54 protein-coding genes and 3 tRNA genes (2 of these 57 running past the window's edge) are annotated in these 55,132 nt (G+C 68.9%); 19 read left to right on the top strand and 38 right to left on the bottom strand.

Going from position 1 to position 55,132, the window contains the following annotated elements; genetic code table 11:
- The 6 genes from leuC to ITJ66_RS09085 form a co-directional block, all read right to left on the bottom strand.
- Positions 1–302: the start of a 3-isopropylmalate dehydratase large subunit gene (gene leuC, locus ITJ66_RS09110; protein ID WP_085510608.1), read on the bottom strand. The gene continues 1,195 nt to the left of window position 1, outside the view; only the first 302 of its 1,497 coding nucleotides appear in the window; its start codon is at positions 300–302; its stop codon lies beyond the left edge, outside the window.
- Between the two features lie 191 nt (positions 303–493).
- Complete coding sequence (locus ITJ66_RS09105; RefSeq protein ID WP_194644413.1) at positions 494–1,603, bottom strand: DUF4333 domain-containing protein; 1,110 nt, start codon at positions 1,601–1,603, stop codon at positions 494–496.
- Positions 1,600–2,526, bottom strand: coding sequence for a hypothetical protein (locus ITJ66_RS09100; protein ID WP_191940859.1), 927 nt, complete (start codon positions 2,524–2,526; stop codon positions 1,600–1,602). Before ITJ66_RS09100 ends, ITJ66_RS09105 begins: the two co-directional genes overlap by 4 nt.
- Positions 2,523–3,578 (bottom strand): serine protease, encoded by a 1,056-nt coding sequence (locus ITJ66_RS09095; protein WP_121290177.1) that lies wholly within the window; start codon positions 3,576–3,578, stop codon positions 2,523–2,525. The genes ITJ66_RS09100 and ITJ66_RS09095 overlap by 4 nt, the downstream gene beginning before the upstream one ends.
- A gap of 164 nt (positions 3,579–3,742) precedes the next feature.
- Positions 3,743–3,815 (bottom strand) — tRNA-Glu (locus ITJ66_RS09090).
- A gap of 108 nt (positions 3,816–3,923) precedes the next feature.
- Positions 3,924–4,826, bottom strand: a complete 903-nt coding sequence (locus ITJ66_RS09085; protein ID WP_194644412.1) for a YegS/Rv2252/BmrU family lipid kinase — start codon at positions 4,824–4,826, stop codon at positions 3,924–3,926.
- Positions 4,827–4,909: 83 nt separating this feature from the next.
- Here ITJ66_RS09085 and ITJ66_RS09080 point away from each other — a divergent pair, with 83 nt between their 5' ends.
- Complete coding sequence (locus tag ITJ66_RS09080) at positions 4,910–5,548, top strand: MBL fold metallo-hydrolase (protein ID WP_194644411.1); 639 nt, start codon at positions 4,910–4,912, stop codon at positions 5,546–5,548.
- 10 nt (positions 5,549–5,558) lie between these two features.
- Here the strand turns inward: ITJ66_RS09080 and ITJ66_RS09075 are convergent, their stop codons facing one another.
- The gene (locus ITJ66_RS09075; RefSeq protein WP_191940856.1) at positions 5,559–6,653 is read right to left on the bottom strand and encodes an acyl-CoA desaturase; all 1,095 of its coding nucleotides are present in this window, start codon (positions 6,651–6,653) and stop codon (positions 5,559–5,561) included.
- Positions 6,654–7,025: 372 nt separating this feature from the next.
- Here ITJ66_RS09075 and ITJ66_RS09070 point away from each other — a divergent pair, with 372 nt between their 5' ends.
- Complete coding sequence (locus ITJ66_RS09070; protein ID WP_056006986.1) at positions 7,026–7,229, top strand: cold-shock protein; 204 nt, start codon at positions 7,026–7,028, stop codon at positions 7,227–7,229.
- 172 nt (positions 7,230–7,401) lie between these two features.
- Here ITJ66_RS09070 and ITJ66_RS09065 read toward each other — a convergent pair whose 3' ends face one another.
- Positions 7,402–8,103: an SOS response-associated peptidase gene (locus ITJ66_RS09065; RefSeq protein WP_079705628.1), complete on the bottom strand. Its 702-nt coding sequence runs from the start codon at positions 8,101–8,103 to the stop codon at positions 7,402–7,404.
- A 141-nt stretch (positions 8,104–8,244) separates the two neighbouring features.
- Between ITJ66_RS09065 and ITJ66_RS09060 the strand changes: the two genes are divergently transcribed.
- The 6 genes from ITJ66_RS09060 (at position 8,245) to ITJ66_RS09035 (ending at position 16,793) form a co-directional block, all read left to right on the top strand.
- On the top strand, positions 8,245–8,982 hold the full coding sequence (locus ITJ66_RS09060; protein ID WP_194644410.1) for a hypothetical protein: 738 nt from the start codon (positions 8,245–8,247) through the stop codon (positions 8,980–8,982).
- Positions 8,979–10,574 (top strand): DNA polymerase Y family protein, encoded by a 1,596-nt coding sequence (locus ITJ66_RS09055; protein WP_194644409.1) that lies wholly within the window; start codon positions 8,979–8,981, stop codon positions 10,572–10,574. Before ITJ66_RS09060 ends, ITJ66_RS09055 begins: the two co-directional genes overlap by 4 nt.
- A gap of 44 nt (positions 10,575–10,618) precedes the next feature.
- Positions 10,619–14,041: an error-prone DNA polymerase gene (locus tag ITJ66_RS09050; protein ID WP_192018149.1), complete on the top strand. Its 3,423-nt coding sequence runs from the start codon at positions 10,619–10,621 to the stop codon at positions 14,039–14,041.
- A 154-nt stretch (positions 14,042–14,195) separates the two neighbouring features.
- Positions 14,196–14,672 carry a DapH/DapD/GlmU-related protein gene (locus ITJ66_RS09045; protein WP_079002213.1) on the top strand — a complete coding sequence of 159 codons (477 nt, stop codon included), beginning with the start codon at positions 14,196–14,198 and terminating at the stop codon, positions 14,670–14,672.
- Positions 14,673–14,778: 106 nt separating this feature from the next.
- Complete coding sequence (locus ITJ66_RS09040; RefSeq protein ID WP_194644408.1) at positions 14,779–16,185, top strand: polysaccharide biosynthesis tyrosine autokinase; 1,407 nt, start codon at positions 14,779–14,781, stop codon at positions 16,183–16,185.
- Positions 16,182–16,793 (top strand): low molecular weight phosphatase family protein, encoded by a 612-nt coding sequence (locus tag ITJ66_RS09035; RefSeq protein WP_194644407.1) that lies wholly within the window; start codon positions 16,182–16,184, stop codon positions 16,791–16,793. The genes ITJ66_RS09040 and ITJ66_RS09035 overlap by 4 nt, the downstream gene beginning before the upstream one ends.
- 109 nt (positions 16,794–16,902) lie before the next feature.
- On the opposite strand, the gene ITJ66_RS09030 is transcribed toward ITJ66_RS09035, so the two are convergent.
- The 4 genes from ITJ66_RS09030 to ITJ66_RS09015 form a co-directional block, all read right to left on the bottom strand.
- Positions 16,903–16,974, bottom strand: a tRNA-Gln gene (locus ITJ66_RS09030).
- Positions 16,975–17,065: 91 nt separating this feature from the next.
- The gene (locus tag ITJ66_RS09025) at positions 17,066–17,986 is read right to left on the bottom strand and encodes an NAD(P)/FAD-dependent oxidoreductase (protein WP_194644406.1); all 921 of its coding nucleotides are present in this window, start codon (positions 17,984–17,986) and stop codon (positions 17,066–17,068) included.
- The gene (gene gltX, locus ITJ66_RS09020) at positions 17,983–19,503 is read right to left on the bottom strand and encodes a glutamate--tRNA ligase (RefSeq protein WP_194644405.1); all 1,521 of its coding nucleotides are present in this window, start codon (positions 19,501–19,503) and stop codon (positions 17,983–17,985) included. The genes ITJ66_RS09025 and gltX overlap by 4 nt, the downstream gene beginning before the upstream one ends.
- Positions 19,496–20,458 carry a LysR family transcriptional regulator gene (locus ITJ66_RS09015; protein ID WP_194644404.1) on the bottom strand — a complete coding sequence of 321 codons (963 nt, stop codon included), beginning with the start codon at positions 20,456–20,458 and terminating at the stop codon, positions 19,496–19,498. The genes gltX and ITJ66_RS09015 overlap by 8 nt, the downstream gene beginning before the upstream one ends.
- A gap of 81 nt (positions 20,459–20,539) precedes the next feature.
- On the opposite strand from ITJ66_RS09015, the gene ITJ66_RS09010 reads away from it, so the two are divergent.
- Positions 20,540–21,613: an aminotransferase class V-fold PLP-dependent enzyme gene (locus ITJ66_RS09010; protein ID WP_194644403.1), complete on the top strand. Its 1,074-nt coding sequence runs from the start codon at positions 20,540–20,542 to the stop codon at positions 21,611–21,613.
- A gap of 6 nt (positions 21,614–21,619) precedes the next feature.
- On the opposite strand, the gene ITJ66_RS09005 is transcribed toward ITJ66_RS09010, so the two are convergent.
- From ITJ66_RS09005 to ITJ66_RS08990, 4 genes are all read right to left on the bottom strand, one after another.
- The gene (locus ITJ66_RS09005) at positions 21,620–22,384 is read right to left on the bottom strand and encodes a fumarylacetoacetate hydrolase family protein (protein ID WP_192018155.1); all 765 of its coding nucleotides are present in this window, start codon (positions 22,382–22,384) and stop codon (positions 21,620–21,622) included.
- A 78-nt stretch (positions 22,385–22,462) separates the two neighbouring features.
- The gene (locus ITJ66_RS09000; protein ID WP_191940846.1) at positions 22,463–23,578 is read right to left on the bottom strand and encodes a branched-chain amino acid aminotransferase; all 1,116 of its coding nucleotides are present in this window, start codon (positions 23,576–23,578) and stop codon (positions 22,463–22,465) included.
- Between the two features lie 40 nt (positions 23,579–23,618).
- A complete protein-coding gene (locus ITJ66_RS08995; RefSeq protein WP_191940845.1) occupies positions 23,619–24,674 on the bottom strand; it encodes a 3-isopropylmalate dehydrogenase in 1,056 nt (351 codons plus the stop codon).
- Positions 24,675–24,774: 100 nt separating this feature from the next.
- Entirely contained in the window at positions 24,775–26,298 is a 1,524-nt protein-coding gene (locus tag ITJ66_RS08990; protein ID WP_370582598.1) for an MFS transporter, read from the bottom strand.
- Between the two features lie 114 nt (positions 26,299–26,412).
- Between ITJ66_RS08990 and ITJ66_RS20005 the strand changes: the two genes are divergently transcribed.
- Positions 26,413–26,970 (top strand): TetR/AcrR family transcriptional regulator, encoded by a 558-nt coding sequence (locus ITJ66_RS20005; RefSeq protein WP_194601452.1) that lies wholly within the window; start codon positions 26,413–26,415, stop codon positions 26,968–26,970.
- A 108-nt stretch (positions 26,971–27,078) separates the two neighbouring features.
- Here ITJ66_RS20005 and serA read toward each other — a convergent pair whose 3' ends face one another.
- The 3 genes from serA to ITJ66_RS08970 all read right to left on the bottom strand — a co-directional run bounded on the left by serA (position 27,079) and on the right by ITJ66_RS08970 (position 29,712).
- Complete coding sequence (gene serA, locus ITJ66_RS08980) at positions 27,079–28,671, bottom strand: phosphoglycerate dehydrogenase (protein ID WP_071260923.1); 1,593 nt, start codon at positions 28,669–28,671, stop codon at positions 27,079–27,081.
- A 115-nt stretch (positions 28,672–28,786) separates the two neighbouring features.
- Entirely contained in the window at positions 28,787–29,158 is a 372-nt protein-coding gene (locus ITJ66_RS08975; RefSeq protein WP_194644402.1) for a bacitracin resistance protein, read from the bottom strand.
- A gap of 5 nt (positions 29,159–29,163) precedes the next feature.
- Positions 29,164–29,712, bottom strand: coding sequence for a hypothetical protein (locus ITJ66_RS08970; RefSeq protein WP_194644848.1), 549 nt, complete (start codon positions 29,710–29,712; stop codon positions 29,164–29,166).
- A gap of 71 nt (positions 29,713–29,783) precedes the next feature.
- Here ITJ66_RS08970 and ITJ66_RS08965 point away from each other — a divergent pair, with 71 nt between their 5' ends.
- Positions 29,784–30,170: a DoxX family protein gene (locus ITJ66_RS08965; protein WP_229938623.1), complete on the top strand. Its 387-nt coding sequence runs from the start codon at positions 29,784–29,786 to the stop codon at positions 30,168–30,170.
- A 45-nt stretch (positions 30,171–30,215) separates the two neighbouring features.
- On the opposite strand, the gene ITJ66_RS08960 is transcribed toward ITJ66_RS08965, so the two are convergent.
- The 6 genes from ITJ66_RS08960 to ITJ66_RS08935 form a co-directional block, all read right to left on the bottom strand.
- Positions 30,216–30,971 carry a copper homeostasis protein CutC gene (locus ITJ66_RS08960; RefSeq protein ID WP_064296255.1) on the bottom strand — a complete coding sequence of 252 codons (756 nt, stop codon included), beginning with the start codon at positions 30,969–30,971 and terminating at the stop codon, positions 30,216–30,218.
- 53 nt (positions 30,972–31,024) lie between these two features.
- Positions 31,025–31,936 carry a carbohydrate ABC transporter permease gene (locus ITJ66_RS08955; protein ID WP_079705611.1) on the bottom strand — a complete coding sequence of 304 codons (912 nt, stop codon included), beginning with the start codon at positions 31,934–31,936 and terminating at the stop codon, positions 31,025–31,027.
- On the bottom strand, positions 31,933–32,937 hold the full coding sequence (locus ITJ66_RS08950) for a carbohydrate ABC transporter permease (RefSeq protein WP_079705610.1): 1,005 nt from the start codon (positions 32,935–32,937) through the stop codon (positions 31,933–31,935). The genes ITJ66_RS08955 and ITJ66_RS08950 overlap by 4 nt, the downstream gene beginning before the upstream one ends.
- The gene (gene ngcE / locus ITJ66_RS08945) at positions 32,934–34,340 is read right to left on the bottom strand and encodes an N-acetylglucosamine/diacetylchitobiose ABC transporter substrate-binding protein (RefSeq protein ID WP_079705609.1); all 1,407 of its coding nucleotides are present in this window, start codon (positions 34,338–34,340) and stop codon (positions 32,934–32,936) included. The genes ITJ66_RS08950 and ngcE overlap by 4 nt, the downstream gene beginning before the upstream one ends.
- A 95-nt stretch (positions 34,341–34,435) precedes the next feature.
- Positions 34,436–35,215, bottom strand: a complete 780-nt coding sequence (locus ITJ66_RS08940) for a sugar isomerase domain-containing protein (RefSeq protein WP_124769061.1) — start codon at positions 35,213–35,215, stop codon at positions 34,436–34,438.
- Positions 35,216–35,225: 10 nt separating this feature from the next.
- Positions 35,226–36,173, bottom strand: coding sequence for a MurR/RpiR family transcriptional regulator (locus tag ITJ66_RS08935; protein WP_191940839.1), 948 nt, complete (start codon positions 36,171–36,173; stop codon positions 35,226–35,228).
- Positions 36,174–36,266: 93 nt separating this feature from the next.
- On the opposite strand from ITJ66_RS08935, the gene ITJ66_RS08930 reads away from it, so the two are divergent.
- The 3 genes from ITJ66_RS08930 (at position 36,267) to ITJ66_RS08920 (ending at position 39,737) form a co-directional block, all read left to right on the top strand.
- Positions 36,267–37,292 (top strand): N-acetylglucosamine kinase, encoded by a 1,026-nt coding sequence (locus tag ITJ66_RS08930; protein ID WP_228501539.1) that lies wholly within the window; start codon positions 36,267–36,269, stop codon positions 37,290–37,292.
- Positions 37,289–38,290 carry a Gfo/Idh/MocA family protein gene (locus ITJ66_RS20145; protein WP_194644399.1) on the top strand — a complete coding sequence of 334 codons (1,002 nt, stop codon included), beginning with the start codon at positions 37,289–37,291 and terminating at the stop codon, positions 38,288–38,290. Before ITJ66_RS08930 ends, ITJ66_RS20145 begins: the two co-directional genes overlap by 4 nt.
- Before the next feature lie 124 nt (positions 38,291–38,414).
- Positions 38,415–39,737, top strand: coding sequence for an alpha-L-fucosidase (locus ITJ66_RS08920; RefSeq protein ID WP_370582597.1), 1,323 nt, complete (start codon positions 38,415–38,417; stop codon positions 39,735–39,737).
- A gap of 87 nt (positions 39,738–39,824) precedes the next feature.
- Here ITJ66_RS08920 and ilvC read toward each other — a convergent pair whose 3' ends face one another.
- From ilvC to otsA, 6 genes are read right to left on the bottom strand one after another with little or no spacing between them, the layout of a single operon-like run.
- Positions 39,825–40,853: a ketol-acid reductoisomerase gene (gene ilvC / locus ITJ66_RS08915; protein WP_194644398.1), complete on the bottom strand. Its 1,029-nt coding sequence runs from the start codon at positions 40,851–40,853 to the stop codon at positions 39,825–39,827.
- 48 nt (positions 40,854–40,901) lie between these two features.
- The gene (ilvN, locus tag ITJ66_RS08910; protein ID WP_064296248.1) at positions 40,902–41,411 is read right to left on the bottom strand and encodes an acetolactate synthase small subunit; all 510 of its coding nucleotides are present in this window, start codon (positions 41,409–41,411) and stop codon (positions 40,902–40,904) included.
- A gap of 2 nt (positions 41,412–41,413) precedes the next feature.
- Positions 41,414–43,219, bottom strand: a complete 1,806-nt coding sequence (locus ITJ66_RS08905; protein WP_085510581.1) for an acetolactate synthase large subunit — start codon at positions 43,217–43,219, stop codon at positions 41,414–41,416.
- A gap of 42 nt (positions 43,220–43,261) precedes the next feature.
- Positions 43,262–44,956, bottom strand: coding sequence for a dihydroxy-acid dehydratase (gene ilvD, locus ITJ66_RS08900; protein WP_064296246.1), 1,695 nt, complete (start codon positions 44,954–44,956; stop codon positions 43,262–43,264).
- A 1-nt stretch (position 44,957) separates the two neighbouring features.
- The gene (gene otsB, locus ITJ66_RS08895; protein WP_079705605.1) at positions 44,958–45,779 is read right to left on the bottom strand and encodes a trehalose-phosphatase; all 822 of its coding nucleotides are present in this window, start codon (positions 45,777–45,779) and stop codon (positions 44,958–44,960) included.
- Positions 45,776–47,359, bottom strand: a complete 1,584-nt coding sequence (gene otsA, locus ITJ66_RS08890) for an alpha,alpha-trehalose-phosphate synthase (UDP-forming) (protein ID WP_137241913.1) — start codon at positions 47,357–47,359, stop codon at positions 45,776–45,778. Before otsA ends, otsB begins: the two co-directional genes overlap by 4 nt.
- Before the next feature lie 57 nt (positions 47,360–47,416).
- Here otsA and ITJ66_RS08885 point away from each other — a divergent pair, with 57 nt between their 5' ends.
- From ITJ66_RS08885 to ITJ66_RS08875, 3 genes are all read left to right on the top strand, one after another.
- Complete coding sequence (locus tag ITJ66_RS08885) at positions 47,417–48,250, top strand: sugar phosphate isomerase/epimerase (protein ID WP_228501537.1); 834 nt, start codon at positions 47,417–47,419, stop codon at positions 48,248–48,250.
- Positions 48,251–48,254: 4 nt separating this feature from the next.
- Entirely contained in the window at positions 48,255–48,443 is a 189-nt protein-coding gene (locus tag ITJ66_RS08880; protein ID WP_079705603.1) for a hypothetical protein, read from the top strand.
- 148 nt (positions 48,444–48,591) lie between these two features.
- A complete protein-coding gene (locus ITJ66_RS08875) occupies positions 48,592–49,161 on the top strand; it encodes a hypothetical protein (protein WP_194644396.1) in 570 nt (189 codons plus the stop codon).
- A 381-nt stretch (positions 49,162–49,542) separates the two neighbouring features.
- Here the strand turns inward: ITJ66_RS08875 and ITJ66_RS08870 are convergent.
- Positions 49,543–49,618: transfer RNA gene (locus tag ITJ66_RS08870), tRNA-Lys, on the bottom strand.
- A 147-nt stretch (positions 49,619–49,765) separates the two neighbouring features.
- On the opposite strand from ITJ66_RS08870, the gene ITJ66_RS08865 reads away from it, so the two are divergent.
- On the top strand, positions 49,766–50,569 hold the full coding sequence (locus ITJ66_RS08865; protein ID WP_085510578.1) for an inositol monophosphatase family protein: 804 nt from the start codon (positions 49,766–49,768) through the stop codon (positions 50,567–50,569).
- Positions 50,570–50,632: 63 nt separating this feature from the next.
- Entirely contained in the window at positions 50,633–51,616 is a 984-nt protein-coding gene (locus tag ITJ66_RS08860; protein WP_194644395.1) for a DNA topoisomerase IB, read from the top strand.
- On the opposite strand, the gene ITJ66_RS08855 is transcribed toward ITJ66_RS08860, so the two are convergent.
- The 6 genes in view from ITJ66_RS08855 to ITJ66_RS08830 are tightly spaced (at most 15 nt apart) and all read right to left on the bottom strand, a layout consistent with a single transcriptional unit that may run on beyond the window.
- Complete coding sequence (locus ITJ66_RS08855; protein WP_137241917.1) at positions 51,613–51,981, bottom strand: hypothetical protein; 369 nt, start codon at positions 51,979–51,981, stop codon at positions 51,613–51,615. The two genes, ITJ66_RS08860 and ITJ66_RS08855, sit on opposite strands and share 4 nt — an antisense overlap.
- A 15-nt stretch (positions 51,982–51,996) precedes the next feature.
- Positions 51,997–52,374, bottom strand: a complete 378-nt coding sequence (gene mnhG, locus ITJ66_RS08850; protein WP_064296238.1) for a monovalent cation/H(+) antiporter subunit G — start codon at positions 52,372–52,374, stop codon at positions 51,997–51,999.
- Positions 52,371–52,634 carry a monovalent cation/H+ antiporter complex subunit F gene (locus tag ITJ66_RS08845; protein ID WP_064296237.1) on the bottom strand — a complete coding sequence of 88 codons (264 nt, stop codon included), beginning with the start codon at positions 52,632–52,634 and terminating at the stop codon, positions 52,371–52,373. The genes mnhG and ITJ66_RS08845 overlap by 4 nt, the downstream gene beginning before the upstream one ends.
- Positions 52,634–53,203 carry a Na+/H+ antiporter subunit E gene (locus ITJ66_RS08840; RefSeq protein WP_137241918.1) on the bottom strand — a complete coding sequence of 190 codons (570 nt, stop codon included), beginning with the start codon at positions 53,201–53,203 and terminating at the stop codon, positions 52,634–52,636. The genes ITJ66_RS08845 and ITJ66_RS08840 overlap by 1 nt, the downstream gene beginning before the upstream one ends.
- On the bottom strand, positions 53,203–54,771 hold the full coding sequence (locus ITJ66_RS08835) for a Na+/H+ antiporter subunit D (RefSeq protein ID WP_079002188.1): 1,569 nt from the start codon (positions 54,769–54,771) through the stop codon (positions 53,203–53,205). The genes ITJ66_RS08840 and ITJ66_RS08835 overlap by 1 nt, the downstream gene beginning before the upstream one ends.
- Positions 54,768–55,132, bottom strand: partial view of an NADH-quinone oxidoreductase subunit K gene (locus ITJ66_RS08830; protein ID WP_137241919.1) — the 3' portion only. Its footprint extends 115 nt past the window's final position; only the last 365 of its 480 coding nucleotides appear in the window; its start codon lies off the right edge, out of view; its stop codon occupies positions 54,768–54,770. Before ITJ66_RS08830 ends, ITJ66_RS08835 begins: the two co-directional genes overlap by 4 nt.

The raw sequence follows: 55,132 nt of genomic DNA, 5'->3' as shown, positions 1-55,132 counted from the left end.
GTCTCGATCTGCGTGCGGCTGGTGAGGTCGGCGATCGGCTTGTCGATCGCGAGCGTCGGGGTGTTGTGGTCCTCGGTCGCGATCGTGAGGTCGACGCGACGCAGCGGCCGGTCGGCCAGGCGGAGACCGTCGAAGGCCTGCGGGCTCGTCACCTCATGGACGAGGTGCAGGTCGATGTAGATGAGGTCGGGCGTGCCGTCCTCACCCTTGACGACGAGGTGGTCGTCCCAGACCTTCTCGGCGAGCGTGCGCGGGTGCTCGGGAATGCTCGGGACGGACGGATCGGCGTTCAGCTGCGACATGTCGTGGAATTCCTTCAAACGATGAGTGGTCAGGCGTCAGCGACCTCCGCGACGAGGGAGCCTGGATCTAGGCCTCGTCGCGGCTGGGAAGGAGGAGCAGCCCGGACAACATTCGCCCAGCGTACCACCCGGTCCGTGGCGAAGCCGTCGGCACCGTCGTCGCTCGAGGGGACGCCGGTGCCGACACCGTGCTACTTCGGCGCGTCGATCCCGACGCGGTACTGCCCCTGGTCGTTGATGACCTCGACGGCCACCGGGTAGCTCTTCGCGTTGTACGAGAACGTGCACTCGAACTGTGTCCCGGTCGTGGCCGGCTGATCGCTCGGGCACTCGACCTTCTCGACGTCTGCGAGGCCGAAGTCCTGCTTGAGCACCTCGGCCACACCGGTCTGCACCGAGCCGCGGTCGAGCATCGGCGTGAACAGGCGACCGACCGAGAGGAGGGTGAGCGGGACGGCGATGAGCGATGCGGCGACCGCACCGATGAGCACGCCGATCCAGAGTTTGCGCCCGAGCGGCTTGCGCGCGGGTTTCCGGCTCGGAGCAGGCTGCTGGCCCGCGACGCCGTACTCGGGGCCGGGACGGAACGGACCGGTCTGCTGTGGACCGGACTGCGATCCTTGCTGTTGCGGACCTGGCTGGAACGGGCCGGTCGGGTGCTGCGCCTGTCCCGGACCGAAGGGCTGTGGCCCGGTCGGGCGTGCCTGACCGTAAGGAGGTTGACCCTGCGGCCCCTGAGGCTGGCCCTGCGGCGCGCCGAATGGACGTCCCTGTGGAGCCTGGCCGGGGGCCCGACCCTGCTGAGGACCCCCGGGCGCGTGACCGGGCTGACCAGTCGATGTCGGGGGCCGGAACCCGTCCGGACCGCCTGGCCGCCCCTGCTGCTGCGGCTGCTGGTTCGGGCCTGCGTTCGAGGGCCGCTGCTGCTGCACCCACGGCTGCCCACCGGGCGCGCCGGCGAACGGCGCTCCAGGCTGGGTGGGCGGCTGCGGCGCTGGACCGTTGGACTGCTGCCCTGGGGCGTCTCCCTGCGGACGGGGCCCTCCGCCGGCCTGACCAGGCGCGGACAGCTGAGACGGGCCGTTCTGCGACGGGACGCCCTGCGGTGGTCCGTTCTGACCCTGCGGCGCGCCGTTCTGGGGTGCACCGTTCTGCGGCGGCGTCTGACGCTGCGGGCTTCCCGGTCCGAACTCCAGGCGAGGTGCGTTCGGGTCGGGGAATCCCGGCGGCTGCTGGTCGGGGCGCAGGGGGCCGCCGACCGGGGGCTTTCCGAGGTCCTCGGGCTTCTGGTCGTCGGTCATTTCCTCAACTCCTCGATCCGATCCCAGAACGCGGCCTGATCGGCCGCCGGGATCACCGTCACGTCGAATCCTGATGGTGCGGTCGGCAGGTCCTCGAGCGTCGACGTGCCCGACACCTCGAAGCCGGCCTGCAACTGCAGCGTCGTCTTGCTCTCGACCGTCCCGCTCAACTCCATTTTCACGAGGCCGCCCTCGGCGTTCTGGAAGATCGTCACCGGGAGGAGCGTCGCGAGGTCGTCCTCGCTGAACGACGCGACGAGGTCGTCCGGGAGGTCGAACAGCGTCCCGACGGCCAGCACGCTCTCGAGGCTCGCGCTCGTCGAGATCTGCGAGGAGCCGTCGTTGCGCATCGAGACGACGACGCTGCTGAGCGCGCCGTCCCCCGAGCTGCGAGTGGTTTCGACCGCGCTGTAGATGTCGCACGCGATGGAGATGCCGGGGTAGACGCAGGCCGGCCCGAGCGAACCTTCGGCGTCCTCGTCAGCCACGTACTGCGTCTGGACGGCCACCCACTCCGTGGGCGCGAGCTCCTTGAGTTCACCGCCGAGCAGCAGGAGGTCGTAGTCGACTCCCGCCTGGTGATAGATGTCGACGGTGTCCCCGTCGGCCGAGCCCTTGTCCTGGCTGAACGACGCGGTCGGGTCGCCGAAGAGCACGACCGAGTCGTTCTCGTGCGACTCGAGGTCTCCCGAGACGGCGTGGACGTATGCCGACCCGATCACGTCCGGCGCCTGGCCGATCTGGGCTGACAGCAACTCCAACCTCGCCTCGGCGAGATCCTGCATGTAGCTCTGCTGGGCGGCGGCGTCGGGGAACGCCGATCCGGGCGTCGTGCACGCGCTCAAGGCGAGCGCGGCGCTCCCGGCCAGAGCCAGGACGCCGATCCGCCGCCGGCGTCGCGTCATACTCGCGCTGGCGGTCATGACCCCTCCGCCAGAGCGTCGTTGTACAGGGTGAGCGCCCGCTGTCCGAGGACGGGGCCCTCGAGCCAGGAACCGTCGCCGCGCGAGGTGACCGAGGTGACGTACCCGGCGCCGGTGGCGGGATCCAAGCGGGTGAGCCAGCCCCCGCCCGAGCAACCCGGGGTCATGAGGCAGTCGACCCGGTATCCGGCGTATCCCTTCGTGGCGGCCTGGCTCGCGCAGTAGCGCTGCGACTGTCCGTCGAACGGTGCGGCGGACGGATACCCGATCACCGTGATGCCCTCGGGCGGCGTACCGAACGAGATGCCCTGACCGCCGGTCACCTCCTGGATCTTCTGGCCTGCAGCGTTCGGGGCGAGCCGGATGAAGGCGAAGTCGTAGGCCCAGCCGTTGCCGCTCGTCGCACCGCTGGCGTCCGAGGTCGCCTCACTCGTGAACTCGTCGGGGACGTAGGTGCTGACCCCGGCCCACTGCCCGTAGGGCTGGGTCTGGCCGTTGGCCGCGTCGGCCGGGATGAAGATGATGTTCTCGGCGAGCTGTTTGCCGTACGTGTCCCAGACGCAGTGGCCCGCCGTCAGGACGAGGTCCATGGTCGGGGCGTTGACGACGCTCGCGGAACAGACGTACGTGGCACCGCCGATGGAGAAGTACAGACGTCCCTGCGTCGCCGCCGCCAAGCCGGTCGCCGGGTACGGGTCGCCGGCTGCTGTCGGGGTGATGGCCTTGACGTCGACGTCGGGACCGACCCCGGTACTCGGGTGCACGACCACGCCGGTGGCCTGGTCGCCCGTGAGCGTGTCCTCACCCGGCTTCAGATCCGGTGCCGTCGCTCCGCCGAACTTGTCGTCGGTCCAGTAGTCGTTGACCTCCTGAGGACTCGCGTCGAAGTCCTTGCGCAGCGTGTCGTCGGTGCCGCCGGCGACGTCGACGACGGGGCCGGCACCGCCGGCCACGGGCTCCCCCGTCACCGGGATGGAGCACCCCGTCAGCAGGGCGGCGAGGATCAGGACTGCGGCTGTCGCCGGAGCGCGGCGCTTCTGCTTCACGGTCACCCGGCCAAGCTAGCACGCAGCGGCACTCGGCGAGATCGGTGCGGGCCCTGCCTTCGGAGCGTCCCGGAAGGCCCGCGTGGCCATCCCGAGGCGCACTCGAGCCGCCAAATGAACGAAGCCCCGCTTCCTGATGACTCAGGAAAGCGAGGCTTCGTTCGGTGTTGTGACCCCAACGGGATTTGAACCCGTGCTGCCGCCGTGAGAGGGCGGTGTCCTAGGCCGCTAAACGATGGGGCCGTAAGCAACGGATATGAGTATGCCATACGATTTCGAGCCGTACAAATCGAGGCCACCAGCGGCATCCGACGGGCGTGTCGCGCGGTGGTCGTGCTCGGGCGGACGCGGTCACGCGAGCACTCGGAGGGCGCCGGGGACCACGTCGATCGTGACCGGCAGCGGACCGATGCGCTCCCCGTCGGCGTAGGCCGTGATGCCGTCCGCGGCGATCGAGACCGAACGGACCCTCGACAGTCGCACGATGTCGAGATCCGTGTGGGCACCCGAGAAGACCTTGGGGAACAGCCGGAGGAACCGGAATCGGGACACGGGTGTGACGACGAAGAGGTCGAATCGGCCGTCGGCGAGGTCCGCCTGCGGCGCGATGAGCATGCCTCCACCGATCGAGGTGTTGTTCGCGACGGCGAGGAGGACGGCGTCGACCGTCTCCGGCGCCCCGTCCACGGTCAGCTCGTACCGGCGGGGTCGCAGGGCCAGGAGCTCACGGAGGATCGCGATCGTGTACCGACTGCGCCCGCGCGGCCGTCGCATGCGGTTCGCCCGTTCGTTGACGAGGGCGTCGAAGCCTGCGGACACCGCACCGACGAACCAGGTCGTCCGCTCGCCGTCCGTCACCGTGCCGGCGTCGATCACGCGCGGCTCGCCCTCGAGCGCACGGAGCAGGGACGCGATCGCGGCTGCGGGATCCCCCAGCGGGATCCCGAGTCCCCTGGCGATGTCGTTGCCCGTACCGGACGGGACCACGCCGAACGGCAGGCCCGAGTCCCGCACCGCCTCGACGGCCAGACTCACCATGCCGTCGCCACCGACGACGACGAGCGCGTCCAACCCAGCCTCGATGGCAGTCTGCACCGCGCTCCGGAGCTGCCCGACGGTCTGCTCCTGCAGACGGACGGCGCGGTGCCCGGCTTGCTCGAGGGCGTCGAGCACCATCGGGCCCACGGTTCGGGTCGAGCCGAACGACGCGGTCGGGTTGATGGCGACGCCGATGCGTCGGGGCTGCGTGGTCACCTGCCGATTCTGACAGGCCCACGGCGGCTGGATACCCGGACGACCGGGTTGCCCCCGGCGCTCCCACGGTATTCACTCGTCCTATGAGACTCACGAAGTTCGAACATGCAGCATTCCTCCTTGAGACGGACGGCGCCAAGCTGATCGTCGACCCGGGCGCGTTCACGTCGCCAATGGCCGATGTGGAGCACACCGCGGCGGTCCTGATCACGCACCTGCACCCCGACCACTGGACCGCGGAGCACCTCGACCGCATCCTCGCCGCGAGCCCGGATGCCGTCCTCTACGGACCGGCCGGTGTCGCCGCCGCCGCGGACGGCTACGACATCACCGTCGTCGCTCCGGGAGACGTGGTCGAAGCCGGGCCGTTCACGCTCCGCTTCTTCGGAGGGACCCACGCGGTCATCCATTCGTCGATCCCGGTGATCGACAACGTGGGCGTCCTCATCAACGACCTGGTGTACTACCCCGGCGATTCCTTCGCCGTCCCCGAGGGCGTCGAGGTCGACGTCCTGGCCGCCCCGGCTGGTGCACCGTGGATGAAGATCTCCGAGGGCATGGACTTCGTCACCGCCGTCGCGCCGAAGCGCGCGTTCGGGACACACGAGATGGTGCTCTCAGGGCCGGGACAGAGCATGTCGCACGACCGCCTGCAGTGGGCGACCGAACAGGGCGGCGGGACCTACTACCCGCTCGCCCCGCTCGACACGCTCGAGGTCTGAGCCGGATCGACTACCGGCGGCGGAAGTTCGCCGCCGCCGGGCAGTCGAACGGGTCGCGGGCTGAGAGCCCGACCCGGTTGAGGTACTCGATGACGATGGCGTAGGACTGCAGCAGGGTCGTCTCGGTGTACGGCACCTGCTGGGTCTCGCAGTGCTCTCGAACGATGACGCGAGCACGGGCCAGAGCCGGGCGAGGCATGCTCGGGAACAGGTGGTGCTCGATCTGGTAGTTCAGGCCGCCCATGAAGGTGGCCATGCCGAAGCCGCGGACGTTGCGCGAGGTCAGCACCTGCTTGCGGAGGAAGTCGAGCTTCATGTCGGCCGGGATGATCGGCATGCCCTTGTGGTTCGGCGCGAAGGACGCACCCATGTAGACACCGAAGACCGCGAGCTGGACGCCGAGGAACGCGAACGCCATGCCCACGGGCAGGAAGAGGAAGATCGCAGCCAGGTACAGACCGACGCGGGCGACGATCATGCTGATCTCGGCGGCGCGGCCGTCGACCTTGCCCGGACCGAAGAGGGTCTTGAAGGACAGCGCGTGGAGGTTGATGCCCTCCAGCATGAGGAGGGGGAAGAAGAGGTAGCCCTGCTTCCGGGTGATCAGCGCCTGCAGGCCTTTCGCCTTCGCCGCGTCCTCCTCGATGAAGGAGATCGTGTCGATCTCGATGTCGGGGTCCTTGGTGACCTGGTTCGGGTTCGCGTGGTGGCGCGTGTGCTTCGTCATCCACCACGAGTAGCTGATGCCGACGATGCCCGCCGCGAGGAAGCGGCCGGCGCGGTCGTTCGCCCGACCCGACTCGAAGACCTGACGGTGCGAGGCCTCGTGGGCGAGGAAGGCGAACTGGGTGAGGATGATGCCGAGCGCGCCGGCGATGAGCAACTGGAACCAGGACTCGCGGAGCAGGACGAACCCGGTGACGCAGCCGAGGAGCGCGATCACGAGGAACGAGAACGTCAGGATGTAGAACATGCGGTGGCGGCGGAGGAGTCCCGCCTCGCGAACCGTCTTCAACAGCGACGAGTAGGAGCTGGTGACGTTCGTGGCGCCGGGCTTGCGGGGGCTCGTGGCACGAACCGGGCCGAGGATGGCTTCAGTTGACATGGGCACTCCGGAGGAATCGTGTCGACTTCCCAGCCGGGGTGGTGAGCGGACGCTCGGGCGAGCATGCGCTCTGCAGATGGCCTCAGCCTACGGTCGACGGCTGGGGAATCACCGCAGACCGCGAGATCCGCTGGAGATACCCAGGCATCACGTCGAATGTCGGAAAAAGATGCAGAATTGGCCAATCCGTTACGTGTTCGGCTGCCGTTTCGAGCCGAGATGGGCTAACGTGGATCGAAGTTGTTGTGTTGCGCAGGTATTTCAAGCCGCGTTTCCACCGATGGATACGCTGCTTTTCTGAGGAGCGAGCAAAGAACACCGCGACGAACGGGCCCGAAAGTCGGGAACGGTCACTCATGAAAGAGGAAATACATGTCAACTGGAACTGTGAAGTGGTTCAACGCCGAAAAGGGCTTCGGATTCATCACTCCTGACGACGGCAGCGCCGACGTCTTCGCACACTTCTCCGCCATCGCGACGAGCGGCTACCGCTCGCTCGAGGAGAACCAGAAGGTCGAGTTCGAGACCAACCAGGGCCCCAAGGGCCTGCAGGCCGAGAACATCCGCCCCCTCTGATTCTCTGATCAGTCGGAGCTGACGATCCGAGCGGCCGGTCATTCCAGCCCTCGCGTCTGAGACACCGAGAACCGCCCCTGACGTTCGCGTCAGGGGCGGTTCTGTGTGCCCGGGGTAGGTTTCGTGTCTCCGGGGCGGTTCCGTTCCGCGCCTCCGGCCGACTCTCCTGCGGCTATTCCTGGACGGGGAGGATGAGCTCCGGTCCATCGCCCTGCAACGGCGCCACCCGGTGGAAGACGAGCTGCTCCGCGACGTCGGTCGCTGCGGACACCATCTCGTCGACCTCGTCCTGGTCGGCCTCGTGGTGCGGATCGAGCCAGGCGTCCCAGCATTCCGGCGGCAGCGTCACGGGCGTCCGTGGGTGCAGCTCCTGCAAGGGACCGACCGCCGGCCGCGTGAGGATGGTCGCGCTCAGCACCCAACGCCGCGGGTCGTCGTCCGGTAGCGAGCGGTCGCGCCACCACGAGTAGAGGGCCGCGAAGACGATCGGTTCACCACCAGCGGTCTGCACGTAGTACGGGGTCTTCGTCGCGCCCTCGGTGTGCCACTCGTAGTACCCGGCGGCGGGGACCAATGCGCGCTTCTGTTTGACCGATGGCGCGAACGTGGGCTTGGTGGTGACCTCCTCCGCGCGAGCGTTGAAGGTCGGGTACTGACTCTTCAGCTCGGTGGCGAACGACGGCACGAGTGACCACCGCGCCGATTCGAGCCGGCGGACCACCGGCCCCGTCTTCACCGAGTCGAGGATGATCGGGATCTGCTCGGTCGGGCGCACGTTGTACGAGGGCCCGGGCAGCTCGGCAGCCGCGTGGTCGATGTCGAAGAGCTCGATGAGTTCCTCGGTGGATTCGGTCACGACGAAACGTCCGCACATGGGCCCAGCGTACCGGGCGCCGCTGACACCGCGGACCGCGTGTCGGTGGGATGCCGGACCATGGTCGAGTCATCCGTCAGTCGCCGTCGAGACCGGATCGAGCCGGTTGACTTGTTCGAAGATATGTTCGAATATTGAGCCATGGCTCTCCGCGCACTCGTCGACTCCCCCGTCAGGGCGGACACCGCGACCGAGCTGCACGAACTCCAGGGGCGCATCAAGCGGATGCAGGGGACGCGCCTCGACACCCGATCCCTGCCGACCGCTCCTGAGCTCTCCCGGCTCCTGCCCGGTGGCGCCCTCCAGGCCGGAGGCAGCTACTCCGTGCTCGGCTCCACGGCGCTCGCCATGTCGCTCATGGCCGGGCCGTCAGCAGCCGGGACCTGGTGCGCCGTCATCGGTCTCCCGTCGTTCGGCGTGGAGGCGGCGGCCTCCATGGGCATCGACCTCGAACGACTCGTCCTCGTCCCCCAGCCCGGTCCGGACTGGCTCACGGTCACCGCGGCCATGGCCGACGTCGCCGGCGTGCTCATCACAGCGCCTCCCGGACGGATCGCCCCGAGCGACGCCGCCAGACTCGCGGCTCGCCTCCGGCAGCGCGAGGCCGCACTGATCGTCCTCGGTTCCTGGCCGCAGAGCGATGCGACGTTGCGCGTGACCGAGAGCTCCTGGAGCGGCCTCGGGGCGGGGCACGGACATCTCCGGCATCGGCGGCTCACCGTCAGCTCGATGCTCGGCCAGGGGGCTGCGGGCCGGCCCAGGACCGCGCACCTGACGCTGCCCCTGGGATCGACCGAGGGTCGCACCGCACCGCTCGCCGGCTCCGGTCTCCTCGACGACGACACCGTCGTCCGGCTCCCGATGATCGTGAACCGATGACGACCGAACCGCCTGCGGGACCGGTCGAGCGCACCATGGTCCTCTGGTGCCCCGACTGGCCGATCGTGGCGGCACGACTCTCTGGAACGCTGTCCGAGGACACGGCAGACGCTCCGCTGGCCCTGGTCGAGCATGGTGAGGTCCTGGCCTGCGACGCCAGCGCACGTCGAGCAGGAGTGCGGCGTGGACTCCGTGTCCGCGAGGCCGAGGCCCGCTGTCCGGAACTGGCGACCGCCGACTACGACCCGGTCGTCGACACCCGCGCCTTCGAGCCGATCCTCCTCGGCATCGAGGAGCTCATGCCGGGCGTCCAGCCCTTCCGGGCCGGGCTCTGCGCCATCCGATCCCGAGGACCGAGCAGATACTACGGCGGCGAGTCGGCTGCGGCAGAGGTCCTCCTGGCCCGCCTCGACGAGCTCGGTGTCCCCGATGCACGAATCGGCATCGCCGACGGCCCCTTCGCCGCGGAGCAGGCCGCGAGGTCCACCGCGTTCCAACAGGACGGTTCCCGGATCATCGTCATCCCCTCCGGAGCCTCTCCCGCCTTCCTGGCCCCGCTCCCCCTGTCCACCCTCGGGCGCCCCGAACTCAGCTCACTGCTGCACCGGCTCGGGATCAGCACCCTGGGGGCGTTCGGCGCACTGCCCGCGACCGAGGTCCGCGACCGCTTCGGCCCCGACGGCGCCCGAGCGCACCGCCTCGCAGCCGGCGCGGACGCCCGAAGCGTCGTCCCTCGCGTGCCGCCGACCGAGCTGGCCGTGTCGATCGCCTTCGAGCCCCCGCTCGACCGCATCGACCAGCTGACCTTCGGGTTCCGGCAGTCCGCGGAACGGTTCATCACCGGCCTGGCGGAGGCCGGCCTCGTGACCACCGCGATCACGATCAGCATGCGGAGCGAGCGCGGGGAGCGCTCCACCCGCACCTGGCTCCACCCACGCTGGTTCACCGCCGGCGACGTCCTCGATCGCGTGCGCTGGCAGTTGCAGGGCGCGTCCAACATCGATCACGGACTCGCCTCTCCCGTCGAACTCGTCGAGGTCGTCCCGGAGACCCTCGACGACGCTGCGGAACACGAGGAAGGACTCTGGGGCAGCGGACCGGACGAACGCATCCACAGCGGACTCGCCCGCGTCCAGAGCATGCTCGGCCACGACGGCGTCGTGACCGCGATGCCGTCCGGCGGCCGCCTCCTCCTCGACCGCCGCATCCTCGTCCCCTGGGGCAGCGTTCCGCCGGGTGGTGAGGCAGCCGTGGCCGAACGTCGGAACCGGCCGTGGCCAGGGACCATCCCGGGAGCGGCTCCCTCGACCGTCTTCGACACCGCCGTGCCGGTCGAGGTCGTCGACGCGACGGGCCAGGCTGTGGCGGTCGACGAGCGCAGCACCGTGAGTGCAGCACCCGCACGGTTCTTCGCTTTCTCGGACTGGCACGTCATCGACGGTTGGGCCGGCCCCTGGAGCATCGACGAACGCTGGTGGGACGACGACGGCCACCATCGCGTCCACCGTCTCCAGGTCCTCGACGACTCGGGTGACGCCTGGCTGCTCCTGCTGGAGGAGCAGCACTGGAGGGCTGAGGCCCGCTACGACTGAACCGCATCACGTCCGCACCACACCGCATGACGAAGGAGCCCAGCATGGGATGGAACAACCCCCCGGTCTCATGGTCGGAGTTCGAGCGCCGTCTGTCCGACGCGAGCCGTCCGGCCACCCTGCCGCTGGGAGCCGACGGTGGGGACAGCCCGGCCTGGTCGCGGAAGCGTCAACCGTACGTCCCCGAACCACCGGAGCAGCGCCCGTCGACGACGCGGGTCCCCTATGCGGAACTCCACGCGCACTCGAGCTTCAGCTTCCTCGACGGCGCGAGCCCGCCGGAGCGGCTCGTCGAAGAGGCTGCGGCACTCGGCCTGCACGCGCTCGCGCTCACCGACCACGACGGTTTCTACGGTGTCGTCCGGATGGCCGAGGCGGCGGAACGGTTCCCCGACCTCCGGACGGTCTACGGTGCCGAACTGTCCATCGGCTTGGACCGGCCGCAGAACGGCGTCCCCGACCCCGTCGGACATCATCTGCTCCTGCTCGCCCGTCGAGCAGAGGGGTATCACCGCCTGGCCGGTGCGATCACGGACGCACAACTCGCCGACGGAGCCGAGAAGGGTCACCCGATCTACGACCTCGAGCGGCTCGCCGCCTCCGTCGCCGGCCACGTGACCGTGCTCACCGGGTGCCGCAAGGGGTTCGTCCGCACCGCGCTCCGTGAGCACGGTCTGGAGGCCGCCGCCGCCGCGGTCGACCGACTCGTCGCCCTGTTCGGTCCGGAGCACGTCGTCGTCGAGTTGAGCGACCACGGCCACCCGGAGGACTCGGCGGAGAACGATGCACTCGCCGAGATCGCGGCGTTGCTCGACCTCACCGTCGTCGCCACGGGCAACGTCCATTACGCCACGCCCGAGCAGCATCGACTCCAGACCGCGCTGGCGGCCGTCCGAGCACGACGCAGCCTCGACGAGCTCGACGGATGGCTTCCCGCGGCCGGAACCGCGCACCTGCGGAGCGGCGCCGAGATGGCGGACCGGTTCGCCAGATACCCCGGAGCGGTGGCACGGAGCGTCGAGCTGGCCGACGAACTCGCCTTCAGCCTGCGGGCGGTCCGCCCGAAGCTCCCGCGACAGCGCGTCCCGGAGGGCCATACGCCCATGAGCTGGCTTCGGCACCTCGTGCTCGAAGCCGTCCCCGTCAAGTACCCCGACGCCACTCCCGAACACCTCCGACGCATCGAACGGGAGCTCGAGGTCATCGAGCAGAAGGACTTCCCCGGGTACTTCCTGATCGTGCACGACATCGTCAGTTTCGCCCGCGGCCGGGGCATCCTCTGCCAGGGACGCGGTTCCGCCGCGAACTCGGCCGTCTGCTACCTGCTCGGGATCACCGCCGTCGACTCGATCTTCTACGAGCTGCCGTTCGAACGGTTCCTCTCCAGCATGCGAGAGGAGGAGCCCGACATCGACGTCGACTTCGACTCCGACCGGCGCGAGGAGGCCATCCAGTACGTCTACGAGACCTACGGACGCCGCAACGCCGCTCAGGTCGCGAACATCATCAGCTATCGGCCGAAGTTCGCCGTCCGCGACACCGCCAAGGCGCTCGGGTACAGCCCCGGTCAGCAGGACGCCTGGTCGAAACAGGTCGAGCGTTGGGGCGGGGTCATGTCGAGCACCGACCACGACATCCCCGAGCGCGTCGTCGGCCTCGCGCAGCAGATGCTCACCCTGCCCCGGCACCTGGGCATCCACTCGGGTGGCATGGTGCTGACCGATCGGCCGGTCGGCGAGGTCTGCCCGATCGAGCACGGGCGCATGGACGGTCGCACGGTCCTCCAGTGGGACAAGGACGACTGCGCCTGGATGGGTCTCGTCAAGTTCGACCTCCTGGGTCTCGGCATGCTCTCGGCCATCCAGTACTGCTTCGACCTCGTGGCCGAACACACCGGGGAGCGCTGGACCCTGGAGACCATCCCGAAGGACGAAGCAGGGGTCTACGACCAGCTCTGCCGGGCCGACACCATCGGGGTCTTCCAGGTGGAGAGCCGCGCGCAGATGGGCATGCTGCCGCGCTTGCTCCCCCGCCGGTTCTACGATCTCGTCATCGAGGTCGCCATGATCCGCCCGGGGCCCATCCAGGGCGGCGCGGTGCACCCCTACCTGCGCCGGAAGACCGGCCAGGAGCCCATCACCTACCTCCACCCGAGCCTCGAACCGGTCCTCGAACGCACGCTCGGCGTGCCGCTGTTCCAGGAGCAGCTCATGCAGATGGCGATGGCCGTCGGTGGGTGTTCGGCCGAGGATGCGGACCTCCTGCGCCGGGCGATGGGATCGAAGCGCGGCGAGGAGAAGATCGAGAGCCTCAAGGACACGCTGTACCTCGGCATGGCCGGTAACGGCATCGTCGGAGCGGACGCCGATGCCGTGTACGCCAAGATCCAGGCCTTCGCCAACTTCGGCTTCGCTGAGAGCCACTCCCTGAGCTTCGCCCTCCTCGTCTACGTGAGCGCCTGGCTGCGTCTGCACTACCCGGGGGCGTTCCTCGCGGCCCTGCTCCGGGCGCAGCCCATGGGGTTCTACTCGCCGATGACGCTCGTCGCCGACGCCCGCAGACACGGCGTCTCCGTCCTTCGTCCCGATCTGCATCGCTCCGGCGCACAGGCCGGCCTCGAAGCGCTCGACCCGGAGGCCGCCCCCGGTGCCCCGGTCGCTCCCGGCGGACGCACGCGCTGCCTCGAACACGATCAGGGACCGACCGGGCTCTTCGATCCACTCCTTCCCGACGATTCGGCAGGACACCGGCGCGACGGCGCACTCGCCGTCCGGCTGGGTCTCTCCTCCGTCCAGGGGATCGGTGAGGAGCTCGCGAAGCGGATCGTCGCCGAACGGGAGTCCGGAGGGCTGTTCACCAGCCAGGCCGACCTGGCCAGGCGGATCGGCCTGAGCTCCTCGCAGTTGGAGTCGCTGTCGGCGGCGGGCGCCTTCGACGGATTCGGCCTCACCCGTCGTGAGGCGATGTGGGGCGCAGCGCAGGCCAGTCGGCATCGTCCCGACCAGCTCGAGGGGACGTTCACGACCGTGCAGCCGCCGTTGCTCCCGGTTCCGACGGCCGCCGAACAACTCATCTCCGACATCTGGTCGACCGGGATGTCGACCGACGACCACCCCATCCGCCACGTCCGTGCCGATCTCACACGACGAGGTGCGCTGCGGTCCGACGAACTCCTGACGGCGCAGACGGACCGTCGCGTGGAGGTCGGGGGTGTCGTGACGCATCGGCAACGGCCGGCGACGGCGAGCGGCATCACCTTCATGAACCTCGAGGACGAAGCGGGACTCGTCAACGTGATCTGCAGTGTCGGCGTCTGGAACCGGTATCGCCGCGTGGCCAGGGAAGCCCCGGCGATGGTGGTCCGCGGCATGCTGGAGCGATCACCGGAAGGCATCGTCAATCTGGTGGCGGATCGGTTGGAAGCGCTCCGGATCGGGGCGAACACCCGTTCGCGCGACTTCCAATGACCGGTCACGACCAAACCGCGGCGGCCTCCTCCTCCGAACACCCTCTACAGCACAGCACGAGACTCATGGGATTCCCAGGCAGGCCCCGGGAAGGAATGACCGGGAGCCACCCGGCGTTGTCCCCAGTGTTGAGTAGACCAGAAGGGGGTCACCCATGGCGAGAGTGTACGAAGAGATCGAAGGCCGGACCGGCGAGGTGGAACGGTACCGTCACCACCCGAACGGCAAGGGCATGGTCGCAGCTCGTGCACTGATCGATCCGTCGGCGTTCATCGAACGCACCACCTTCGTGGAGGCTGACGCGGACATCCGTGCCAACGCCTGGATCGGTGCCGGAACCTGGATCGACCGGTCCGCGGTGATCGGGGAAGGCGCCTTCATCGGCGCGAACGTCCACATCGGGGAGCGCTGTGTCATCGGACGCGGAGCGCGGGTCGGAAGCGACGCCCGTCTGGGTGCCGACGTCCAGGTCGCCCACGGCGCGAGCGTCGATCGGGATGCCAGGGTCGCAGACCGCACCGTGGTCGGCAGTGAACGACCCGTCATGACCGAACCGACGGTCCGTCAGACGAACCGCGCCCCGCGCCGACCTCGTGCGAACGGCACCGACCGGTTCGGCAAGGCCGCCTGAACGGCAGACCGCCCCACCACCGTCATGCAGGGCCCGGACTCGTGAGTCCGGGCCCTGCGTCATGTCCGCCGACGCGGCGGACATGCCAGACGACTAACATATCAGGATGGACCTGAAGGACTACCTGCGCATCCTCCGCCATCGTTGGCTGCTCATCGTCGCGATCACGCTGGGGGCCACCGCACTCGCCCACGGATACACGCTCATCACCAAACCCGTCTACCAATCGACGGGCCAGCTGTTCGTGGCCGTCACCGGTGGAGACTCCGTGGGCGACCTCAATCAGGGCAACACCTTCGCCCAGAGCCGCGTCGCCTCATACGTGATCCTCGCCACCGGCTCGACGGTGCGGTCCACGGTGGCTGACCGCCTCGACCTCGACCCCGCGTCGCTCATCGGGACGATCTCAGCGTACAATCCCGCGCAGTCGGTCCTGATCAACATCTCCGCCGTCGACAGCGATCCGGTTGCAGCAGCCCGCATCGCGAACACCGCAGCCCAGGTGCTCGTCGACCTGGTCGACGATGTCGAGAGCGCCAACGAGGTGGGCTCCGCCGGTGCACCAGGTGATCCGACCCCGGTCGGGCTGACGATCGTGGAACCGGCGTCTCCACCCCGGTCGCCCGTTGCGCCGAACGTGCTGCAGAACCTCGCGGTGGGCGTCCTCACCGGCCTCGCCCTGGGCGTCGGGATCACACTGCTCATCGAGGTCCTCGACACCCGACTCCGTGGTCGTTCGGCGATCGAGAAGCTCACGGACACGAGCATCCTCGGCGCCTTCCACACGGAGCCCACCGACGCGGCGCAACTCATCCTCGGATCGACGGAGAGCTACAGCCGGCGCGCCGAGAGCTTCCGGCAACTTCGGACGCACCTCCAGTTCGCCTCCATCGACGGCGGACTCCGCAGCGTGATGGTCACGTCCTCGGTCCCGGGCGAGGGGAAGAGCACCACCGCGGCGAACCTCGCGCTCGTCCTCGCAGAGGCGGGGAACGCCGTCCTCCTCGTCGATGCGGACCTGCGCCGACCCCGCCAGCACGAGATGTTCGGACTCGAGGATGCGGTCGGGCTCACGACCGTGCTCACCGGCAGGATCAGCCTCGGCGAGGCCTCGCAAGCGGTCGACGGGGCGGGGCGTCTCGCCGTCCTCACCTCCGGCGAGCTGCCGCCGAATCCGAGTGAACTCCTCGGATCGGCGGCGATGGAGCGCGCGCTCTCCGAGATGGAACGCGCGTACGACGTGGTGGTCATCGACACACCCCCGCTCATCAACGTCTCGGACCCGACAGCACTGTCGACCCTCGCTAGCGGGGTCCTGCTCGTGGCGTCGGCCGACGGGCGATTGCACCGCGATCAGCTCCGGCAGTCCCTCGAGAACCTCAGCTTCGTCCAGGCGAAGCTCCTCGGGGTCGTCCTCAACCGCGTCGAGGTGGCTCGAGGAGAGCAGTCGTCGTCCTACGCGTACTACCACCGGACCGCCCCGACGCGTCGACCGCGGCGGACCACAGCATGAACACCCCGCTCGATCCGCCTCCGACCCGAATCCTGATCGTCTGCACCGGCAACATCTGTCGGTCCCCGTATGCCGAGTTCCTCCTCACGAGCGGGCTGGCGGAGGTCGACGCGTGCGGCTTCGAGGTGCGGAGCGCCGGGACGGGGGCGCTGCGCGGACACCCGATCGACGCCTCGAGTGCGGCGTTGCTCGGTCCGCTCGCCGCGACGGCCGCCGACTTCACCGCGACGCAGCTCACCGCCGACCTCGTGGCTCGACAGGACGTCGTCCTCACCATGACGCGGGAGCATCGCAGCGCCGTCCTCAGGTTGTGCCCGGAGGCGCTGCGTCGAACCTTCTCCCTGCGTGAGTTCGCCCGGCTCCTCGACACCGTCGACTCGGGACGACTCCCCCGCCCTCGAGCAGGGCGCTGGAAGCATCTTGGCCCCGAACTGGCGGCCAACCGGACGAGCGCGCGACTCCCTGATCCGGCGCAGGACGACGTCGTCGACCCGTTCGGTCAGGGCCTGGAGGTCTTCCGTCGGATGGCCTCGCAGATCATCCCGGCCGTCGAGCGCATCATCGCATTCGAGCGCACATCTGTGGAGGAGGATTCGGAGCCGCGGTGAGAGACGTCGGTGGTTCGGCGGCGTCGCCAGCCCACGGAGCTGCACAGCACGCCGGAAACGACGAAGGCCCGCGATGATCGCGGGCCTTCGTCGTGGTGATGCTGTACTGCTGGGGTACCTGGACTCGAACCAAGAACAACTGAACCAGAATCAGTCGTGTTGCCAATTACACCATACCCCACTGTCAGAACCGAAGCCCCGACCGAAGAACAACACTAGCCTACGGAGGCGGTCGTCTCAAATCGAGGCGTCCCGGGCGCGTCGCGGGTCACTCAGCTGGGGACGCCCGCGAGGTCCCGGTTGAGTGCTCGGGACACTCGAGCGCCGTTCCCGGCCGCGACGATGAGCTGCTGCGGACCGGGAGGCGTGATGTCGCCGGCGGCGTACACGCCCGGCACGGACGTGCGACCCCAGGCGTCGACCACGACGTACCCGTCGGTGTCGCGATCGAGTGAGAGCTGTTCCAGATATCCGAGGGGCGCGGCCCACTGCGGCCGCACGAAGCCCCCGGAGCGCGGGATGAGCGCACCGTCGGCGAGGCGGACACCGGTGAAGCCGTCGCGACCGCCGTCGAGCTCCGCGATCGCTCCGCGCTCGACCCGAATGCCCGCGGAGGCGAGCGCGGCCTCCTCGGGACCGGTGACGGTGTCGGTACCGTTCGTGAAGACGATGAGGTCCGACGACCACTGTGCGATGAGGATCGCCCATTCCGCCAGGTCCGTCGTCTCGCCGATGAGCGCGAGCGGCGCGTCGGCCTTCTCGTACCCGTCGCACTCGACGCAGCTGTGCAGATCCGTTCCGTAGAAGGCCCGCAGGTTCGTGACCCTCGGCAGCGTCTCCGTGAGACCGCTCGCGACGACGACCGTCCGGGTCACGACGTCGCGATCCGGCTCGCCGCGGACCCCCTGGGCGACGACGTGGAAGCCGTCGGTGGTCGCCTCGATCGACTGCACGGACGCGAACTGGACCTCCGCGTTCGCATAGGCGGCAACCTCCTCGCGCCCCATTCGCCGGAGATCCAGCGGAGCGATGCCGTCGCGGGTGAGGAAACCGTGCGAGCGCAGCGTCGCAGCGTGCCGTGGGCGATTGCCGTCGAGCACGAGGATGCGCCGACGCGCGCGCGCCAGGTTCAGCGCGGCCGAGAGTCCCGCGGGTCCCGCGCCGACCACGACGACGTCGTACGAGTCGTTCATGACGCGAGGTGCGCGGAGAGCCGATCGAGTCGCGTGATCGATTCCGTCTTCCCGAGGATCTCGAGCGACTCGAAGAGCGGCGGGGAGATCCGACGCCCGGACGCGGCGACGCGGAGCGGGCCGTAGGCGATACGGGGCTTCAGACCGAGGCCTTCGATCAGCGCGCCGGCGAGCGCGTCCTGGATCGAACCAGCCGTCCACTCCGATTCGGGGACGAGCTCGAGCGCGCCGATGGACGCGGTGAGCACCTCGCCGGCGTTCGCCGGAAGACCCTTGAGCGCGTCCTCCTGGTACTCGAGCTCCGCGGCACCGCGGAACAGGAAGCCGAGGAGCGCGGGGACCTCGCCGAGCAGCGCGATGCGCTGCTGGACGAGCGGGGCTGCCTGCTCGAGCACGACCTGCTGCGCCTCGGTGACGGGCTCGCTCACTACACCGGCCTCGACGAGGTACGGCGTGATGCGGCCGAGGAAGTCGGCCGGCTCCAGCAGTCGGATGTGGTCGCCGTTGATCGACTCCGCCTTCTTGAGGTCGAAGCGCGCCGGGTTCGGGTTGACGTCGACGACGTCGAACGCGGCGATCATCTCCTCGATCGAGAAGACGTCGCGGTCGCCGCTCAGCGACCACCCGAGCAGCGCGAGGTAGTTGATGAGCCCCTCCGGCACGAAGCCGCGGTCGCGGTGGTGGAAGAGGTTCGCCTCCGGGTCCCGCTTCGAGAGCTTCTTGTTGCCCTCGCCCATGACGTACGGCAGGTGACCGAACCGCGGGACGAAGGTCGTGAGACCGATGTCGATGAGCGCGTGGTACAGCGCGATCTGCCGCGGCGTCGACGGCAGGAGGTCCTCGCCGCGGAGGACGTGGGTGATCTGCATGATGGCGTCGTCGACGGGGTTCACGAGCGTGTAGAGCGGCTTGCCGTTCGGGCGCACGAGGACGAAGTCCGTGAACGACCCGGCCGGGAAGGTGATCTCACCGCGCACGAGGTCGTCGAAGCTGAGGTCGTCGTCCGGGACCCGCAGACGGAGCGCCGGCTCGCGGCCCTCGGCTCGGAATGCGGCGCGCTGCTCGTCGGTGAGGTCGCGGTCGAAGTTGTCGTACCCGAACTGCTTCGGCCGGCCGGCCGCCTCGTTGCGGGCGTCGATCTCGTCGGCATTCGAGAAGCTCTCGTAGAGGTGCCCGGCAGCCGTCAGCCGCGCGATCACGTCGGCGTAGATGTCGCTCCGCTCGGACTGCCGGTACGGCGCGTGGGGTCCGCCGACGCCGACGCCCTCGTCCCAGTCGAGCCGCAGCCACGTGAGCGCGTCGACGAGCTGCTCGTAGCTCTCCTCGCTGTCGCGAGCGGCATCGGTGTCCTCGATCCGGAAGACGAGCTTGCCCCCCGTGTGCCGGGCGTACGCCCAGTTGAACAGCGCCGTGCGGACGAGACCGACGTGCGGCGTGCCGGTCGGCGACGGGCAGAACCGGACGCGGACGTCGGTGCCGGAAGCCGTGGAGAAGGGGTGCGTAATCGTGTCAGACATCGCCTGTCATCTTAGTCGCGCCGCCCAGGGACGCGGCGATCCGCAGGAGTGCAGCGACGGCGGGGATGCGGTCCGCGTGCTCGGCGCTGACGAGGTGGAGCGCCCGGTCGTCGTCGTTGCGCGTCGGCAGCACGACCACCTCGGTCGGCAGCTGTGCGGCCGCGAGCGCGAGGGTTGGGAGCAGGGCGACGCCGAGCCCGGCCGCCACCAGGGCGGTGACCGCGATCGCGTTGTCGGTCTCGTGCGCGATGACGGGCTCGAAGCCGCTCGACTGGCAGAGACCGAGGAGATGACCTCGGCAACGCGGACAACCCGCGATCCAACGCTCACCGGCGAGGGCCGCGAGGTCGACCTGTCGGTCACCGGCTCGAGCGTGGCCGACCGGGAGTACGAGACGCATCGGGTCGGTTCCGAACCGGCGCACGCGGAGTCCGGCCGCGCTCTCCCGATGCGGGTCGTCCGGATCGTCCGGGTAGCTGAAGGTGATCGCGACGTCGGCTTCACCGGCACGGACCGCGGCGACGGCCTCCGGCGGTTCGGCCTCGACGAAGGAGACGCCGATCCCCGGATGCTCGTCGGCCAGGCGAGCGAGGAGCTGCGGCACGAGCATCGACGACGCCGACGGGAAGGCGACGAGGCGCACCCGCCCACTCCGCAACCCCGCGAGTGCCGCGACCTCCTCGGACGCCGCGCGCACCGCTCGGTCCACCGCCACCGCGTGTCCGGCGAGGATCGCACCGGCCTCGGTGAGGCGGACGCCGCGACCGACGCGCTCGACGACCGGCATGCCGAGCCGACGCTCGAGCCGGCGGAGATGTTGGCTCACCGCCGGTTGACTCGAGCCGAGCGCGTGCGCGGCGGCCGTGATCGACCCGGTCGAGGCGATGGCGCCGACGACGAGGAGGGAACCGGCGTCGAGGGCCGATGACGAGGGCGGCGGCGAGAGGGTGGACATCCTCGAAGCATAATCTCTCGTTATGGTTCTCATCGAGAGCCGGTCCTTGTCGTATGGATACCCGGCGAAGAGACTGGATGCATGAGCACCCTCAGCCTCCAGGAAGCCAGCGGATCCTTCCCATCCGCACCCGGCTACCTGGCCGCCTGCACGCTGGGACTGCCGACGACGGGCACGACGGACGCCATCATGGCCGACCTCTCCGCGTGGCAGGCGGCTCGAACCGATGCAGCCGCCTACGGCGCCGTCGTCGAGCGGGTGCGCGGCTCCTTCGCCGAGCTGGTCCACGTGCCGGCCCGCTCGGTCGCGATCGGATCCCAGACCTCCGCCATGGTCGCCATGGTCGCGGCGTCGGTGCCGGACGGCGCCGAGGTCCTCTGCGTCGAGGGCGACTTCAGCTCACTCGTCGCTCCATTCCTCATGCAGGCGCACCGCGGCGTGCGTGTCCGCCACGCACCGCTGACCGAACTCGCCGCCCACATCGACGCCTCGACCTGGCTCGTCGCCTACTCCGCGGTGCAGTCCGCGACCGGCGCGGTCGCCGACGTGGTCGCGATCCGTGAGGCGGCGGCCGTGCACGGCGCGCTGACGCTCAACGACCTCACACAGGCGGCCGGGTGGCTCCCCGTCGACGCCTCGGCCGACGACATCACCGTGTGCCACGCCTACAAGTGGCTCTGCGCGCCACGAGGCGTTGCGTTCATGACGGTGCGCGACGAGGTGATGGACCGCCTCCGGCCGAGCCAGGCCGGTTGGTACTCGGGCGCCGACGTCTGGTCGTCCTGTTACGGCCCGTCGTTGCATCTCGCCGTGAGCGCACGACGGTTCGACGTCTCCCCCGCCTGGCAGGCCTGGGTCGGCGCCGAGCCCGCCATCGCCCTCTTCGCGGCGGTCGACGCCGTCGCCGTGTACGAGCACGACACCCGGCTCGCAGCGGCGCTCCGGGCGGGCATCGGCGAGAGCCGGTCGCTCCTCACCGGGACGGCCTCGGCCATCGTGACGTGGACGGATCCCGATGGACACGACCTCCGGGCGCTGCAGTCGGCCGGGATCACGGCATCGGGTCGCGCAGGCCGGGCAAGGGTCGCGTTCCACCTCTGGAACACCGACGACGACGTCGCAGCTGCGCTGACCGCTCTCGGTCAGCGCAGCTGACGCGGGTCAGGGCCGGCGGCCGGTGTTCCGCAGGATGCCGATGCCCGAGACCTCGACCTCGACGACCTGGCCGTCGGTGAAGGGTCCGACGCCGGCCGGCGTCCCGGTCAGGATGACGTCACCCGGGAGGAGCGTCCAGACGGCGGATGCGTACTCGACGATCGCGCCGATGGAGTGCACCATGTCGGACAGCGGGGCGTGCTGGCGGACCTCACCGTCGACGCGGGTCTCGATCGTCGCGCCGTCGAAGGAGAACTCCGTCTCGATGTAGGGGCCGAGCGGGCAGAACGTGTCGAAGCCCTTCGCGCGGGCCCACTGGCCGTCGGACTCCTGGAGGTCGCGGGCCGTGACGTCGTTCGCGATCGTGTAGCCGAAGATGACCTCGTCGGCACGCTCCGCGCTGACGTTCTTGGCGACGCCACCGATCACGATGGCGAGTTCGCCCTCGAAGTCGATGCGCTCGGACTGCTTGGGGAAGACGACGGCGTCTCCCGGCCCGACCACGGAGGTGTTGGGCTTCAGGAAGAGCAGCGGCTCGGCGGGAGCCTCCCCACCCATCTCGGCTGCGTGGTCGTGGTAGTTCTTGCCGACGGCGACGACCTTGGAGCGAGGGATGACCGGCGCGAGCAGGACCGCATCAGCGAGCGGGACGCGCTCCCCCGTCGGTTCGAAGCCCGAGTAGAGCGGATCGCCGTCGAGGACGACGAGATCCGCATCGTCGATGATGCCGTAGCGGATGGCCTGATCGTGACTGAAGCGAGCGATTTTCACCAGGCCAGCCTATCCCGAGGTGCCCCGGCGACACGGAAGCCCCGCACGAGGTGCGGGGCTTCCCAGGCTGCTCGGAGCCTACTCGGCGTCGAGACGCGTCATCCACCCGTGGCGGTCGGGCAGTCGACCGTACTGGATGTCGGTCAGTTCCTGACGCAGCGACATCGTCAGTTCGCCCGCCGGAGCGTCGGCGTCGCCCACGGTGAAGTCCTTGGCCTTCAGCTGCGCGATCGGCGTGACGACCGCAGCCGTGCCGCAGGCGAACACCTCGACGATGTCGCCGCTCTCGACGCCCTCGCGCCACTCGTCGATCGTGACCCGGCGGCGCTCCACCCGGTGTCCGCGGTCCTCCGCGAGCTGCAGGATGCTGTCGCGGGTGATGCCCTCGAGGATCGAGTCCGATTCCGGCGTGACGAGCGTGCCGTCGCGCTTGACGAGGACGACGTTCATCCCGCCGAGCTCTTCGATGTAGGTCGCCTCCTGCGCGTCCAGGAAGAGCACCTGGGCGCACCCGTGCTCGTACGCCTCGGCCTGCGGGAGCAGGGAGGACGCGTAGTTGCCGCCGGTCTTCGCCGCCCCGGTGCCGCCCTTGCCCGCACGGCTGTAGTCGGTTGACAGCCAGATGGACACGGGGGTGACGCCGCCGGTGAAGTACGCGCCGGCCGGGCTGGCGATGACGTAGTAGTTGACCTTCTTCGCGGGGCGGACGCCGAGGAAGGCCTCCTTGGCGAACATGAACGGCCGCAGGTACAGGCTGGTCTCCGGCGCGGAGGGCACCCAGGCACCGTCGACGGCGATGAGCTGCTTGATCGACTCGACGAAGTACTCGACCGGGAGCTCCGGCAGCGCGAGCCGCTTGGCCGAGCGCTGCAGGCGACGGCCGTTGGCGTCGGGGCGGAACGACCAGATGGACCCGTCGGCGTGACGGTACGCCTTCAGGCCCTCGAAGATCTCCTGGGCGTAGTGGAGGACGGCGGCGGCCGGGTCGAGCGAGATCGGACCGTACGCCTGGACCCGTGGGCGGTGCCATCCACCACGCTCGGACCAGCAGATGTCGACCATGTGGTCGGTGAAGTGCTGCCCGAAGCCCGGGTCGGCGAGGATCGCGTCGCGCTCTGCGGCGGGGACGGGCTGCTCGTTTGGGGTCACGGTGAAGGCGAGTTCGCGCTGCGCCATGGGGAGGTTGATCGTCATGATGGTGTCTTCCGTCGTGATCTGCGTGTCTGGTGGGCGTCTACCGGTTCGCCGCGAGGGCCGCGATCGCATCGCCGACCTCGGTCGTCGTGCGTGCTGCGCCGGTGCGGGCGGCGATGTCGGCGGTGACGGCAGTGGCGACTCGCGCCGCCTCCGTCTCGAGCCCGAGATGCGACAGCATCAGGGAGACGGAGAGGATGGCGGCGGTCGGGTCGGCCAGCTGCTTCCCGGCGATGTCGGGCGCCGATCCGTGGACGGGCTCGAACATGCTCGGGTACGTGCCGTCCGGGTTGATGTTTCCCGAGGCCGCGAGTCCGATGCCGCCGCTGATCGCGCCGGCCAGATCGGTGAGGATGTCGCCGAAGAGGTTGTCCGTGACGATGACGTCAAATCTAGCAGGATCCGTGACGAGGAAGATGGTGGCCGCGTCGACGTGCAGGTAGTCGACCGCGACGTCGGGGAACTCCGCGGACACCGCGTCGACGACGCGCTTCCAGAGCGACCCGGCGAAGACGAGGACGTTGGTCTTGTGGACGAGGGTGAGCTTCCGCCGACGCGCGGCCGCAGCGGTGAACGCGTAGCGCACCACCCGCTCCACGCCGTAGGCGGTGTTGACCGACACCTCGTTCGCGATCTCGTGGGGCGTGCCCTGGCGGATCGCTCCGCCGTTGCCGACGTACGGCCCCTCCGTGCCTTCTCGGACCACGACGAAGTCCACGTCGCCGGGCTCGCTCAGCGGGCTCGGGACACCCGGGTACACGACGGTCGGGCGCAGGTTCACGTAGTGGTCGAGGCTGAACCGGAGCTTGAGGAGCAGCCCGCGCTCGATGTTCGCGTTCGCGAGCCGGGGGTCGCCGGGCACGCCGCCGACCGCTCCGAGGAGGATGGCGTCGTGCGAGGCGATCGCGGCGAGGTCCGCGTCGGTCAGCACGTCGCCGGTCTCGAGGAACCGCGCGGCGCCGAGCGAGAAGGGCGTCTGCTCAAACCGGACGTCGCCACCCTGCACCGCCGCATCGAGGACCTTGAGCGCCTCGCCGACGACCTCGGGACCGATCCCGTCGCCGGGGATGACTGCGAGCTTGACGGTGCGGGACATGCGACTCCTGAGGATGCGACGACGGTGTGCGCCCAGCTTAACGCTTCCGACCTCGGGTGGATCGTGCCACCCGTCTCCGGGTGGCACGATCCACGGAGCCCTACCGGACCCGGCGCAGACCGATCGCCGCGACGAGCATGGCGGCCACGATGAGGCCGACGCCGATCCACGCTGCGACACCGACACCGCTGTCGAAGGCGTGCCGCGCGGAGTCCATGAGTGCGCCCGCGAGGTCACCGGGCAGCTGCTCGGCGACCGTCGCCGCACCACCCAGGGTCTCCCCCGCCGCCTGCTGCTGGGCGGCGGTCAGTCCGTCCGGCAGGACGACCGAGGAACGGTAGGACGCGGTGAGCACGGTGCCGAGCGTCGCCGTGCCGAGCACCGCGCCCAGCTCGTAGGCGGTCTCGGAGACACCGGACGCCGCACCGGCCTTCTCCGGCGGCGCACTCGCGATCACGAGCTCGTTCGACACCGTCTCGGCGGAGCCGATGCCGAGCCCGAGGGCGACGAACGCGAGGCCGATCCCGAGGGCCGAAACGTCTCCCCCGGTGATCGCGATGGAGGCGTATCCGACGGCGGAGACGACGAGTGCGATCGGGACCACGATGCCCGGACGGACCCGCTTGGAGATGGGCACGATCACGAGGCCGGCGATGATCATCACGATGAGGCCGGGGAGCAGGACGAGCCCGGCGTCGAGCGGCTGCAGACCCAGCACCAGCTGCAGGTGCTGCGACACGAAGAACAGCCCACCGACGAGCGCCGTCACGCTCAGCAGGTTGATGACCACGGCGCCGCTGAACGAGGCCCGCCGGAACAGGCTCAGGTCGAGCAGCGGATGCTCGAGGCGGAGCTGACGGCGGATGAACAGGACGCCGCTGATCACGCCGACGACCATCGAGGCGACCGTGAGCAGGTCGAAGCCGGCTTCCGCCAGGTGCTTGATGCTGAACACGAGTGGCGTCATCGTCAGGAGGATGAGCAGGATGCTCGGGACGTCGATGCGTCCGGGGTTCGGGTCCTTCGACTCGGGGATGAGGAAGGGCGCGAGGACGACGAGCGGCAGGAGCACCGGGACGGCGAGCAGGAACACCGCGCCCCAGGCGAAGTGCTCGAGGATAATCCCACCGACGATCGGCCCGAGCGCGCTGCCGGCGGCGAACCCGCTGGCCCAGACGGCGATGGCGAACCGTCGCTGGTCGCGGTCGAGGAAGATGTTCCGCAGCAGCGAGAGCGTCGACGGCATGAGCATCGCTCCGAAGAACCCGAGTGCCGCCCGAGCCGCGATCAGGAGCTCGGCGCTGGGCGCGAACGCCGCGGCGACGGAGACGACGCCGAACCCGATGGAACCGATGAGCAGGAGGCGACGACGACCGATGCGGTCACCGAGGCTGCCCATCGACACCAGCAGGCCGGCGAGCACCAGCGGGTAGATGTCGACGATCCAGAGCAGCTGCGTCCCGGTCGGGGTGAGCGCGCTCGAGATCGCGGGCAACGCGAAGTTGAGGACCGTGTTGTCGACCGACACCAGCAGGACGGGGAGCATGAGGACGGCGAGCGCGAACCAGGCTCGCCGACCGGCACGGGGAGCGGCGACGGCGGTGGGTTCGGTGGCGGTGGACACGATGACCTCTTTCACAGCGTGGAGAACGGCGCCGGTCGGGCGCCGCCCGCTCGACTATACCGTCCAGCCGGTATAGTATCAATCCGAATCCGACGAGCCGAATACGATGGAGCCATGGCGAAGCAGACCGCAGCCCGAGAACGCGTCCTCGACGCCTTCGCCGAACTCCTCATCGAAGAGGGCGAACGCGCCGCCACCCTCGACGCCGTCGCCGCGGCGGCCGGCGTCTCCAAGGGCGGACTGCTCTACCACTTCGGCAGCAAGGAGGCGCTCGTCGACGGCCTCATCGACCGGCTCTCGGAGATGAGCGAGGCCGACACGGCGCGGATGCTCGCGGCCCCGGAGGGCGTCGTCGAGTACTTCGTGCGCACCTCCGTCGACTGCGGCACCCCGTTCGACCGGACGATCATCGCCGTCGCGCGGCTGGCACAGGGGCAGCACGCCCAGGCGAGCGGCGCGATGGCGGACATCCGCCGGAGCTGGTTGCGCACGGTGGAGGATGCCGTCGGCGACCCGGACACCGCCCGCGCCATCGTGCTGATGTGCGACGGTCTCTACGCCAACACGGGGCAGCTCGGCATGGGGGTCAGCGATCCCGATGAGGGCAGCGACGAGGCGATCGAGCGGCTCCTGGCCGTCATCGCGCGGCTGCTTCCCGCCGGCGGGCACTGAGCCGGGACACCCCGACGGCCACACCGGAACGGCCTCGGCGCCTCGGCCTGCAGACGACGATGCCCCGCACCGGACGGCGCGGGGCATCGGGTCGGAGCAGCGGTCGGGTTACTGCTCGGTGATGTCGATCTCACGGAGCAGCGTCGCGTCGATCGTCTCGCGGATGACCTCGAGGACGTCGTCGGCGACCGGCGAGTCGACCGTCAGGACGCTGAGCGCCGGGCCGCCGGCCTCGTGACGGGCGATCTGCATGCCCGCGATGTTGATGCCCGCCTCGCCGAACCGCTGGCCGTAGACGGCCACGATGCCGGGTCGGTCGGTGTAGACCATCACGATGTGGTGCTTCGCGAACGGCACCTCGACGTCGTAGCCGTTGATCTCGACGATCTTCTCGGTCTGCTTCGTGCCCGTCAGCGTGCCCGACACCGAGATCTGCGATCCGTCGCTGAGGGCTCCGCGCAGCGTGATGACGTTGCGGTACTCCTCGCTCACCTCGTCGGTGAGCAGGCGCGTCACGACACCGCGCTGCTCGGCGAGTAGCGGGGCGTTCACGTACGAGACCGTCTCGCTGACGATGTTCGTGAAGATCCCCTTGAGCGCGGCCAGCTTCAAAACGCTGACGTCGTACCCGCTCAGCTCGCCGTGGACCTCGACGTCGACGCTCGTGAGCGACGAGGTCGAGAGCGCGGCGAACACCTGCCCGAGCTTCTCGACGAGCGGGATGCCGGGACGGACGTAGGGGTCGATCACGCCGCCGGCGACGTTGACCGCGTCCGGGACGAGTTCGCCGCCGAGCGCGAGGCGCACGGACTTGGCGACCGAGACGCCGGCCTTCTCCTGTGCCTCATCCGTCGACGCACCGAGGTGCGGCGTCACGATGACGTTCTCGAGCCCGAGCAGCTTCGTGTCGGTGGGCGGCTCGCTCACGAAGACGTCGAGGCCGGCACCGGCGATGACGTTGTTGGACAGCGCCTCGTACAGCGCGTCCTCGTCGATCAGGCCACCGCGGGCGACGTTGACGACGTAGGCCGTCGGCTTCATGAGCGCGAACTGCGGGCCGGCGATCATGCCCGTCGTCTCCGGCGTCTTCGGCATGTGGATGGTGATGAAGTCGGACTGCGCCAGCAGCTCGTCGAGCGTGACCAGCTGCACCCCGAGCTGCTGTGCACGGGCGGACGTGATGTAGGGGTCGTACGCGATGACATTCGTGCCGAACGCCTGCAGACGGGCCGTGATGAGGGCACCGATACGACCGAGGCCGATGATGCCGATGGTCTTCTCGTACAGCTCGGTACCGGTGTACTTGGAGCGCTTCCACTGCCCCTGGGCGAGCGCGGCGTGCGCGGCCGGGATGTGGCGGGCGAGGCTCAGGATGTGGCCGACGGTGAGCTCGGCCGCGGAGATGATGTTCGACGTGGGCGCGTTGACGACCATGACCCCGGCCGTCGTTGCCGCCTTGATGTCGACGTTGTCGAGACCGACACCCGCGCGCGCGACGACCTTCAACCGGGTGGCCGCCTGGATGGCCTCCTCGTCGACCTTGGTCGCGGATCGGACCAGGATGGCGTCGGCGTCGGCGATCGCCGCGAGCAGAGCCGGGCGGTCCGTCCCGTCGACGGAGCGCACGTCGAAGTCGGGCCCGAGGGCGTCGACGGTTGCTGGTGAGAGTTCTTCGGCGATCAGTACGACCGGTTTCGACACGGAACGGTTCCTTCGCAGTAGCAGTGGGGTGGGCAGCGCGTCGGTGTCCGGCGGCCATCGCAAGCCTATCGGAGGCGCACCGGGCGGTTCGTCGTGTGACGAGGCGACGGCCGGGTCAGACGGAGAGGTCGATCAGCTGCTGCGCGCCGAACATCGCGAGGACCGACAGCGAGATCGCCGCGACGACGCACAGGGCGACGAGGTAGCGCACGGCCTGCTCGCCGAGCGACCGGTCGCGACCGGTCCAGAAGGCGATCGCGAAGGCCACGATCGGCAGGAGCAGGCCGCCGATGAGGACGACCCAGCCGAGCGGCAGGACCGGCACGGCGAGGCCGTTCGCCGTCCCGACGATGCCGACGAGGTTGCCGACGGCTTCGAAGACGTCATAGGCGAAGAACAGGCCGAACAGGACGGCGACGGACCAGCTGAGCCAGCCGGGTCGCTCGGCGGCGGGTTTCGACACGGGGTCCGCGGTGGTGGAGGGCATCAGGGTCACACTCCTCGGAGGAACGGCCAGGGCAGGATGAGCACGACGCCGAGCAGGAGCATCGCGATCCTGACGACGGGTCTGCCGCCACGCGTCAACCAGAGCGTCGCGGCCATCCACACGGGTCCCGCGGCGACCGCGAGTCCCTGTCCGAGATCGAACATGAACCGGCCGACCGCGTCGCTCGGCACCGCCGCGTCGGGACGGAACGCCGAGATCAGCCAGCCGACGCTGTACAGCAGGAAGACCCCGCCGAAGATACCGAGCGTGACGAGCATGACCGAACTCATCTGCTCGCGCTCACCGGCGGCAGCCTCGTCCGTGACCCTGTCGGTCGGCTTCGCGACGTCGACCTCGACAGGAGGGGCGACCGGTTCCGCACTCGGACCGGCCGACTCAGAGGCCGGCGGGACCGCCGCGGTCGCCCGACCACGTGTGATCGGCTCCGGCGATGCGGGCTCGAACATGGTCCGGTCGCCGGAAGCCGAGGCGTCGAGCGTCGGATCGTCGTCGCCCGCCCAGCTCAGCGCGTCTTCGTCCCGCGGCTCAGTCATACCGCCAGCCTATCGCCGCCGGGCCGACCACCGAGTGCGGCGATCCGGACGCGACGGAGCAGAATTGCCTGGTGAACCCGTTCCCGCTCCTGCAGTCCGTCCTGACCGTCGTCCTCGCGATCATGTTCATCGGCATGGGAGTCCTCCACTTCCTCCCGGGACCGGCGAAGACCATGGCCGCGATGATCCCGGGACCGCTGCGGAGCAGCACCATCACACCGCGGATGCTCGTCGTCTTCACCGGTGTGTGCGAGGTCGCGGGCGGCGTCGGCCTGCTCGTCCCACCCACCAGGCTCGCCGCAGTGGTCTGCCTGATCGTGTTCCTCGTCGCGGTGTTCCCCGCGAACGCCGCTGCCGCGCGCCAGCCCGAGCGGTTCGGTCGCCTCGCCGTGCCGTTCGTCCCACGGCTCATCGGTCAGCTCGTGCTGATCCTCGCCCTCGTCATCGTGGCGCTCTGATCGCACGATGTGACCGATCGACGGTCCCCTCGGTGCCGACGGATCTCAGACGGCGACGGCAGCACGCCTGGCCGCGGCCACCGCGCGAGCGACGGTCGTCGCGTCCGTGATGTCGTAGCTCGGCGATCCTCCGCCGGGGCCGGTCTCGGTGACCCGGCCGGCACGACGACGGGCGGAGAGGTGCACCGCGTCGACACCCGCCCGGGCGAGGGCGGGGATCGCATCGATCGTGACGCCGCCACCGGCCATGATCTGCATCGAGCTGTCGCCCCTCGAGGCCATCTGCGCGAGCTTCTCGGCACCGTCGATGCTCGCGCGCGCGCCGCCGGAGGTCAACAGACGGTCCACACCGGCGTCGCGCAGCTGGTCGGCGGACCGGACGGGGTCGGTCGTCGCGTCGACGGCCCGATGGAACGTCACCGCGAGCGAGCCTGCAGCCTGACGCAGCTGCGCCAGCGCCTCCAGGTCGATCGTGCGGTCGGACCGGAGGGCGCCGACGACGATGCCCGCAGCACCAGCGGCCTCGAGCGCGAGGATGTCGCCGGACATGACGTCGATCTCCGCGGGCGAGTAGACGAAACCACCCTCTCGCGGACGCACGAGGACGTGCACGAAGTCGCTGAGCCCGGCTTCGTCCGCAGCACGGACCGCCGCCATGACCAGTCCGATGGAGGGGGTGAGCCCGCCGGTGCCGAGGGCCTGGCACAACTCGACCCGCTGGGCTCCCTCGCGGATGGCGATGCGGACCCCCTCCACGTCCTGGACGGCGATCTCGACGGCGATTGGCGACTGGAGGCTCATTGGACCCATTGTTCCAGTGATCCGCTCGAGCCGAGGACGCGCACGCCGCTGCGCTACTTGTCCGTGCCCTGCGACACCGAACCCTGCAGCTGACGCTGGAAGATCAGGTACACGATGAGCACGGGGACCACGGTGATCACGGACGCCGCGAAGAGTGCACCGAAGTCCACCGAGTACCCGGCCTGGGCGGCGAAGGACGCCATCCCCTGCGTCAGGACGTAGTTCTGCGGGTTCGAGTTGAGCGCCACCGGCAGGAGGAACTGGTTCCACAACCCCACGAAGTTGAGGATCGCGACGGTCGCGAGGCCCGGCCTCGCCATGGGCAGCATCACCTGGAAGAAGGTCCGCCACTCCCCTGCTCCGTCGATCGCGGCCGCCTCCGCGATGGAGACCGGCAGCGACTTGAAGAACGAGAACAGGAAGAACACCGTGAACGGGAAGGCGAACGCCGCGTACGTGAGGATGAGTCCCGGGAGCGAGTTGAGCAACCCGAGGCTCTGCAGCACGAAGAACAACGGCACGATCGCGAGGAACACGGGGAACGTGAGGCCGGCGAGCATCAGGTAGTAGATGGCCCGGCTCCCGAAGAAGCGGAACCGCGCCAGCACGTACGCACACATCGAGCCGAACAGCATGGTCACGATGAGGGCGCCGAACACCACCACGATCGAGTTCAGGAAGAAGCTCCCGATACCGGCCGTCGTCCACGCGTTCACGTAGTTGTCGAAGTTCCATTTCGACGGCAGCGAGAACGGTGACGCGAAGATCTCGGAGCTCGTCTTGAACGACGACATGACCGTCCAGAGCAGCGGGACGACGACCACGATCGACCAGATGATGAGCACCGTGTGCGATGCCGTCCCGACGACGCGGTCGCCCGTGGTCGGCTTGCGGCTGGCCGGTGTACGCGTGCCGGTTCCGACGACCGCCGGGTTCGCGGTCGTCGCCGTGGTCTGGACGGTCATTCCGCCACCCCTTCATCGTTGCCGCCGGTGAGTCGGCTGACCAGGAAGACGACGCCTGCGAACATCAGGGTGACGAGCGCGAGCACGACTCCCATCGCACAGGCGTAGCCGAACTGGCCCTTGGTGAACGCCGTCGTGAAGAGCTGCTGCGACATCACGAGCGTCGTGTTGGACGGGCCGCCGCCGGGATTCAACGCGGCCATGTACACGAACGCGTCGAGGGCGAGGATGCCCATGTAGATGTACGCCGTCTGGATGTTGTCGCGGATCAGCGGGATCGTGATCGTGAGCGCGGTCCGCAGGCGACCCGCGCCGTCGATCCGTGCCGCCTCGTACACCTCGGCCGGCACGCCCTTGATCGCCGCGATGAAGAGCACCGTGTAGAACCCGATGAGTCCCCAGACGATGACGAACATGGTCGCGATCATCGCCGTGTCCGGTGAACCGAGCCAGGCGAAGGAGGTGAACTGGTCGAGCCCGATGCCGGTCAGGAAGCCGTTCAGCAGCCCGGACGACGGGTCGTAGATCTGCTTCCAGATGAGGCCGATGACGATGGCCGGCACGACGTACGGGAAGAAGGTGATCACGCGGTACACGCTCGAGTTGCGGAGGCCGCGGATCGGACCGTTACTCGGTCCGCCGATCGTGATGAGGGAGGCGAAGAGGAACGCGATCCCGAGGGTCACGAGCGGCAGGACGATCGCGAGCGCGACGCTGTTGCCCATGGACTGGAGGAAGGTCTGGTCCTGGAAGAGCTTCGTGTAGTTCGAGAACCCGACGAAGTCCATGCCCGGGGAGAACCCGGACCAGTTCGTCAACGAGTAGTACGCCGCCTGCGCGAACGGCGAGACCACGAAGACGACGTACCCCACCACCGGCACGATCAGGAAGACCAGGAAGAACGAGACCCGGTCGAACGTGAAGTCCCGGCGGCGCAACCGCCGGGCGGCGGGAGGGGTAGCCCCTCCCACCTTCCCGATCGGCGTGCCGACCGCCGTCATTTGACGGTGACCTTGTCCACGGAGTCGTCGTTGCGGACCTTGTCGGAGATGTCCTGCATGCCCTTGGTGAGGGTGGCGACGTCGGAACCACCCTGCAGGAACGTGTTCCAGAGGACGAGGAGGTCCGTGTTGAGTCCGTACAGGTCGATGAAGCTCCACGAGAACACGTCGGTGCCGGCGTCGTTCAACATCTTCACCTGGGACACGAGCGCCGTCGAGCCGAAGCCGTCCTCGGGGATCGTGTCCTTGACGATCGTCGACGAGAAGGTCGTCTTGGCGAAGTTCACCGCGGCGTCGTTCGACAGCATGGCCCGCAGGAACTCCTTGCCACCGCCGACGTTCTTGCCCTGCGACGGGACGATGAACCCTTCACCTGCGGTGCTGTGCAGCGCCGAGTACGGCAGGGCGGAGTCGGCGGAGACCGTCGGCTCGGGCGCGCCGGTCATCTTGAAGCCGTCCTTCGTCTGGGTCTTCATCTCGTTCTCGATCCAGCCACCCGAGGGGTAGAGGATGAAGTCCTCCGAGTTGCTCCACTGCGCCTGCGCAGCGGTGAACTGCGTTCCGGCGCCACCGGGCTTGACGTACCCGGCGTCGATGATCGCCTTGAGACCCTTGAGCACGTCCTGGACGGCCGGCTTCGACCAGCAGTCCGCCTCGAGGTTCTCGAGCGCCAGACGGACCTCGTCGCCGCCCTCCTTGATCGCGGACGCGATCGCCATCGTCAGGTAGTAGGTGGCCGCCTCGGTGCCCCAACCGAACAGGTACTTGCCCTGCGCCTTGGCCTTCGCACCGAGATCGAGTGCCTCGGCCCAGGTCTTCGGGGGCGTCCAGCCGTTCGCCTCGAAGAGCGCTGCCGAGTACCAGACCGCGTAGACCGTCAGCACGTAGTTCAGCTGCACGAACTTGCCGTCGAAGGTGCCCGGCTCGACGACACCCGGGTAGAGGGTGTCCTTGATGACCTTGCCCTCGTAGTTCTTCGCCTCGATGACGTCCGTCAGGTCGGCGAGCTGCTCGCGGATCGTGTTGATGCCGATGAGGCCGGCGCCGCTGTTGTCGATGACGTCCGGCGGGTTGCCGGCGACGAACCGCGGCTGGAGGGTCTGCGCGATGTTCGTCGCGGCCGTGACCTTGACGGTCGAGCCTGCCTGCTGCTTCTCGACGAGCTTCCCGGCGAACTCGGTGTACTCGATGCCGTACCCGCCCTTGAAGATGACGGCGTCGACCGTCGAGTTGGCGGCCATGCCGAACGGGTTGTCGGCCGAGACCGGTCCGCCGGTGGTGGTCGCCCCGCCTCCGCCGCCGACACAGGACGCGAGCGTCCCGCCCAGCGGGAGGAGGATCGCGGTCGCGAGTGCTCCTCGCAGGAAATCGCGGCGTTGGAGCGTTGCTGGCTGCTTGTCCATCGGTCTACCTTCCAGTGATTCGAGTGTTGCCCGGGTGTGGTGCTGTCGGGGTGGTGTTGTCGGGTGTGTGTTGCGGGAGTTGCGACGCCTCGGGTTCAGGCGTCACGTCTGATCCGGCCCCGGTAGCGGTCCTCGAGCACACTGTTGTGCTCGTCGCCGCCCGGGATGTTGGCCGAGATGTAGAGCGGTGGGGTCTCGCCGGTCGCCGCGATCCTCGCTGCGACGCCGATGGTGAGGAGCTGCGCGAGGTAGGCCGCCGTGATCGAGGACACCGCGCCGACCGGGACGCCGTCCTGGACCTCGATGGTCGCGTCGCCGAACGGAGCACGGTTGTCGAGCACCACGTCGGCCACCTCGGAGAGCCGCAGCCCGCTCGGGTGCTTCGGCTCGACGCGCGAGGTGTGCTCGAGCGAGGTCACGGCGATGACGGGGTGGCCGTGTTCCTTGGCGATCAGGGCGAGTCCCACGATCGACCCGTTGACGCCGGAGTTCGACGCGATGATGAACACGTCGCCCTCCCCCACCGGTGAGATCGCGAAGAGCTCCGCCGCGACGTCGCCGCTGCGCTCCAGCGCGGCACCACCGAGGTCGTCGACGGACCGTTCGCCGCGGAGGACGACGTCCCGCAGGGCGATCTTGTTCGTCGGGATCAGTCCACCGGCCCGGCCGGCGATTTCCATCGCGAACGCCTCCGAGTGGCCGGTGCCGAACGCCTGGATGACCGCTCCGCGCTCGAGGGCCGCGACCAGCAGGTCGATCGCGGGGTCGAGTTCGCCGGACCGTGCCGCCTGGGTGATGTCCGCGAGGCGCGAGGTGACCTCGTCGGTGTAGCGATCGACGTGATCGGTCCAGGTCGTGGTGGATGTGGTGCTCATTCGGTTCCTCTCAGACGCCCACGGGCGAGGCGGTCTCGGACAGGGCTCCGGCCTTGGTCGGTCGGCGGTGCGGGGCGACCGCGAGGGCGGAGGCCGCGAGGCGCTTGGTCGTGCGCTCGAAGTTCTGCTGCGCGACGAACAGGTACAACAGATCCAGGACGAACAGCTGACCGTGCTTGGCGGAGAGGTCGTCGGGCTGCAGGAACCGTTCGTGGGCCGAGGTGATGATGGCCAACGTCGACGCGGCGACGAGCGGGGAGTCCGGGTTGTTGCTGATCGCCACGGTGAGCGCGCCCGCGCGACCCGCCTGGCGGAGCATCTGGATGGTCTCCTCGGTGCGCCCGGTGTTGCTGATCCCCAGGGCGACCGAGTCCGGGCCCTGGATCGCCGCGCTCGTGAGGCCCGCGTGGACCTCCGACCAGGCGTGCGTGCTGATGCCGATCCGGTACAGCCTGGCCTGCATCTCGTCGGCGAGCATCGCGCTGCCGCCGACACCGTAGATGTCGACGTTCCGGGCGCGCGCGATGGCTGCGGCGATCTCGAGCATGACCTCGAGGTCGATCACGTCGGCGGTCTCCCGCAGCGTCCGGGTGTGCGCGTTGAGCAGCGTGCTCAGGACGTCCGGAGCCGAGTCGTCGGGGCCGAACGCCCGGCCGATGTCGGTCTGCCAGGAGTCGCGTGCGGTGCTGCGACCGAAGTCCTTGGCGAGGTCGACCCGGAACGGCGCGTAGCCGGTGTACCCGATGATCCGGCAGAAGCGGGTGATGGTCGCCGCTGAGACGCCCGAATCGGCTGCGAGCTCACCGATCGTGAGGGTGAGGGGCGCGTCTGGGTTCTCCAACAGGTAGTCCGCGATACGCAGCATGACCCCGGACATCTCCGGCATCCGCGACCGAATCCGGTTGGTCACGCCGGTGGCGTGCTCGACCGGTGGGTCGGTGCGGATGGAAACAGTCATGGAAATTCCTTTTCTCCTTCGTTGGAGTGACGCGAAACTGATTCTTACAGTACGTTGTGGCCCACGGCAACATGTTTCGAGATGATGACGATGATGAAAACAACTCTGGCGGTCGACGCCGGCGGCACCTCGTCCCGCGCGGTGCTCGTGGACGCCTCAGGACGTCGCCTCGGTTCCGGGCGCGCGGGCGGCGGGAATCCGACGTCGTCCGGTGTGGACAGCGCTGCCACGCAGATCGCGCTCGCGGCTCGTGCCGCACTCGACCAGGCCAGGACGACGTCGTCCATACCGCCCCTCCCGTCCGGGTCGCTCGTGGTGATCACGCAGGCGGGGCAGGTGTCCGACGCCTACCGCCGCGCCTTGGACGCACACCTCGTACCGCTCGGACTCGGACCGGTCGTCATCGAACCGGATCTGCTCGGCATGTACGGCTCCGGCTCGGCGTCGCCGGACGGCGTCGTGCTCGTCGCGGGGACCGGGAGCGTCGCGGGACGGATCAGGGACCGTCTCGTCGTCCGGGAGGTCGGTGGTGCCGGCTGGCTCCTCGGCGATGGCGGCTCCGGATTCTGGATCGCCCGGCGCGTGATCCGCGCGGTCGCCGCCGACCTCGACGGCATCGGCCCCCGCACGGGCCTCACCCCGCTGCTCTCCCGGGCGGTCGGGTTCACTCCGGACCCGTCCTCATCCGGTGACGCGGACCACCGCCGGTCCCCGGTACTCGACACACTCATCCGCTCGGTGAACGACGGTCCCCCCATCGCCATCGCCCGCCTGGCGCCGCTCGCCTTCCAAGCCGCGGACGACGACGTCGCGCGGTCCATCCTCGACGCTGCCGTCGACCGCCTGGCGGTCCTCGTGGAACGGGTGCTGGCTCCGGATTCGGACCACAGAGAGAGCACGCTCGTCGTCGGCGGCAGCGTGCTCGTCGACGGACTCCTCCCGTCCGTCCCCTCAGCCGCGGAGCGCCTGTCGTCGGCTGCCGCCGGGGCCCGACTCGTCCCGGTCGCCGACGGCCTCGTCGGAGCCGCCGCCCTGGGCATCAGGATGCTCGGCGGGGACGTCGACGACTCGACGCTCAGCCGCCTGCGCGAGGACCTGGCTGCTGGGGCGACGCGGTGACGGCGGATCGGATCGCCGTCATCGGCACCGGTGCCATGGGGCTGGCGCACGTCCGCGCGCTCGCCGGACTCGGTGCGGCGGACCGGATCGCCTACCTGTGCTCGGCCCGGTGGCCGAGAGCCATGCCGGAGGCACCGGCCGCACGACTCACCACCTCGGTCGACGAGGTGCTCCTGGATGCCTCCGTGGGGATCGTCGTCATCTGCACGCCGACCGACACCCATCGGGACCTCGCCGTCAGGGCACTCCGTGTCGGCAAGCACGTCCTGCTGGAGAAGCCGATCGCCCTGACGCTCGCCGACGCCCACGCAATCCTGCGCACCGCCGACGAGTCCGGCCGGACCTTCATGGTCGCGCACGTCGTCAGGTTCTTCGGCGGGTACGAGGCGATCGACGATGCGGTGCGCGACGGCGCCGTCGGCACACCGCTCGCCGTCACGGCCGAACGGCTGAGCTCCCCCGCCGCCCCGTCACCGTGGTGGCAGGACGAGCGACGATCCGGCGGCCCCCTCGTCGACTTCGCGATCCACGACTTCGACCAGCTGAACCAGATCCTCGGTCAGCCGCGATCCGTGTCAGCACGACGCACTGGGACCGGTCGCCCGATCGAGACGACGGTCGACTACGCCGACGGCGGCATCGGGCGCGTCCTCACCTCCATGGAGCTCCCGCCGGCCTTCGGATTCAGCTCGGCCATCGAGGTGCTGGGCAGCACCGGGCTCATCGCCCACCGATTCGTCGGTGCGTCCCCGACCCACGCACCGCCGCTCTCGGTCGACGCCCTCGGGACGGCCGCCGCGCACGGTCCCTACGACCTCGACGAGACCGACCCCTACCGACGACAGATGGCCTCATTCCTCGACTGCGTGGAGCGAGACGTCCAACCGTTCCGAGCGACCGGCCGGAGCGCCCTCGCGGCCCTGACGGTCGCGTTGGCGGCGAAGGCATCGCTGGACACCGGCATGCCCGTGCAGGTCTCCGAACCACACGACGCCTGAACCGTCGACGCGCAGCGGGCCCGTCGTCCTGACCACGCCGGTCCACCGGACAGTAGACATCCGACCTTTCGTGTTAGCCTGCCCCCGCACCACCGTGAACCCACTCGACGATCGAAGGGCCGCCGTGACCGAGACCACCATCCCCCGACCCGACACCGCCTGGTTCGACGAGGCGAGATTCGGATTGTTCCTGCACTGGGGCCTTTATGCCCTCCCCGCACGCCATGAGTGGGTGCAGACGCGGGAACACCTCTCGGCCGAGCACTACGATCGCTACCGCGAGCACTTCGACCCCGATCGGTTCGACCCCCGTGCCTGGGCCAGGCAGGCCAAGGCGGCCGGCTTCCGGTACGCGGTCCTCACGACGAAGCACCACGACGGATTCTGCCTGTGGGACTCGGCACTCACCGACTTCACGTCCATGCACACGCCCGCCGGCCGCGACCTCGTGGCGGAGTTCGTGGAGGCCTTCCGCGCCGAGGGGCTCCGGATCGGCTTCTACCACTCGCTCATCGACTGGCATCACCCCGACTTCACGGTCGACGGCATCCACCCGCGACGCGACGACCCCGAGGCGCTCGCAGCGAACGCGGACCGTGACTGGTCCCGCTACCGGGACTACCTGCACGGCCAGGTGCGCGAGCTGCTCACCGGTTACGGCCCGATCGACTACCTCTTCTTCGACTTCAGCTACTCGCAGGGCATCGAAGGTCTGCCGGGCAAGGGCGCCGCCGACTGGGGCTCCGAGGAACTCGTCGAGATGATCCGCGGGCTGCAGCCGGAGATCCTGATCAACGACCGCCTCGAACTCCCGGGCGACGTCACCACCCCGGAGCAGTACCAGCCCGTGGTGACACCGGTCGACTCCGACGGCGAACCCCTCCGGTGGGAGGCCTGCCAGACCCTGAACGGCAGCTGGGGGTACGACCGCGACAACCTCGACTACAAGTCGCCGGAGCTGCTCCTGCGGATGCTCATCGATTCGGTCTCGAAGAACGGCAACATGCTGCTGAACATCGGACCGACCGCGCGCGGGACGATCGATCCGCGCGCGATCGAACGACTCGAGGTCCTCGCCGACTGGTTCGCGCTCCACGAGCGGGCGATCCGAGGATGCGGCCCGTCGGAGTTCAGCAGTCCGACCGACGTCCGATACACGCAACGCGGCGACCGGCTGTACGTGCACGTCTTCGCCTGGCCGTTCGTGCACCTGCACCTGCCCGGTCTCGGCGGCCGGGTGCGCTACGCGCAGCTGTTGTCGGACGGCTCCGAGGTGCCGTTCCAGGTGCATCGCCCCGAGCACGATCTGCCGAACCAGCACACCCAACCGAAGGGACTCGGTCCCGACACGGTGACCCTGCACCTGCCGATCGGTGAACCCGACACCCCGATCCCGGTCATCGAGATCTTCCTCGAGCCCGGCACGACCGGAGCAACGACGGCCTGAGGCTCCCGCAGACGACGGAACGCCCGCCCCGACGGATCGGGGCGGGCGTTCTGGCTCGGTGCCGCTGAGCGGCTGGACGAGCGGAGACTAGCGGGCGACGCTGCCGTCGACGTAGTCGTCGTCGTTCGAGGCGTTCCACGCGAAGAGCTTGCGCAGCTCGCGACCGGTTGCCTCGATCGGGTGGTCCTCGCCCTTCTTGCGCAGCTCGAGGAACTCGGGCGCGCCGGCGTCCTGGTCGTCGATGAAGCGCTTGGCGAAGGTGCCGTCCTGGATGTCCTTGAGGACCGCCTGCATGTTGGTCTTGACGCTCGGGTCGATGACGCGCGGGCCGGAGACGTAGTCGCCGTACTCAGCCGTGTCGGAGACGCTCCAACGCTGCTTGGCGATGCCACCCTCCCAGATGAGGTCGACGATGAGCTTCAGCTCGTGGAGCACCTCGAAGTAGGCGATCTGCGGCTGGTACCCGGCCTCGGTGAGGGTCTCGAAGCCGTACTGGATCAGCTGCGAGACGCCACCGCACAGGACGGCCTGCTCGCCGAAGAGGTCGGTCTCGGTCTCCTCGGTGAAGGTGGTCTTGATGCCACCGGCACGGAGGCCACCGATCGCCTTGGCGTAGGACCAGGCGAGCGCCCAGGCGCCACCGGTCTCGTCCTTCTCGACGGCGACGATGACGGGGACGCCGCGGCCGGCCTCGTACTCGCGACGGACGGTGTGGCCCGGGCCCTTCGGGGCGACCATGAAGATGTCGACGCCCTCGGGAGCCTCGATGTAGCCGAAGCGGATGTTGAAGCCGTGGCCGAAGACGAGCGCCTTGCCCGGAGCGAGCTGGTCCTTGATGGACTCGGCAAAGATCGTGCGCTGGTACTGGTCCGGAGCGAGGATGACGATGACGTCGGCCCATGCGGAGGCGTCGGCGACGTTCTTGACGGTGAAGCCCTGCTCCTCGGCCTTGGCGATCGACTTCGAGCCGTCCTTCAGGCCGACGACGACCTCGACACCGGAGTCGCGGAGGTTGAGCGCGTGTGCGTGGCCCTGCGAGCCGTAGCCGATAACGGCAACCTTCTTGCCCTGGATGAGCGACAGGTCTGCGTCCTGGTCGTAGAAAATCTCAGTCACTGGTGGTTCTCTCCTTGGTTGTGGTTTCGCAATATGCCGCAGATGCGACTAGTTCTTGAAGACGCGTTCGGTGATGGACTTCGAGCCGCGCCCGATGGCGAGGAGACCCGATTGGGCGATCTCCTTGATGCCGTAGGGCTCGAGCACCTTGAGGAGCGCGGTCGTCTTCCCGGAGTCGCCCGTGACCTCGATCACGAGGGCGTCGGTCGCCACGTCGACGACGCGGGCGCGGAACAGGTTGACGGCTTCCAGCACCTGGGAACGGGTGGAGTTGTCGACGCGGACCTTGATGAGCAGGTGCTCACGCTGGACGGACTGCGCCGGATCCAGCTCGACGATCTTGATGACGTTGATGAGCTTGTTCAGCTGCTTCGTCACCTGCTCGAGCGGAAGCTCCTCGACGTCGACGACGACTGTGATCCGGGACAGACCCTCGATCTCGCTGTGGCCGACCGCGAGGCTCTCGATGTTGAAGCCCCGGCGGGCGAACAACCCGGCGACGCGGGTCAGCAGACCGGGCTTGTCCTCGACGAGGAGGCTCAGGACGTGGCTGCTCATGCTCAGGCCTCCTCATCGAACGACGGACTGTGGTCCTTGGCGTACTGGACGTAGCTGTTGCTGACACCCTGCGGCACCATCGGCCACACCATCGCGTCGGCACTCACGACGAAGTCGATGACGACCGGACGGTCGTTCGTCTCCAGGGCGAGCTTGATGGCGGCGTCGACCTCCTCCTCCTTCGTCACGCGGATCGCGAGGCAACCGTAGGCCTCGGCCAGCTTGACGAAGTCGGGGATCCGGATGGTGTCGTGCCCGGTGTTCAGGTCGGTGTTCGAGTACCGACCGTCGTAGAAGAGCGTCTGCCACTGGCGGACCATGCCCAGCGAGGAGTTGTTGATGATCGCGACCTTGATCGGGATGTTGTTGATCGTGCAGGTCGCGAGTTCCTGGTTGGTCATCTGGAAGCAGCCGTCGCCGTCGATCGCCCACACGTGGCGATCGGGCTGGGCCACCTTGGCACCCATGGCCGCGGGGACCGAGTAACCCATGGTCCCGGCACCGCCGGAGTTCAGCCAGGAGTTCGGACGCTCGTACTTGATGAACTGCGCCGCCCACATCTGGTGCTGGCCGACGCCCGACGCGAACACGCCCTCCGGCCCGGTGATCTCGCCGATGCGGGAGATCACGTGCTGTGGCGAGAGCAGACCGTCGGTCGGCTCGGCGTAGCCCAGCGGGAACTCCTCGCGGAGCCCGTCGAGGTAGGACCACCACTCGGCGATGTCGGGGGTGACCTCGCGGGCGGCTGCCTCGAACGCCGACTGGAGGTCGACAATGACGTCCTTCGCGTCGCCCACGATGGGGACGTCCGCGATGCGGATCTTCGAGATCTCGGCCGGGTCGACGTCCACGTGGACGACCTTGGCGTTCGGCGCGAAGAGCGAGGCCTTGCCGGTCACGCGGTCGTCGAACCGGGCACCGAGCGACACGAGCAGGTCGGCCTCCTGCAGCGCGAGCACTGCCGGGACGGTGCCGTGCATGCCGGGCATGCCGAGGTGCTGCGTGTGCGAGTCGGGGAACGCCCCGCGAGCCATGAGCGTCGTCACGACCGGAGCCCCGGTCGCCTCGGCCAGCGCGAGCAGTTCCTCGGAGGCCTTGGAGCGGATCACGCCGCCGCCGACGTACAGCACCGGCTTCTTGGCGTTGACGAGCAGCTGCGCAGCGGCCTGGATCTGCTTGCCGTGCGCCTTCGTCACCGGGCGGTAGCCGGGCAGGTCGACCTTCGGCGGCCAGATGAACGGCGCTTCAGCCTGCTGGGCGTCCTTCGTGATGTCGACCAGCACCGGTCCGGGACGGCCGGTACCCGCGATCTCGTAGGCCGCGGCGATGGCCGCCGGGACCTCCTCCGGGGTCTTGACGAGGAAGGAGTGCTTCGTGATCGGCATGGTGATGCCGACGATGTCCGCCTCCTGGAACGCGTCAGTGCCCATGAGGGTCGAGAACACCTGACCGGTGATCGCGACCATCGGCACCGAGTCCATGTAGGCGTCGGCGATGGCGGTGACGAGGTTCGTCGCGCCGGGGCCGGACGTCGCGATGCACACGCCGATCCCGCCACCGGCGGCGGCGTATCCTTCGGCCGCGTGGCCGGCGCCCTGCTCGTGGCGGACCAGGATGTGGCGGAGCTTCGTCGAGTCCATCAGCGGGTCGTAGGTCGGCAGGATCGCTCCGCCGGGCAGACCGAAGATGTCGGTGACCCCGAGGAGCTCGAGCGATCGGACGATCGCCTGGGCTCCCGTCAGGATCTCCGGTGCGGCCGGGGCCGCAGGTGTTCTGGGATGAGGCACGGGTTGGGATTCCGTGGGCATGATGATTCCTTCAGCGATGAGATGCACGAACGAGATGCTCGGTTATCCCGTGATCGCGCCCTCCGCTGCGGAGTGCACGAGACGAGAGTACTTTGCGAGAACGCCACGGGTATAGCGCGGGGGAAGAGGCGCCCAGCCGTCGCGGCGGGCTTCCAGCTCTGCTTCGTCGACGAGTAGGTCGAGCGAGCGGCCAGCGATATCGACCCGTATCAGATCACCATCGCGCACGAAGGCGATTGGACCTGCGTCCACCGCTTCGGGTGCTATGTGGCCGATGCACAGTCCGGTTGTGCCGCCTGAGAATCGACCGTCCGTCAACAGTAGTACATCCTTGCCGAGTCCGGCGCCCTTGATGGCGGCCGTGATCGCGAGCATCTCGCGCATCCCCGGCCCACCCTTCGGGCCCTCGTAGCGGATGATGACGACGTCGCCCTTGTTGATCTTGCCCTCGGTGAGCGCGTCCATGGCTCCGCGTTCACGTTCGAAGACCCGCGCGGGTCCTTCGAAGACCTCGGCGTCGAATCCGGCCGTCTTCACGACGGCGCCCTCGGGCGCGAACGAGCCCTTGAGGATCGTGATGCCGCCGGTCGCGTGGATCGGGTTGTCGAGCGTGCGGATGACCGTGCCGTCGATCGGGTCGGGGTTGATGTCGGCGAGGTTCTCGGCGACCGTCTTGCCGGTGACCGTGAGGCAGTCGCCGTGCAGCAGACCGGCGTCGAGCAGCGCCTTCATGACGACGGGGACGCCGCCGTGACGGTCGACGTCGTTCATGACGTACTGGCCGAACGGCTTCAGGTCGCCGATGTGCGGCACCTTGTCGCCGATGCGGTTGAAGTCGTCGAGTGTGAGGTCGACCTCGGCCTCGCGGGCGATCGCGAGCAGGTGCAAGACCACGTTCGTCGATCCGCCGAATGCCATCGCGACGGCGATGGCGTTCTCGAACGCCTCCTTCGTCAGGATGTCGCGCGCGGTGATGCCGAGTCGGAGCATGTTGACCACGGCTTCGCCCGAGCGGTGCGCGAAGTAGTCGCGACGGCGGTCGGCCGAGGGCGGCGATGCCGAACCCGGGAGGCTCATGCCGAGCGCCTCGGCGACCGACGCCATCGTGTTGGCCGTGTACATCCCGCCGCAGGCACCCTCGCCCGGGGCGATGGCGCACTCGATGCGCTTCAGGTCCTCTTCGCTCATGTTGCCGGCCTTGCAGGCCCCGACCGCCTCGAAGGAGTCGATGATCGTGACCTCCTTCTCGGTGCCGTCGGAGAGCTTGACCCAACCCGGCGCGATCGATCCGGCGTAGAGGAAGACCGAGGAGAGGTCGAGCCGCGCGGCGGCCATGAGCATGCCCGGGAGCGACTTGTCGCAGCCGGCGAGCAGGACCGTGCCGTCGAGGCGCTCGGCCATGACCACGGTCTCGACGCTGTCGGCGATGACCTCGCGCGAGACGAGCGAGAAGTGCATGCCCTCGTGGCCCATGGAGATGCCGTCGGAGACGGAGATGGTGCCGAACTGCAGCGGGTATCCCCCACCCGAGTGCACGCCCTCCTTGGCACCCTGTGCGAGGCGGTCGAGCGAGAGGTTGCAGGGCGTGATCTCGTTCCACGAGCTCGCGATGCCGATCTGGGGCTTGTCCCAGTCCTCGTCGCCCATGCCGACGGCGCGGAGCATGCCGCGCGAGGTGGTCGCCTCGATCCCGTCGGTGACGGCACGACTGCGTGGTTTGATGTCGATCTCTGGCATTTTAAGAGTCTACGGCTTCCTTGTTGCTTCGATATTCCGCGAGCATGCCGAGGACGCGCGCGATCTCGGAGGGTCCTTCGACCCTGAAGTCGGCGGCGGTCACGCCGGTGCCACTCTTCACCCCGAGGTCGCCGGGGCCGAGTGCGCCGAACGCGTCCTCGTCCGTGACGTCGTCGCCCGCGTAGAACACGGCATCTGCTTTGGTGTACCGCCGGAGGTGTTCGACGGCTTCGCCCTTGGTCGCGCTCCTGAGCGAGAACTCGAGGACGTTCTTGCCCTCTCGAACCGTCAGGGCGCCGAACTCGTCCTTGGTGTGGGCGAGTGCTTCGAGGTGGGCGATCCTGGAGTCTTCTTCACTGGCGAGCCTCGTGTGCAGGGCGAACCCTGCCGGCTTCCGCTCGATCCAGACATTATCGTAACCCTCCGCGACGTCCTGGAGGATCCGTTGGAGGGTCTCCCGCTGTTCGCGTTCCTCATCGTCGAGGGCGAGGGCGTCGTCGGGGTTGTCGAGGCGGATCTCGACGCCGTGCGAGCCGGCGAACAGCGCGTGGTCGGGCAGCTCGGCCACCGCCACGAGACTGTCGATCGCGCGCCCGGACACGAGTGCGACGCGCGTCCCTGGCAGGTCCATCAGCGCCAACACGGCCTTGCGAGCTGCTGGCAGCGCGCGCGCCTGATCCGGGTCGTCGACCTCGGGTGCCAGGGTGCCGTCGAAGTCCAGGGCCACCAGGAGCTTCGGGACGTCGGCCAGGCGGCGGAGTTCCGCACGCAGTCCGAGGGGAAGCCCCCCGAGGGTGTCGGTGGGCTCGTCGGTGGTGCTCATGACTGGGTGGTGCTCCCCTGCTCGATGGTCGGTGACTGGTCGCGCACACGCTGCAGCTCATCGAGGAAGGATGCCGACCAGCGCGCGACGTCGTACTCCATGACGCGCTTGCGCAGCGCCCGCATGCGACGACCACGCTCGGCCTTCGTCATGTGCACGGCCTGGAGGATCGCCGACTTCATCCCCTCGATGTCGTGCGGGTTGATCTTGAGTGCCTGCTTCAGCTCGTCGGACGCGCCGGCGAACTCGCTCAGCACGAGGACGCCGTCGTTGTCGTAGCGAGCGGCGACGTACTCCTTCGCGACGAGGTTCATGCCGTCGCGCAGGGCCGTGACGAGCATGACGTCGGCGGCGAGGTAGAGCGCGGCCATCTCCTCGCGGGGGTACCCGTGGTGCAGGTACTGGATCGCGGTGTGGCCGATGGTGCCGAAGTCACCGTTGATCCGGCCGACCGTCTGTTCGATGTCGTCGCGGAGCTGACGGTACGTCTCGACGCGTTCGCGGCTGGGGCTGGCGACCTGGACGAGCGTGACGTCCTCGACCGCGAGCTTGCCCTGTGCGAGGAGTTCTCCGAAGGCCTTGAGTCGGTGCCCGATGCCCTTCGTGTAGTCGAGGCGGTCGACGCCGAGCATGATCGTCTCCGGGTTGCCGAGCTCCTCGCGGATCTGCTTGGCACGGGCGATGATGTCGGGGCGCTGCGCGAGGACCTGGTACCCCTTGCTGTCGATCGAGATCGGGAAGTGCCGGGCGATCACCGTGCGGTACGGGGCGCCGCGCTTCGACGCGACCGGTGCCGCGTCCGTCGTGACCGACACGAGTGCGGCATCGAGCGGGACCTGGATCGCGGCCCCCTTCGTCTCGTACCCGAACAGGCGGCGGACCGCCCGGGAGAAGTTGCCCGCGTCCGCGACGCGCTGGAAGCCGATGACGTCGGCGCCGAGCAGTCCCTCGATGATCTGGCGTCGCCATGGGAGCTGCGAGTAGATGCCGTAGGCCGGGAAGGGGATGTGGTTGAAGAAGCCGATCGTGAGATCGGGTCGCAGCTCACGCAGGATCTTCGGCACGAGCTGCAGCTGGTAGTCCTGCACCCAGACCGTCGCGCCGTCGGACGCGGCCGCTGCGGCCGCCTCCGCGAACCGTCGGTTCACGGCGACGTAGGAGTCCCACCACTCGCGGTGGTAGCTCGGCGGAGCGATGACGTCGTGGTAGAGCGGCCAGATGGTGTCGTTCGAGAAGCCCTCGTAATAGCGGGCGATCTCGTCCTCGGACAGCGGGACCGGGATGATCCACATGTCGTCGTTGTCGAACGGCTCGATCTCGAGGTCGGCGGAGCCGGCCCATCCGATCCAGGCGCCGTCGGCACCGCGCATCACGGGTTCGAGGGCGGTCACGAGTCCACCGGGTGAGGTCCGCCAGCTCTCGGCACCGTCTGCATCGACGACGCGGTCGACCGGCAGCCGGTTCGATACCACGATGAAGTCGAAGGTCGACGCTGATCCGCCGTCAGGCGCGGAATATCTGGTGATGATGGCCCTCCCGGGGTGCTCGGGTTCGCTGTTCAGGCTAGCAGCGTTCCGCATGGCGAAACCGCGTGTTCAGACGGCGAGCATATGCTTGCGCTGATGATCCGCCATGGCATGAGCACGTCCTGCGTCTACCCGCTGGGAACCCGGCGCGCGTTCGAGTTGGCCGCCGAAGCCGGCTACGACGGCGTCGAGGTCATGGTCACCCAGCACCGCGTGACGCAGGACGCCGACGCCCTCCGCGCCCTCGCCGCCGAGACCGGGCTGGACATCCTCTCGATCCACGCGCCGGTCCTGACCCGGACCGCGTTCGTCTGGGGCCGCGACCATCGGGAGAAGCTCCGCCGCTCGGCTGAGCTCGCCGTCGCCGTCGGGGCGTCGACCGTCGTCGTCCACCCGCCGTTCCGGTGGCAGCGGCGCTATGCCAACGCCTTCGTCGACCTCGTCGCGGAGCTGACCGAGACGCACGGACTCGAGCTGGCCGTCGAGAACATGGCGTGCTTCCAGAGCCGCGGGCTCCGGGTGCAGCCGTTCGCCTTCGGGTACGACCCTGCCCCACTCGCCTGCGCCGCTCTGACGCTCGACTTCTCCCACGCGGCCCTCGCGGGTGAGGACTCGCTCGAGATCGCGACCCGCTACGGCGGTCGCCTCCGACACGTGCACCTGTGCGACGGGACCGCTCCGTCGCCGCGGGGCGCCTTCCTCGACGAGCACCTCCTCCCAGGCGACGGTGAGCAGCCGGTCGCCGAGGTCCTCGAGCTGCTGCGCGCGGCGGACTGGTCGGGAAGCATCGTCGCGGAGGTGCATCTGCCCGCGACCGGCGGCGACGCACTCCGCCTCGCCCAGCTGCGGGCCTCACTGGCCTTCGCGAAGCGTGCATTCGCTAGCACAGGCGAGAACCCGAAGGAAAGCCCGGATGCGGGGGGCCTCCCCTACCGGCTAGCGTGAAGTCATGCGCAAATTCCTCTTCAACGGCAGCATGATCTCCACGGTCTTCGGCGGGATCTCCGCTCTCCAGGCGACCCGACAAGGACCGCGGGACTGGAAGCTCGCCCTCCTCTGGGTGAGCTGGGGCATCTCGCTCGCCCTCGCGATCAGCTCGGTGCTCGACGACAGCAAGCAGGCCGAGATCGGCCGCTGAGGTCGCGCCGACCGCGCTACCACGACCGACCGGAGAACCCGAGAATTGGGGCGCTCACCCGCGTGTCTCCGCATCGTTCCGCGCCTCGTGATCGACAATGAAGGCAGTCCAGCCTCACGGATGATCCGCTTTCGATGAAGGGCCCGCCATGTTCGGTCGCCGACGCCACGCAGCACCAGTCTCCGCATCGAAGCTGACCGAGAAGCAGCTGTTCGACCTCGTCCACGCTCGACTGGCGAGTGAACTCGGCGCCAACGGCGCCTGGGTGCTGTCGCGCCGCATCCCGAGCTCCGGCGACGAGATCTTCCACGAGGTGTATGCCCAGCAGCTCGCTCACGAGATCGCGACGGACATCGACCTCGAGCAGGCAGCGGTGACGGTTCGTGCCGAGGCAGCTCCGGCACGTGGATGGCGCCTCTGGTCGCGCGGCCAGGAGGAATCCGCGGTCGACGCCGCCGACGAGGTCGAGGCCGTCGAGGTCATCGATCCGACCGTCGCCGAGAAGCCTGCCGCCATCACCGAGACGATCGACGCGCCGTCCGAGGCGCAGGCCGGTGACGACCACCCCGAGGCGGCGGCAGACGACACCGAGCCGACGCTCGTCGAGCGAACCCTCCTCGAGCCGCAGCACTACCCCATCACCGTCTGGGCCGAACCCGAGTTCATCGACGCGAGCCTCGTCAACCCGGTGCCGGCCCGCCGCAGCTCGGTCGCCTGACCGGCGACGCACCTCGAGAACGGCCGTCCACTCCGGTGGGCGGCCGTTTCGTCGTACCGGGCCACTGAGCGGGCATGACGCCTCATCGAACCCGAATCGATGAGGCGCCACGGCGCTGGTGGGCACGAATGCCCGACCGTCGCTCTGCTCCGCACGGTGGGGTGACCACGCGAAGGCTTCCGCCGGCAACGGCAGGACCCGATCCCGCCATGCTGCCGACCCTTCCAGGGTCTCATGCCTGAGGCCTGCTCCGCCCCGATGACGCGAATCGGACGGGAGCTGTCGCGAAACGTCCCTGGAGCGTTTCGTCGGGCCGCAGGCTCGCGCGAGTCGAGCCGAAACGCAGAACGGCCCCGTCCGAAGACGAGGCCGTTGCTGGTGTGGTGCACCCCCCCGGACTTGAACCGGGAACCCACTGATTAAGAGTCAGTTGCTCTGCCAATTGAGCTAGAGGTGCGTGGTTTCGGAGTGTTCCGAACCGAGATATGACACTAGCACCCAACTGGCCCGGGTGCGAAATCGAGCCGGTCGGCGTGTCGCGGAGGCACGTCTGCGGGCCCTCGAGCGTCGTTCGATCAGGCCCGCGCGACCCTATCCTGGAGAGGTGACCGAACCCGTGACCGTCTCCCCCGCCGACCTCGATCTCGCGCTCCGGCTCGCCGACGCGGCCGACCGCATCGCGATGGACCGCTTCGAGGCTCGCGACCTCGAAGTGTCCACCAAACCGGACCGCTCGCACGTCACCGATGCCGACCTCGCCGTCGAACGCGCCATCCGCGGCATCCTCGAGACCGAGCGCCCGGACGACGGCGTGTTCGGCGAGGAGTACGGCGCGCAGGGACCCACGGATCGCCAGTGGATCATCGACCCGATCGATGGGACGGCGAACTTCCTCCGCGGGGTCTCGAACTGGGCGACGCTCATCTCCCTCGCCGTCGACGGCGTGCCGGTCGTCGGCGTCGTGAGCGCACCCGCCATGCACGCCCGCTGGTGGGGTGCCATCGGACACGGCGCGTGGGGCGTCCGGTTCGGCGAGACCACCCCGCGCCGGCTGTCCGTCTCGGGGGTCTCCGACCTCGCCGACGCGTCCTTCAGCTTCCAGAGCATCGCGCAGTGGGCCTCGGTCGGGCGGATCCCCCAACTGCTGGCCCTGTGCGGCTCGCTGTGGCGCGATCGGGCCATCGGTGACATGTGGCCCTACATGCTCCTCGCAGAGGGCTCGATCGACGCCGTGGCCGAATTCGGCGTGCAGGAGTACGACCTGGGCGCCCACGTGCCGATCGTCCTCGAGGCCGGCGGTCGGTTCACGGACATCGACGGTATCGAGACCATCTCCACGCGGAGCTCCCTCGCGACGAACGGGCGCCTGCACGACGCCTTCCTCGCCGAGTTGCCACCCGTCGGCTGACACGAGCGCACGGCACCGCGCAAGCCCGCCGAGCGGGATCCGACCGCGCCGTACGCTGGGCGGATGGTACGACTGAGGCGCAGCGACGTGAACGGACAGGGCATCCGACGGGTTCGATCCGGGCGCGGTTTCAGCTACCGGTTGCCGGACGGCTCGCTCCTCGACGATCAGGAGATCCGAGCCCGGATCGACGGCCTGGTGGTCCCTCCCGCATGGAACGAGGTCTGGATCACCCCCTACGCGAACGGGCACATCCAGGCGACCGGGATCGATGCGGCCGGGCGACGGCAGTACCTCTACCACCCGTCCTGGCGCGAGCGTCAGGACCGGAGCAAGTTCGACCGCGCCCTGGCCCTCGCCGAGGCACTCCCCGCCGCGCGAGGTCGGGTCACGCGGGACCTCCGGCTCGAGGGCTACCCGCTCGCACGGGTGTCAGCCGGCGCGTTCCGCATGCTCGACACCGGCTCCCTGCGCGTCGGCGGTGAGCAATATGCGGAGGCCAACGGCAGTCACGGACTGTCGACCCTCGAGGGTGCGCACGCTCGCGTGAGCGGCGACACCGTCGCGCTGAAGTTCCCGGCGAAGAGCGGACAGCCCTGGGAGTCCGACATCGTCGACGCCGACCTGGCCTCACTCATCCGCTCCTTGAAGCGCCGTGGACCGCACGCCCGCCTCCTGGCCTGGAAGGACGGGAAGCGGTGGCGCCACCTCCAGGCGAGCCAGATCAACGACTACGTCCGGGCGCAGACGAACGGTGAGTTCACCGCGAAGGACTTCCGGACGCTGCACGGCACCGTGGCGGCCGCGGAGAGCCTGGCGAAGGCCGGACCCGTGCAGAGCAAGACGGCACGCTCGAAGGCTCTCGCACAGGCCATGCGTGACGCAGCAGCGGTCCTCGGCAACACCCCGGCGATCGCGAAGTCCAGCTACGTCGACCCGCGGGTCGTCGATCGCTATACGCACGGCGAGACGATCCCTCCGGACGGTCGCGGCTCACCGGAGACAGCGCTGCGCGTCCTGCTCGTGGGGACGGACGACCCGTCCTAGCCGTGATCCTGGTCGTGAGACTCGGTGCCCGCGTCGCGCGGCGCTCCGTTCCCCGCGAGGTACCCCTCGACATCGGACTCCGGGATGAGCTGCAGCCCTCGCGGGGTGTGGGATGAATCCGAGAGGACCTCGAGCCACGCACGGTTGAGTTCCGGCGGGCGGCTCCCGAAGAAGCGGAACTGCAGCGGGATACTCGGGGACAACCACAGCGAGCGTCGTCCGGAACCGTGCTCGGGATCGTTCGCCCAGCTGAGGAAGAAGCTCTCCTGGCGGCGCAGCTTCGCCCCGATGACGGCCTTCAGGTGCGCGAGCGCGCGGTCTTCGATCTCGTACTCGTCGCCGGACCCGTAGATGAGCATTCCCATGGGGACATTCTGCCGCTATTCGGGCGTGTGGCCGGGATGTCGTTCCTCGCCGAGTTCTTCGCGTCCCGCGAGCTCGTCGCGGACGAGGACGGCCTCGTCGAAGTTGCCGCTGCGGTAGGCCGCCCGAGCGACCATGTGCGCGGAGATCGGCGCGGTGAGGCTCTGGAACACGATGATCGCGATCGCGATGGTGATGGTCCCGACCGTCGGGCTCGAGACGGCGACGTCCGCCATGATCGCGATGAGCCCGAGGATCTGCGGCTTGGTCGCCGCGTGCAGGCGGGACAGCACATCGGGGAAGCGCAGCAGGCCGACGCCGGCGGCGAAGCACATGATCGCCCCGACGAGCACGAGGGCCCCGGTGACGATGTCGCGGATCAGCTCGCCGGTCATGCGTCGTCCTGCTTCGACATGAAGCGGGCGACGCTGACCGAGCCGACGATCGCGAACATCGCGAGCGCCAGGAGGACCGGCAGGCCGTCCGTGTGACGGTTGATCGCCATCTCGGCCCCGATCGCACACATGACGGTGGCGACGAGCACGTCGGAGGCGATCACGCGGTCGAGGAGGCTCGGCCCGCGGATGATCCGGTAGACCGCTGCGAGGGCTGCGGCACCGAACAGCACGGAGACGATGATGATCACGACGAGCATCACTGCCCCCTTCCGATCGAGACGTGGTCATGGTCGTGGCGGAGGGCGTCCGCCTCGGCGCGGGAACCGATCGCGAGGATGAGCCGTCGCTCCGTTCCGAGGACCTCGGCGACGACCGCGTCGATGTCGGCGTCGTCATGCACGTTGAGCGCGTGCAGGTAGAGCGTCGAGGCCGTGCGGTCGAGGTCGACCACGATCGAGCCGGGGACGATCGAGACCGCCTCGGCCGTCCAGCTCATGATGAGGTCGGAGGTCGTCCGCAGACGGACCGCGATCACCGCGTTACTGGACCGGAACCTCGGCTTGAGGACGAGCCACGCGATCTCCGCACTCGCCCGCACGATGTCGATGAGGAGCTTGCCCAGGAAGATCGCGGTCCGCCAGAGGTTGATGCGGCCGCTCAGCTCGACGGCCGGCAGGTAGAACAGGAACGACACCAGCAACGCGACCCCGAGACCGGTCACGAGCGTGAGCAGGTCGAACATCCCCCAGAGGAGACACCAGAGCAGGATGAGTCCGGCCAGGAGGAGGGCCTGGCTGAACAGTGCGCGACGACGTGACGGTTGCATTACTTCAGGTGCTCCGTTCCGTCGGGGAAGACCGCGGTGATGTAGTTGTCCGGGTCCTCGATGTTCTCCGCCGCGCGCGTGGCCAATCCGAAGAGGGGCCCCGCGAAGACCGTGAGGGCGAGGGTCAACGCGACCATGCCGGTCGTGGCACCGATCATCGGGCGCGAGATGGTCTTGGTGTCGACCGAGCCCGAGTCCTCGGGGCTCTCCGCGAGCTGGTCGAGCAACGGCGACGAGTATCCGGCGACCTCGTCCTTCCCACGCCAGAAGCCCATGTTCCACACGCGCGCCAGGGCGTACAGCGTCAGGAGCGAAGTCGCGGCTCCGGCGGCGATGAGGATGTACGACAGCGGGTCGCCCAGGGCGACACCCGCCTGGAACAGCCCGATCTTGCCGAGGAAGCCCGAGAACGGCGGGATGCCGCCGAGGTTCATCGCTCCGATGAAGAACAGCACGCCGACGATCGGGGAGGCCTTCAGGATGCCGCCGAGCCGGGAGATGGACGTCGTTCCACCGATCCTCTCGACGAGACCGGTGGTGAGGAACAGCGTGGTCTGGACGACGATGTGGTGGACGATGTAGTAGATCGTCGCGGCGGTCCCGGCGACCCCGCCGACGGCGATGCCGAAGATCATGTAGCCGATGTGACTCACGAGGGTGAACGACAACAATCGTTTGATGTCGGCCTGGGCGACCGCGCCGAAGATGCCGATGAGCAGGGTCAGGAACGCGATGACCATCAACGGTGTCGCCAGCGGCACGTCCTTGAAGATGAGCGTGTCGGTCCGGATGATCGCGTACACACCCACTTTCGTCAGCAGGCCCGCGAACACCGCCGTGACCGGCGCCGGCGCGGTCGGGTAGGAGTCGGGCAGCCAGAACGACAGCGGGAACACCGCAGCCTTCACCGCGAAGCCGAGCAGCAGTGCGGCGCAGAGGATCGCCTGCACCTCCATCGGCAGGTCGCGCACGCGGTCCGCCACGAGGGCGATCGTCACCGTGCCCGTCGCGCCGTAGATGAGGGCGATCGCGGCGACGAAGAGCAGCGACGACATGAGGCTGATGACGATGTACGTGACACCGGCGCGGATCCGCGCTCCCGTGCCGCCCAGGGTGAGGAGGACGTAACTGGAGGCGAGGAGCATCTCGAAGCCGACGTACATGTTGAAGAGGTCGCCCGCGACGAAGGCGTCGAACAGCCCGGCCGCCAGGACCAGGTAGGTCGGGTGGAAGATCGACACCGGCGTCTCCCGGTCGCCGTCGACGATGCCCTGACCGATGGCGAAGATGAGGACGCCCAGCAGCATCAGGGCGGCGACGAGCAGCATGATCGCCGACAGTCGGTCGACGACGAGCACGATCCCCCACGGCGGGGACCAGCCGCCCAGCTCGACGACGATCGTGCCGCTCTGGTCGACGGCCGCGAGCAGGATCGCACTGATCACGGTCACCGCGGTGAGCGCGATGACGCTGATCGCCACCTGCGTCTTGCGGCGGTTGCGGAACATGAGCGCGATCGCCGAGCCGATCAGCGGGATCATGACCACGAGCGGGACGAGTGCGTTCATTCGCCTGCCCCCTTCCTGGTCGTCTTGCGATCGTCGCCGTGCTCGTTGCTCTCGTCGAGGACCCGTTGGATGGCCTCGTCGTCCAGGTCGACCTGGTTGAAGACCGCCTCGGTCGCCGCCTCCGTGTCGTCGGCGTGCTCGTCGCTGAGGGTGTCGCCCTCGTCGCCGAGTTGTGCCAACCACCAGGTCCGGTAGATGAGCGCCAGGATGAAGGCGGTCACGCCGAAGTTGATGACGATGGCCGTGAGCATGAGCACCTGCGGCACCGGGTCGACCATGCGGTCGTCGGAGGCGGTGCCCGTGACGAGCGGTGCGGTGCCGCTCGGGCCGCTCATGATCAGGATGAGCAGGTTCGTCGCGT

This window comes from Plantibacter sp. VKM Ac-2885, assembly GCF_015351205.1.
Taxonomy (GTDB): domain Bacteria; phylum Actinomycetota; class Actinomycetes; order Actinomycetales; family Microbacteriaceae; genus Plantibacter; species Plantibacter auratus.
Note: the sequence above shows the minus strand (reverse complement) of the source record. Positions and strands in the feature narration are given on the sequence as shown.

What these genes read in the sequence shown, in the direction of transcription:
- ITJ66_RS08930 (WP_228501539.1), top strand. Translation starts at nt 36,267, where the DNA reads ATGAAAACAACTCTGGCGGTCGACGCCGGCGGCACCTCGTCCCGCGCG.
- ITJ66_RS09075 (WP_191940856.1), bottom strand. Translation starts at nt 6,653, where the DNA reads ATGTCAACTGAAGCCATCCTCGGCCCGGTTCGTGCCACGAGCCCCCGC.
- ITJ66_RS08950 (WP_079705610.1), bottom strand. Translation starts at nt 32,937, where the DNA reads ATGACGGCGGTCGGCACGCCGATCGGGAAGGTGGGAGGGGCTACCCCT.
- ITJ66_RS08845 (WP_064296237.1), bottom strand. Translation starts at nt 52,634, where the DNA reads ATGCTCGTCGTGATCATCATCGTCTCCGTGCTGTTCGGTGCCGCAGCC.
- otsA (WP_137241913.1), bottom strand. Translation starts at nt 47,359, where the DNA reads ATGCGGAACGCTGCTAGCCTGAACAGCGAACCCGAGCACCCCGGGAGG.
- ITJ66_RS09035 (WP_194644407.1), top strand. Translation starts at nt 16,182, where the DNA reads ATGAACACCCCGCTCGATCCGCCTCCGACCCGAATCCTGATCGTCTGC.
- mnhG (WP_064296238.1), bottom strand. Translation starts at nt 52,374, where the DNA reads ATGACCGGCGAGCTGATCCGCGACATCGTCACCGGGGCCCTCGTGCTC.
- ITJ66_RS09000 (WP_191940846.1), bottom strand. Translation starts at nt 23,578, where the DNA reads ATGACGATCAACCTCCCCATGGCGCAGCGCGAACTCGCCTTCACCGTG.
- ITJ66_RS08970 (WP_194644848.1), bottom strand. Translation starts at nt 29,712, where the DNA reads ATGACTGAGCCGCGGGACGAAGACGCGCTGAGCTGGGCGGGCGACGAC.
- ITJ66_RS09055 (WP_194644409.1), top strand. Translation starts at nt 8,979, where the DNA reads ATGACGACCGAACCGCCTGCGGGACCGGTCGAGCGCACCATGGTCCTC.
- ITJ66_RS09065 (WP_079705628.1), bottom strand. Translation starts at nt 8,103, where the DNA reads ATGTGCGGACGTTTCGTCGTGACCGAATCCACCGAGGAACTCATCGAG.
- ITJ66_RS09100 (WP_191940859.1), bottom strand. Translation starts at nt 2,526, where the DNA reads ATGACCGCCAGCGCGAGTATGACGCGACGCCGGCGGCGGATCGGCGTC.
- ITJ66_RS08885 (WP_228501537.1), top strand. Translation starts at nt 47,417, where the DNA reads ATGAGCACGTCCTGCGTCTACCCGCTGGGAACCCGGCGCGCGTTCGAG.
- ITJ66_RS09010 (WP_194644403.1), top strand. Translation starts at nt 20,540, where the DNA reads ATGAGCACCCTCAGCCTCCAGGAAGCCAGCGGATCCTTCCCATCCGCA.
- ITJ66_RS08860 (WP_194644395.1), top strand. Translation starts at nt 50,633, where the DNA reads ATGGTACGACTGAGGCGCAGCGACGTGAACGGACAGGGCATCCGACGG.
- ITJ66_RS09105 (WP_194644413.1), bottom strand. Translation starts at nt 1,603, where the DNA reads ATGACCGACGACCAGAAGCCCGAGGACCTCGGAAAGCCCCCGGTCGGC.
- ITJ66_RS09040 (WP_194644408.1), top strand. Translation starts at nt 14,779, where the DNA reads ATGGACCTGAAGGACTACCTGCGCATCCTCCGCCATCGTTGGCTGCTC.
- ITJ66_RS08940 (WP_124769061.1), bottom strand. Translation starts at nt 35,215, where the DNA reads ATGAGCACCACATCCACCACGACCTGGACCGATCACGTCGATCGCTAC.
- ITJ66_RS08975 (WP_194644402.1), bottom strand. Translation starts at nt 29,158, where the DNA reads ATGCCCTCCACCACCGCGGACCCCGTGTCGAAACCCGCCGCCGAGCGA.
- ITJ66_RS08835 (WP_079002188.1), bottom strand. Translation starts at nt 54,771, where the DNA reads ATGAACGCACTCGTCCCGCTCGTGGTCATGATCCCGCTGATCGGCTCG.
- ITJ66_RS08880 (WP_079705603.1), top strand. Translation starts at nt 48,255, where the DNA reads ATGCGCAAATTCCTCTTCAACGGCAGCATGATCTCCACGGTCTTCGGC.
- ITJ66_RS08955 (WP_079705611.1), bottom strand. Translation starts at nt 31,936, where the DNA reads ATGACCGTCCAGACCACGGCGACGACCGCGAACCCGGCGGTCGTCGGA.
- ITJ66_RS08995 (WP_191940845.1), bottom strand. Translation starts at nt 24,674, where the DNA reads ATGTCCCGCACCGTCAAGCTCGCAGTCATCCCCGGCGACGGGATCGGT.
- ITJ66_RS09015 (WP_194644404.1), bottom strand. Translation starts at nt 20,458, where the DNA reads ATGTCCACCCTCTCGCCGCCGCCCTCGTCATCGGCCCTCGACGCCGGT.
- ITJ66_RS08875 (WP_194644396.1), top strand. Translation starts at nt 48,592, where the DNA reads ATGTTCGGTCGCCGACGCCACGCAGCACCAGTCTCCGCATCGAAGCTG.
- ITJ66_RS09060 (WP_194644410.1), top strand. Translation starts at nt 8,245, where the DNA reads ATGGCTCTCCGCGCACTCGTCGACTCCCCCGTCAGGGCGGACACCGCG.
- ITJ66_RS09045 (WP_079002213.1), top strand. Translation starts at nt 14,196, where the DNA reads ATGGCGAGAGTGTACGAAGAGATCGAAGGCCGGACCGGCGAGGTGGAA.
- ITJ66_RS20005 (WP_194601452.1), top strand. Translation starts at nt 26,413, where the DNA reads ATGGCGAAGCAGACCGCAGCCCGAGAACGCGTCCTCGACGCCTTCGCC.
- otsB (WP_079705605.1), bottom strand. Translation starts at nt 45,779, where the DNA reads ATGAGCACCACCGACGAGCCCACCGACACCCTCGGGGGGCTTCCCCTC.
- ilvN (WP_064296248.1), bottom strand. Translation starts at nt 41,411, where the DNA reads ATGAGCAGCCACGTCCTGAGCCTCCTCGTCGAGGACAAGCCCGGTCTG.
- ITJ66_RS08905 (WP_085510581.1), bottom strand. Translation starts at nt 43,219, where the DNA reads ATGCCCACGGAATCCCAACCCGTGCCTCATCCCAGAACACCTGCGGCC.
- gltX (WP_194644405.1), bottom strand. Translation starts at nt 19,503, where the DNA reads ATGTCTGACACGATTACGCACCCCTTCTCCACGGCTTCCGGCACCGAC.
- ngcE (WP_079705609.1), bottom strand. Translation starts at nt 34,340, where the DNA reads ATGGACAAGCAGCCAGCAACGCTCCAACGCCGCGATTTCCTGCGAGGA.
- ilvD (WP_064296246.1), bottom strand. Translation starts at nt 44,956, where the DNA reads ATGCCAGAGATCGACATCAAACCACGCAGTCGTGCCGTCACCGACGGG.
- ITJ66_RS08935 (WP_191940839.1), bottom strand. Translation starts at nt 36,173, where the DNA reads ATGACTGTTTCCATCCGCACCGACCCACCGGTCGAGCACGCCACCGGC.
- ITJ66_RS08855 (WP_137241917.1), bottom strand. Translation starts at nt 51,981, where the DNA reads ATGGGAATGCTCATCTACGGGTCCGGCGACGAGTACGAGATCGAAGAC.
- ITJ66_RS08960 (WP_064296255.1), bottom strand. Translation starts at nt 30,971, where the DNA reads ATGAGCCTCCAGTCGCCAATCGCCGTCGAGATCGCCGTCCAGGACGTG.
- ITJ66_RS09050 (WP_192018149.1), top strand. Translation starts at nt 10,619, where the DNA reads ATGGGATGGAACAACCCCCCGGTCTCATGGTCGGAGTTCGAGCGCCGT.
- ITJ66_RS09080 (WP_194644411.1), top strand. Translation starts at nt 4,910, where the DNA reads ATGAGACTCACGAAGTTCGAACATGCAGCATTCCTCCTTGAGACGGAC.
- ITJ66_RS09070 (WP_056006986.1), top strand. Translation starts at nt 7,026, where the DNA reads ATGTCAACTGGAACTGTGAAGTGGTTCAACGCCGAAAAGGGCTTCGGA.
- ITJ66_RS09025 (WP_194644406.1), bottom strand. Translation starts at nt 17,986, where the DNA reads ATGAACGACTCGTACGACGTCGTCGTGGTCGGCGCGGGACCCGCGGGA.
- ITJ66_RS08840 (WP_137241918.1), bottom strand. Translation starts at nt 53,203, where the DNA reads ATGCAACCGTCACGTCGTCGCGCACTGTTCAGCCAGGCCCTCCTCCTG.